Below are 57,671 nucleotides of genomic sequence, written 5' to 3' on the forward strand. Positions count from 1 at the left end.
CCCTGTTTGTCGCGGTGTGCTTCGGCTACTACTACACCGCGCTGAAACTCAGCGACCGCTTGATCAATACCCTGTACCTGCTGATGTTCTGGCTGGTGATCGAGGCCACCTTCGTGCGTGGTCTGAGCGTTGCCGCGCGGCGTCTGGCTTACCAGCGCGCGCTGGCCAAACGGCAGGCGGCAAAAGAGGCCGGCGACGGCGAAGCGGTGATCGAAGAGCCGACCCTGGACATCGAAAAGGTCAACGAACAGTCCCTGCGCCTGATCCGCCTGGCCCTGCTCGGCGGTTTCATCGCGGCGCTGTACTGGGTCTGGTCGGACCTGATTTCGGTGTTCTCGTATCTGGACAACATCACCCTCTACGAATACACCAGCGGCACCGGCGCCAACATGAGCATGGTGCCGATCAGCATCGGCGACATGCTCGGCGCGCTGATCATCATCGGCATCACCTTCGCGCTGGCGCGCAACTTGCCCGGTCTGCTCGAAGTGTTCGTACTGTCCAAGCTCAACCTGGCCCAGGGCAGCGCTTATGCGACAACCACGCTGCTGTCCTACGTGATTGCCGGCGTAGGTTTCGTCACCACCCTGTCGACCCTCGGCGTCAGCTGGGACAAGTTACAGTGGCTGGTGGCGGCGCTGTCGGTGGGCCTCGGTTTCGGTATGCAGGAGATCTTCGCCAACTTCATCTCCGGCATCATGATCCTCTTCGAACGCCCGGTGCGGATCGGTGACACCATCACCATCGGCAACCTCTCGGGCACGGTGAGCAAGATCCGCATCCGCGCCACGACCATCACGGATTTTGACCGCAAGGACATCATTGTCCCGAACAAGACGTTCATCACCGGGCAACTGATCAACTGGTCGCTGACCGACACCATCACCCGCGTCACGTTGAAACTGGGCGTCGATTACGGCTCGGATCTGGATCTGGTCAAGGAACTGCTGCTCAAAGCGGCTCGGGAAAACCCGCGCGTGCTCAAGGAACCGGAGCCGCACGTGTACTTCCTCAACTTCGGCGAAAGCACCCTCGACCACGAACTGCGCATGCATGTGCGCGACCTCGGTGACCGCAACCCGGTGCTGGATGAGGTCAACCGCTTCATCAACCGCGAGTTCAAGAAGCAGCACATCAACATCTCGTTCCGGCAGATGGAGGTCTATCTGAAGAACCTGCATGGCCAAGAATACAAGATGGTGCCTGTGGAACCGGAGAACAAAACCATCGTGCCGATCGTCGACGGGCAGAAACCGTTGCCGGAACCGCCAACGAGCAAACTCGACTAACCGACATGGTCCCAGCAGAATGCTCGGACATTCTGCTGGAGCCGGCCCGTGAAAGCCCTCGACGAACTGACTTTCGACAATCGCTTCGCCCGCCTGGGCGACGCGTTCTCCGCGCACGTGCTGCCCGAGCCGATCGACAATCCGCGCCTGGTGGTCGCCAGTCCGGCCGCCCTGGCTCTGTTGGATCTTGATCCGGCCAGCGCTGAAACCGAAGAATTCGCGCAACTGTTCGGTGGCCACAAGCTGTGGGCCGACGCCGAACCACGGGCGATGGTGTATTCCGGGCATCAGTTCGGCGGCTACACCCCGCAACTGGGTGACGGTCGCGGTCTGCTGCTGGGCGAGGTGGACAACAACGCTGGTGAGCACTGGGACCTGCACCTCAAGGGCGCCGGGCAAACGCCCTTTTCGCGCATGGGCGATGGTCGCGCGGTGCTGCGCTCATCGATTCGCGAATTTCTCGCCTCCGAGGCGTTGTTTGCGCTGAACATTCCATCTTCGCGCGCCGCCTGCGTGATCGGCTCCGATACGCCGGTCTGGCGGGAAAAACAGGAACGCGCGGCAATGGTGCTGCGTCTGGCACCGAGCCATATCCGCTTCGGCCACTTCGAATATTTCTACTACACCAAGCGCCCCGAGCAGCAGAAGCAACTTGGTGAGCATGTGCTGGCGATGCACTTTCCCGAATGCCTGGAACAACCGGAACCGTATCTGGCGATGTTCCGCGAGATCGTCGAGCGCAACGCCGAGCTGATCGCCAAGTGGCAGGCTTATGGCTTCTGCCACGGCGTGATGAACACCGACAACATGTCGATCCTCGGCATCACCTTCGACTTCGGCCCGTTCGCCTTCCTCGATGACTTCGACGCGCATTTCATCTGCAACCACTCCGACGATCAGGGCCGCTACTCGTTCAGCAATCAGGTGCCGGTGGGGCAGTGGAACCTCAGCGCGCTCGCCCAGGCACTGACGCCGTTCATCAGCGTCGAGGCCCTGCGCGAAACCCTTGGCTTGTACCTGCCGCTGTTCCAGGCGCACTACCTCGACCTGATGCGCCGCCGCTTCGGCTTCACCACCGCCGAGGACGACGATCAGCAACTGCTGGAAAACCTGCTGCAACTGATGCAGAACAGCGGCGTCGACTACACGCTGTTCTTCCGCCGCCTCGGTGAAAAGTCAGCCGAACAGGCCATCGCTCGCCTGCGCGATGACTTCGTCGATATCAAGGGTTTCGATGCCTGGGGCGAACGCTACATCGCCCGGGTGGCCCGCGACGGCAGCGCCGATCAGGCACAACGCCGCGCACGAATGCATGCAGTCAATCCGCTGTACATCCTGCGCAATTACCTTGCGCAAAAAGCTATCGATGCGGCCGAGCAAGGCGATTATTCCGAAGTGCGCCGGCTGCATGCGGTGCTGAGCAAACCGTTTGAGGAGCAGCCGGGGATGGAGGGTTACGCCGAGCGGCCACCGGAGTGGGGAAAGCATTTGGAGATCAGTTGTTCTTCGTAGGCGCTTCAGCTTAGCGGGTCGATTGCACTGATTACACGGTCGACGATGTCAGACATTGTCACATCATCCAGTCGCTCGATGAATTTGGCCGTGCCGTCTCGTACCCGTTGTTCTATGTCAAAACTGCGAACCTGATTACACACCGCTACACCATTAGTTTCGTGGCCAGTAATGGCGACCGCCAAACCCATATTCCGGCTGAAATTCCCACCGCTAGTAACAGGCACCGTCATGCTCACGCCCAATGCGTTGATCTCTCTGGGCGTAATCACCACAAAGCGATGTCTGTTCATCATCTCCCGCCCCGCCACTGGGTTTGGATCAATCCAGTAAACGTCACCCCGCTGAGGGGGCTGTCGGCGCACCATCAACCCAGCTCCCGGCCGACAGAATCACCTTCAAGAGTCTCGCTAGTCTGGGCGTTAAGTTTCTGCAATTCTTCTGCGCCTTCGAGTAGCTCTGACAAACTATAACGCTTACGCGTAGCGGCTACGGCTGGACGAGCAATCAGTTCGCCATCGACCACATTCAGCTCTAGCTGTGCGCCAACCTCCAGATGCAACAACTTTAAAAGCGTGGGCGGAATCGTAATGACGGCAGCGCCGCCTTGGCGGCGTATCTTGGAAGTTACGGACATTATGTCGCTCCGATTTGATGCATAGGAATCATCGATTCCTGGATTAGTGCAACAAAAGTAGCACGCAGATACAGACAAAGCGATCTCCTCACGACAAGCGTAAAACGCCGAATTGGTCTTCAGACTAGCCATCGATCCCGGAACGGTTTTGAGAAAAATGTGAGCAGTTGCGACATTGATAAGTTGGCAGATCGACTCCAAATCAGTTCTATAGACTGCCTATCAGAGAACCAATCATGACCACCCCACTCCTCATCCCCTGCCCCTCCTGCAACGGCGTCAACCGCATTCCAGCCGAGCGTCTCGCCGATCAACCCAAGTGCGGACGCTGCAAATCTGCGGTACTGCTGAGCAAGCCTTTCGAACTCAAGCAAGGCGATTACGCCAGTCAGATCAAGGGCGATCTGCCGTTACTGGTGGATGTGTGGGCGGACTGGTGCGGGCCGTGCAAGTCGTTTGCGCCGGTGTTCGAACAGGCTGCGGCGCAGCTGGCGGGCAAGTGTCGGCTGGCCAAGCTCGACAGCGAAGCGAATCAGCAGTTGTCGGCGCAGTTGGGGATTCGCTCGATTCCGAGTCTGATTCTGTTTAAAAACGGCAGGGAAGTGGCGCGGCAAAGCGGTGCATTTCCATTGCCGCAGTTGATGGCGTGGTTGCGTAGCCAAGGCATCTGACCCAACACAGACCACCCTGTGGGAGCGAGCCTGCTCGCGAAGGCGGTCGATCATTCAGCGCCGATGGTGAATGTGCCGGCCTCTTCGCGAGCAGGCTCGCTCCCACAGGATTTGCGTGTGAGTCGGGGTATCAGTGGTCTTCCAGCAGGTTGTGCAGTTCCACAAACTGCTGCGTCAGCTTGTGCCGTGGATCGAGATGGATCAGCGGCATGCTGGCCTGGTGCGACTCGCGCATGCGCACCGAACTGCTCAGGTACACCGGCAACACCGGCAAGCCTTCGGCGATCAACTCATCGAGCATCTGCTGCGGCAGGCTGGCCCGGGCCTGAAACTGATTGACCACGATGCCTTCCACTTCCAGGCCTTCGTTATGGTCGTCCTTCAACTCTTCGATCTCGGCAATCAGCCCGTACAGGGCCTGACGCGAGAAGCTGTCGCAGTCGAAGGGAATCAGCACGCGATCCGCCGCAATCAGCGCCGACACCGCGTAGAAGTTCAGTGCCGGCGGGGTATCCAGATAAATCCGGTCGTAGTCCTCGGACAATTCGTCCAACAACTTGCGCAGCTTGTTGATCTTGTGTTTAGCCTCGAGCTTGGGCTGCAGGTCGGCCAGTTCGGCAGTGGCGGTAATGATGTGCAGGTTGTCGAACGGGGTTTCGTAGATGTCCGCCTGATTCTTTTTCGAGAACGGCCCGGACGACAGGGTCTGTTTGAAGAAATCGGCGATGCCCATAGGAATGTCGTCGCCGGTGAGCCCGGTCAGGTACTGGGTGGAATTGGCCTGGGCATCGAGGTCGACCAACAACGTGCGATAACCCTCGCTGGCGCTGACCGCCGCCAGATTGCAGGCGATGCTGGACTTGCCCACGCCACCTTTCTGATTGAACACCACGCGCCGCATGACCAAACCTCCGTGTATCAAAGAATGACCGAGTGTAGTTGGCGGTGGCCGCGCTTCGCTACCTTCACGGACATGGACTACGTCGTCAGGTGTAAAAATCGACGCCCAGACATGGAAAAAACCGCCAGCCATCCCAGAGACACCTGACAGACACGCCGCGTCAAATCTGGATAATGGCCAAGTGATAGCCATGCAGCGAACCGCTCGGTACATTTTGTTGGGCAAAATGTAACCAACATTTGCTACACACCCGTCGCACCGGGATAATGCGCGCCACCCGGCGCCCTGCGCCAAGCCAAGCCTGCTGCGGCGCTGGCGACTCAACGCGTCAACGAAAGCCCGCAGGGGCGGGATGAATGTCCGTGATCAACTTCAACATCGCCCAATGGCGCGCGTGGGCCCCGGGGCTCGACAGCGTGGACGCCTGGCAGGCCTGGAGCCGACAACCGGTCGTGCTGCAGAGCAGTGATGCCGCGCCCGATGTGTCGTTTCTGCCGGCCATGCAACGCCGTCGCCTCAGCCGCCTGGCGCGGATGGCCTTCAGCGTTGGCTGGCCACTGGCCGACGGACGGGAAAGTCTGCCGCTGGTGTTCGTCTCGCGGCACGGGGAAACCCCGCGCACGTTTGAAATCCTCCGCGACCTGGCCACCGAACAGCCCTTGTCGCCGACCCAGTTCAGCCTCTCGGTGCACAACGCGATCATCGGCCTGTGGTCGATCATGCGCGGTGAAACCAGCGAAATGACCGCCCTCGCTGCGGCTGGCGATGGCCTTGAACATGGCATGCTCGAAGCAGCCGCACTGCTCGAAGAAGGCGCCCCAGCGGTGTTGCTGGTGATCACCGAAGAACAACCGCCCGAGGCCTATTCGCAGTGGGTCGACGACGTGCCGTTCCCTTACGCGCTGGGTTTATTGCTCACGCCCGGTACCGACTGGCGGCTGACCCTGAACAGCAGCACCGAAACCCGGTCCAAGGCGCACTGGCCGCACGCGCTCAACCTGCTGCGAACCCTGCTGGGCCAGCAACCTGACTGCCAACATGCGTGGAAAAATCGTGTATGGACCTGGCATCGCAACCCGTGACCGCCAAACACCGCGACGCCTACTACTGGCGCCTGCTGGCCACTGCTGCGAGCTTCGCCTTGTTCGGGCTCGGCGGGCTGTGTCTGCGCCTGCTGGTATTTCCGCTGCTCGGCTGCCTGCCCGGTGACGCGCTGGTCCATCGCCTGCGCGCGCGGCGTACGGTCAGCCGACTGTTCTGGTTTTTCGTGCGCTTCATGGCCCGCACCGGCGTGCTCACCTACGACATCGAGGGCGCCGAACGCCTCGGCCGGCCGGGGCAGATGATCATCGCCAATCACCCGTCGCTGATCGATGTGGTGTTTCTCATCGGTCTGGTGCGCCACGCCAATTGCGTGGTGAAGAAAACCCTCTGGGAAAACCCGTTTACCCGTGGCCCGCTGCGCCGCACCGAATACATCAGCAACGACGGCAGCATGGACATGCTCGACGCCGCCGCGCAGTCGTTGCAGGACGGCCAGACCCTGATCATCTTCCCCGAGGGCACGCGCACCCAGCCGGGGCAGGCGCCGGCCTTTCATCGGGGGGCGGCGGCGATTGCCCTGCGCGGTGCGAAAATCGTTACGCCGGTGATCATCAAGGTCAGCCCGACCACCCTGACCAAAGCCGAGCCGTGGTATCGCATCCCCCATCGCCGCGTGCACTTCAGTTTTCGCGTGGGGGCCGATATAGACCCACAGACCTTCGCCGCGCAAGGCCCCGCACCGCAGGCCTCGCGCAAGCTCAACGATTATTTGCATGACTATTTCATTAAGGAGCTCGCCGCAGATGAGCGAACTGAACAGCCCTAGCCTGGTGCGTGACATCAAACTGCTGATCATCGACGCCTTGGGTCTCGAAGACATCAGCCCCGAGGACATCGGCGACGAGCAGACATTGTTCGGCGAAGGCCTCGGCCTGGACTCTGTGGACGCGCTGGAACTGGGTCTGGCGATCCAGAAAAAATACGGCATCAAGATCGACGCCGATGCCAAAGACACCCGCAACCATTTCACCAACGTGGCCAGCCTTGCGGCATTCGTCACGGCAAAACAGGCAGCTTGAGAACGGACCATGCAAACTCGTGACGATATCTTCAACACCCTGCGCGATGCCCTGGTCGAGCTGTTCGAACTGGATCCGGCTCGTGTAAGCATGGACGCCAATCTGTATCAGGATCTGGAAATCGACAGCATCGATGCGGTCGACCTGATCGATCACATCAAACGCCAGACCGGCAAGAAAATCGCCGCCGAAGAGTTCAAATCGGTGCGCACCGTCGGTGACGTGGTCGAGGCGGTGTTCCGTCTGGTTCAACCGGCCGCATGAGCCGACTGATCGGCCTGGGCCTGCTGCTGGCCGGTCTGCTGTACCCCTTTGCGGTGTATTTCGGCATGGAGCATTTCGCCCCGTGGCAATTTGCACTGCTGCTGGGCAGCCTGTGGCTGGCGCGCGCCCTGACCGGCGAGCGCAAGCCCGGCAGCCTGTGGATGGCCTGCGTGGCGATGGTGTTCTGCCTGCTGCTGGCGGTGTTCGACAGCCCGCAGCTGCTGCGCTGGTACCCGGTGCTGATCAGCGCGTTCATGCTGGTGCTGTTCGGCGCCAGCCTGAAATACGGCCCGCCGATGGTCGAGCGTCTGGCGCGCTTGCGTGAGCCGGAGCTGCCGGACGTCGCCATTCGCTACACACGCAAGGTCACGCTGGCCTGGAGCGTGTTTTTCTTCTGCAACGGTTTGTGCGCCGCCCTCCTCACCCTGTGGGCGCCGCTGGATTGGTGGATGTTGTACACCGGCCTGATCTCCTACGGATTGATCGGCCTGATGTTTGCCATTGAATGGCTGATACGACAACGGGTAAGAGGCCGTACATGAATTGGATAAAACTTGAGCAGCTGTTGCTCAAGGCACTGCCGGCACGGGCGATCTGCCAGGCGCCGGCACTCGATCACACGCAACTGCGAGCGCAGGCCTTGAGCGTCGCCGCGGGTCTGCAAAGCCGAGGCGTGAAAAGGCTGGCCGTGCATCTGGAAGATGCCGCCGACCTCGCCATCGCCCTGCTCGGTGCCTGGCGTGCCGGCGTCAGCGTGTTGCTGCCGGCGGATCTGCAAGCGCAGACGCGTCAGCGCTGGTCGCAGCAAGTCGATCTATGGCTGACCGATCAACCCGGCGACGCCCGGTTGAACGACTTCACTCAGCCCGGCCTGCCCGGCGCAGAGCTGGATCTCGATCAATCCCGACTGAGCCTGTGCACCTCCGGCTCCAGCGGCGAACCCAAGCGCATCGACAAGACCCTGCGCCAATTGGCCAACGAGGTCGAAGCGCTGGAACAGTTATGGGGCGCTGACCTCGGTGAAGCCTGCATCATCGGCAGTGTCGCCACGCAACACATCTATGGCCTGCTGTTTCGCGTGTTGTGGCCCTTGTGCGCCGGGCGCCCGTTCGTGCGCCGGCAACTGGCGTTCTCCGAAGACTTGCAGCGCGCCAGCCGCGAATACCCCGCCTTCGCCTGGGTCGCCAGCCCGGCGCTGCTCAAGCGCATGGGCGACAACCTCGACTGGCAAGCCCTGAGCGCGGTGCGCCGGGTGTTTTCCTCCGGGGGCGCGTTGCCGTCGGAAGCGGCGCAAAGCCTGCACCAGCGCTTGCAACAATGGCCGACAGAAATCCTCGGCAGCTCGGAAACCGGCGGCATTGCCTGGCGTCAAGGCGAGTCGTTGTGGCAGCCGTTTGCTGGCGTCGAACTGAGCCAGGACAGCGACGGCGCCCTGCTGATCGCCTCGCCTTACCTGCCTGCCGGCCATGTCGAACACAGCGCTGACGCCGCGCGCATCGCCGCCGATGGTCGTTTTGAACTGTTGGGGCGACTGGACCGCATCGTCAAACTGGAAGAAAAACGCATCTCGCTGCCGATGCTCGAGCAGGCCTTGGCAGCCCATGACTGGGTCGCCGAGGCGCGCCTCGGTGTGGTCCAGGAAAACCGCGCTTCGCTCGGTGCGCTGCTGGTGCTCAGCGAATCGGGCCTGTTCGCCCTGCGCGAGCACGGCCGCCGTGGCCTGACCGAAACCCTGCGCAAACATCTGAGCCAACATTGCGAAGCCCTCGCCCTGCCCCGACGGTGGCGCCTGCTGCGGCAAATGCCGTTGAACAGCCAGGGCAAACTGGCGCAAGCCGACGTCGAAGCGCTGCTGCTGGCCGCACGGCCGAAAGCCCCCGAAGTGCTGGAGCAAAGCGAAAGCGACGGCGAGTGGAGCCTGCAACTCAGCGTGCCGCCGGATCTGGCCTACTTCAGCGGACACTTTCCCAAGGCACCGGTGTTGCCCGGTGTGGTGCAGGTGGAATGGGCGCTGAATCTGGGTCGGCAGTTGCTGAAGCTGGACGGCGCGTTTGCCGGAATGGAAGTGCTGAAATTCCAGCAACTGGTGCGCCCGGGTGATGAAATCCAGCTGCATCTGCGTTTCGATGCCGAGCGCGGCAAGTTGTATTTCGCTTATCGCAATGACACGGCGACGTGTTCCAGCGGACGCATTCTACTGGGGCCTGCCCATGCATAACCCCTGCGCCGTAATCCCGGTGTACAACCACGAAACCGCGATCACCACCGTGGTCGATGCCCTGCTTGCACAAGGTCTGCCGTGCATTCTGGTGGACGATGCCAGCGAGCCGTCCTGCGCACGGGTGCTCGACACTCTGGCCGAGCGCGACAGGGTTTTTCTGGTGCGCCTGACGGCCAATCAGGGCAAGGGCGGCGCGGTGATGACCGGTCTGCGTGAAGCCTCGCGTCTGGGCTACAGCCATGCCTTGCAGGTCGATGCCGACGGTCAGCACGATTTGCACGACGTCGCGCGCTTCGTCGGCGAATCCCGCGCCCATCCCGAGGCGATGATCTGCGGCTATCCGCTGTTTGACGAGAGCGTGCCGAAAGGACGTTTGTACGCGCGCTACCTGACCCACGTGATGGTGTGGATCAACACCCTGTCGTTGCAGATTCGCGATTCGATGTGCGGCTTCCGTGTCTATCCGCTGGCGCCGACTCTGGCGGTGATTGATTCGGCCAAGGTCGGCAAGCGCATGGATTTCGACTCGGACATTCTCGTCCGTCTGGCCTGGCGCAATCAGCCGATGCGCTGGCTGCAGACCAGCGTGCATTACCCGTTGGACGGTGTATCGCACTTTCGCCTGTTCCACGACAACGCGCTGATTTCCAGCATGCACACGCGGCTGTTCTTCGGCATGTTGCTGCGTTGGCCGCTGATCATCTGGCGACGGTGGAAGCCATGAGCGAAGAAGCTGACAAGAAGCACTGGGCCGACCGCGAAGAGCGCGGCAGCTTCCTGCTGATGAAATTTACCGCGTTCGCCGCCAAAGTCCTCGGCCGCCGCCTGCTCAGTCCGTTGCTGTACGGCATCGTGCTGTATTTTTTCCTCTTCGGCCGGATCGCCCGGCGCAGTGCCTGGCAGTACCAGCAGCGGCTGGCCGAGTGGAACCGGCGCGACGATCTGCGCCCGAGCCACTGGCGAGTGTTCGGCCAGTTCATGACCTTTGCCGATTCGCTGCTCGACAAGCTCGACGTGTGGAATGGCAAGCTGAGCATCGAGCAGATCGAAATCATCGACCCGGCGCTGCTGCGCAAGCAGTTGCGCGGCAGTCGCGGGCAACTGCTGGTCGGCGCGCATCTGGGCAATCTTGAAGTGTGCCGGGCGCTGGCGGAGATCGGCGAAAAGGTCACCATGAATGTGTTGGTGCACACCAAGCATGCCGAGCAATTCAACCGCTTGCTTGGCGAGGCCGGGGCGACCAATCTGCGCCTGATCCAGGTCAGCGAACTCGACCCGGTGATCATGCTGCAACTGCACGAACGGCTGGAACGCGGCGAGTGGCTGGCGATTGCCGGTGACCGCGTGCCACTGCACGGCGGGCGCAGCGTGACGGTGGATTTTCTCGGCCATCCGGCGCCATTTCCGCAAGGCCCGTGGTTGCTGGCCGGCCTGCTCAAGTGCCCGGTCAATCTGCTGATGTGCCTCAAGCAACCCGACGGCCACTATCGCCTGACCCTCGAACCGTTCGCCGACGCGGTGGTGTGGACGCGCCGCGAGCGCGAGCAGGTCATTCATCAGTGGGCCACCCGCTACGCGCAGCGCCTGAGTCACTATTGCCTCGAAGCCCCGCAGCAATGGTTCAACTTTTACCCATTCTGGAAGACCGATGACGACGCCAACCCATGAGCCGGTAACCTTCGGCGAACGCCCTTTGCGCATCGAAGACGTGCTGGCCCTGGCCAACCGTCAGGCGCCCGTGCAGTTGCAGGCTGACGCCGACTATCGCGAGCGCATCGCCAAGGGCGCGCGGTTTCTCGATTCGCTGCTGGACAAGGAAGGCGTGATCTACGGCGTCACCACTGGTTATGGCGATTCCTGCGTGGTCGCGGTGCCGCTGCATCACGTCGAGGCGCTGCCGCGTCATCTCTACACTTTTCATGGCTGCGGCCTGGGCAAACTGCTCGACGCGCAGGCAACCCGCGCGGTGCTGGCGGCGCGTTTGCAGTCGCTGTGTCACGGCGTCTCCGGGGTGCGCGTCGAACTGCTCGAGCGTCTGCATGCGTTTCTCGAATACGACATCCTGCCGTTGATTCCCGAAGAAGGTTCGGTGGGTGCCAGCGGCGATCTGACGCCGTTGTCCTATGTCGCCGCAACCCTGTCCGGCGAGCGCGAGGTGCTGTTCCGTGGCGAACGTCGTCAGGCTGCCGACGTGCATCGCGAGCTCGGCTGGACGCCGCTGGTGCTGCGCCCGAAAGAGGCGCTGGCGCTGATGAACGGCACAGCGGTGATGACCGGCCTCGCCTGCCTCGCCTTCGCTCGCGCCGATTATCTGCTGCAACTGGCCACGCGCATCACCGCGCTCAACGTTGTCGCGCTGCAAGGCAATCCGGAGCACTTCGACGAACGTCTGTTCGCCGCCAAGCCGCATCCGGGACAGATGCAGGTCGCCGCGTGGCTGCGCAAGGATCTGGCAATCGACGCGCCGACCGCGCCACTGCATCGTCTGCAGGATCGTTATTCGCTGCGTTGCGCGCCGCATGTGCTCGGCGTGTTGGCCGACAGCCTGAACTGGCTGCGCGGCTTCATCGAAACCGAGCTGAACAGCGCCAACGACAACCCGATCATCGACGCCGAAGCCGAGCGTGTTCTGCATGGTGGGCACTTCTACGGTGGCCACATTGCGTTCGCCATGGACAGCCTGAAAAACCTCGTGGCCAACGTCGCCGATCTACTCGATCGGCAACTGGCGTTGCTGGTCGACGAGCGCTACAACCACGGCTTGCCGAGCAACCTCTCCGGCGCCCCCGCCGATCGGGCGATGATCAACCACGGCTTCAAAGCCGTGCAGATCGGCACCAGCGCCTGGACCGCCGAAGCGCTGAAAAACACCATGCCGGCCAGCGTGTTCTCGCGCTCCACCGAATGCCACAACCAGGACAAGGTGAGCATGGGCACCATCGCCGCCCGTGATGCGATTCGCGTGCTGGAGCTGACCGAACAGGTCGCCGCCGCCACCCTGCTCGCCGCCAATCAGGGCGTGTGGCTGCGCGCTCAAGCCGCCGATGCGCGCCCGCTGCCGCCGGCACTGGCAGCGATGCACGAAGAACTCGGCAAAGACTTCCCGCCGGTCATCGAAGACCGCGCGCTGGAAGGCGAATTGCGCCTGTGCCTGCAACGCATCGCCGCGCAACACTGGAGGCTGCATGCGTAGTGCCGGAGTGCTTCACGCCGATACCGAAATTCTCGTGCCGTTTTTCGACGTCGACACCATGCACGTGGTCTGGCACGGCCATTACGTCAAATACCTCGAAGTGGCGCGCTGCGCGCTGCTGGACAAGATCGGCCACAACTACACGCACATGGTCGAGTCGGGTTACGCCTGGCCGATCATCGACCTGCAACTGCGCTACGTGCGCAGCGCAGTGTTCGGCCAACGGCTGAACGTGCGCGCCAGCCTGATCGAGTGGGAAAACCGTCTGAAGATCAATTACCTGATCACCGACCTGCAGACCGGCGAACGCCTGACCCGCGCAAGCTCTGTGCAAGTCGCTGTGGAAGTCAGCAGCCGCGAGATGCAACTGGCCTCACCAAAAGTCTTCACCGATGCCGTGGAAAGGATGCTGCGATGAATGTGTTGTTCAAAAGCCTTGGCGCGTTGGCGCTGCTGGCCGTGTCGTCATGGGCCAATGCCTTCGACCTGCAACAACTCAGTGAACAACTGGCGAAACCGGATGTTATCCACGGCCAGTTCACTCAGGAAAAACACCTGCGCGCCCTGCCGCAGCCACTGATCAGCAAGGGCAGCTTCGTCCTCGCCAAAAATCACGGCCTGCTGTGGCTGTTGAAAACTCCGCTGCAACAGGATTACCGCATCACCACCAAAGGCATCGCCCGCCGTGACAGCAACGGCTGGCAACTGCTGCCGAACAAGAGCGCCGGCGCCGAGCAGAACCGTTTGTTCCTCGCCGTGCTGCAAGGTGACAGCAGCGGTTTGCAGCGGGATTTCGAACTGGCCCTGAGCGGCACGGCGCAGCAGTGGCAACTGACCCTGACGCCGCGTTCGATGCTGCTCAAGCAAGTGTTCAAGCAGATCAATATCGATGGCGGCGCCCTTGTGCAAACCATCGAGCTGCTGGAAACCCAGGGCGACAGCACCCTGCTGCGCATGCAGGACAGCACGGCCGAGCAACCCCTGAGCGAAGCGGAGCAACATGACTTTGCCGAGTGAACGCAGGCTGCCCTGGCTGTTTCTGAGCCTGCTGCTGGCCGTCGTCGCGCTGGCTGCCTGGCAGTGGCGCGACGGTGCGCCGCTGTCGGCCAATCTCATGGAGCTGGTACCCGGGACCAGTCCAGACGCGCTGGAAGTGCGCGCCGAACAGCGCATGCAAGAACCGCTCAATCGCGAAATGCTGGTGCTGGTCGGTCACGCCGATCGCCAGCAAGCACTGAACATGGCCCGGCAACTGGGCGAACAATGGCAGGCCAGCGGTCTGTTCGAAACCGTGCAATGGAATCTGCAAGCCGACTTGCCGGCGCTGCGCAAGCAATTGCTGCAAGGGCGTTTGGCGATGCTCTCGGCGGATGATCGGCAGCTACTCAGCGAACATCCCGAGGTTTTCATTCAGCAGCGGGTGCAGGCGCTGTTCGATCCGTTCAACGGCTTTACCCTGGTGCCGAGCCAGGACGATTGGCTGGGCCTGACCGGACGCATCCAGAACAGCCAACCGAAACACGGCGCGGTGCAACTGGACATCGGCAGCGGCGCACTGGTCGCCGATGCCGACGGCAAGAGCTGGGTGATGCTGCGTGCGCGCACCACCGGCAACGCCTTCGACATGAACCTGCCGTTGCAAGTGGCAGAGCTGCTCAAGCACAGCCGCGAACAAGCGGCGCAAAGCGACGTGCAGTTGCTCGCCGCCAGTGGCCTGCTCTACGCCGCCAACGGCCAGCAACAAGCCACCCGCGAAATGACCTGGGTCGGCGGTGGCGCGACGGTCGGCATTCTGCTGTTGCTGCTGTTGGCGTTTCGCCGTTGGGGCGTGTTGCTGGCGTTCGTCCCGGTGCTGGTCGGCATGCTGTTCGGCGCGGTGGCCTGCGTGGCGCTGTTCGGTCACATGCATGTGATGACGCTGGTGCTCGGCTCGAGTCTGATCGGCGTTGCCGTCGATTACCCACTGCACTATCTGTCCAAGAGCTGGAGTCTCAAGCCCTGGCGCAGCTGGCCGGCCCTGCGCCTGACCTTGCCAGGCTTGACCCTGAGCCTGATCACCAGCGTCATCGGCTATCTGGCGCTGGCGTGGACGCCGTTCCCGGCATTGACGCAGATCGCCGTGTTCTCCGCTGCCGGCTTGCTCGGTGCCTATCTGTCGGCGGTCTGCCTGCTGCCGGCGCTGCTGAAAAATGTTCAACTGCGCCCGGCGCAATGGCCGCTGCGCCTGGCCGAACGCTTGATTCATCTGCGCGAAGCGCTGCTCGATTGCATTCGCACGCCCGTGCTGCTGGCCCTGCTGATCGCCTTCTGCGTCGGCGGCCTGATGCAGTTGCAGAGCAAGAACGACATCCGCCAATGGGTCGGCGCGCCGCAGCATCTGACCGACGAAGCGCAGACCATCGCGCGCATCACCGGGTATCAACCGACCAGCCAATTCTTCCTGATCCGTGCGGCCAATCAGGAGCAATTGCTCGAGCGCCAGGCAGCGCTGAGCGAACGCCTGCAGCAACTGGTCAACCTCGACAAGCTGCAAGGCTTTCTCGCCCTCGATCAACTGGTCAGCGCGCCGAGCCAGCAACAGCAAGTGCGCGAATCACTGAACAAGCTGCCGTCGTTCTGGCAACCGCTGCTCGATCTCGGCGTGCCGGTGGCTGCGTTGCAAAATGAATTGCAGCAGTTGCAGACCCTGCCCGCCGAAGAAATCGACGCCGCGCTGGCCGGCCCGCTCGGTGAGCCGTATCGGACACTGTGGCTTGGACCGACTGAAGACGGCGTCGCAGCGATGACCAGTTTGCAGGGCTTGAACAATCCGTCGTTGTTGCGCGTGCAGGCGCTCGATTTGCCGGGGGTGGTGCTGGTCGATCGCCTCGGTGACCTGAACAAGGTGTTTGCCGCCACGCAAATCAGCGCCGCCGAACTGAAACTGGCCTCCTGCGTGTTGATCGTGCTGGTGCTGATGCTGCCGTTCGGCCTGACTGGCGCACTGCGCATCGTCGCCCTGCCACTGCTGGCGGCGCTGTGCAGTCTGGCCAGCCTTGGCTGGCTCGGTCAGCCACTGACCTTGTTCAGCGTGTTCGGCCTGTTGCTGGTGACGGCGATCAGCGTCGATTACGCAATCCTCATGCGCGAACAGGTGGGCGGCGCGGCGGTCAGTCTGCTCGGCACCTTGCTCGCCGCCGTCACCACGTGGCTATCGTTCGGCCTGCTGGCGGTCTCCAGTACGCCGGCGGTGAGCAATTTCGGCCTGTCGGTAAGCCTCGGCCTGGCGTTCAGCTTCATGCTCGCACCGTGGGCCGGGCGCCATGAACCGGTTGCGGAGCCAGCGACATGATGGTCTTCGGCTTCTGGTTGCTAACTATGGCGCTGTTTGCCCTGGCGACCCGGGTCGGCCGTCACTTCGGCCTGATTCCGATCGTCAGTCAGTTGCTGCTGGCGAGCTTCGGTTTGCCGTTGCTGATGTACTTCTGGATCGAACCGGGCTGGCAGCTCAGCGGCGCACAACTGATAGCTCCGGACTGGCTGAAAAACCTCTACAGCCTGAGTTTCGCCTTGCTGCTCGGGCACATTCTCAGCGATGTCATCGATCTGCGTCTGGATCGCCAGAGCGTAAAAATCGCTGTGCCGAGTTTCGCTGTGCCGTTCGCTTGCGGGCTGGCGGTTGCGTACTGGTTGCTGCCAGCGCAGCCGTGGCTCAATGCACTCGCCATCGGACTGGTCTTCGCGATTACGGCGATCCCGGTGTTGTACCTGTATCTGCGTCACATTGATTACCCGCCCACTGCCACGCGGCGGCTGGTGCAGACCGCGATCCTGATCGATCTGACCTGCTGGACGCTGTTCGGCCTCGCCCAGGGCAGTCTGCACTTGAGCAGCCTGTTGCTGCCTGTGGCCATGGCCGGCGTGCCACTGCTTTTGCACCTGCTGCGCGTGCGTCGCCCGCTGACCTACAGCCTCGGCTTCTTCGCCCTGCTGGTCATGGCCGAGCATTACAAACTCAACGCGCTGATTTTCGGCATCGGCTATCTGCTGTGCATGGCGCTGCTGAAAGTGCCGTTGGTGCTGCCATTGCCGGCACGCTGGATGAGCCGCTTGCAGACGTGGATCGCGATCCCGCTGATCCTCACCTTCGGCATCGTCCAGATCGACGTGCACAGCGCCCTCGCCAGCCTAGACGCCGGGCAGTGGGCGGCGCTGCTGCTGTTGCCGATTGTCAGTAAACTGCTGGGCAACTGGCTCGGCCTCGGTTGGGCGGGCGCCTCGTTCGCTGGCGCCAGCCGCTGGCGCGAAAGCGTGCTGCTGAACATTCGCGGCCTGAGCGAAATCGTCTTTCTCAATCTGCTATTGCAACAACAGCTCATCACCCCGGCGCTGTATTTCGCGCTGATGCTGATGGGCCTGATCGCGACGCTGCTGCCGGCCCTGATCGGCCTGCATCGCGCGCCCCTGAATCTGAACAGTCCCTTGCCCCGGAGCTCACGTGCCAATCGTTGAAATGGAATCCCGTCAGGTCGTGATCATCGGTGCCGGCCCGTCCGGCGCAATCGCCGCAGCCCTGCTCAAGTGCAAGGGCCACGATGTGCTGGTGCTCGAGCGCCAGCACTTCCCACGCTTCTCCATTGGCGAAAGCCTGCTCAGCCACTGCCTGGATTTCGTCGAAGAAGCCGGCATGCTCGACGCCGTCAACGCCGCCGGTTTCCAGCGCAAGACCGGCGCGGCGTTTGCCTGGGGCGAGCGCTACAGCGCTTTCGATTTTGGCGACACTTTCACCGCCGGCAAGCCGACCACGTTCCAGGTGCAGCGCGCCGATTTCGACAAGTTGCTGGCCGATCAAGCGGCACTGCAAGGCGCGGAAATCCGCTATGGCGATGCGATCGTCAGCGTCGATTTCGATCACGCGAAACCATTCCTTGATGTGCGTCGCGAAGACGGCAGCGAGTACCGCGTCGAAGCCGATTTCGTCCTGGACGCCAGCGGCTACGGCCGCGTGCTGTCGCGCTTGCTCGACCTCGAAGCACCTTCGAATTTCCCGGTGCGCCAGGCGGTGTTCACCCACGTTGAAGATCACATCGACAATCCGGCGTTCGACCGCGAAAAGATCCTTGTCACCACCCATCCCGAGCATCGCGATGTATGGTTCTGGACCATCCCGTTCAGCAACGGCCGGTGCTCGGTGGGCGTGGTCGCAGCTGAGGAACATTTCCGGGGCCGCGACAGCGACCTGGATGCCTGCCTGCGCAGTTTTATCGCCGAGACGCCAAGCCTCGCCGGGGTTCTGAACAACGCGGTCTGGGACACCCCGGCGCGCTCCCTCGGCGGTTACGCGGCCAACGTGAAAACCCTGCATGGCCCGGGCTTCGCGCTTCTGGGCAACGCCGCAGAATTCCTCGACCCGGTGTTCTCCTCCGGCGTGACCATCGCCATGCGTTCGGCGAGCATGGCCGCTGGTGTGCTGCACCGTCAGTTGCAGGGTGAAACGGTGGACTGGCAAAGCGAATTTGCCGAGCCGTTGAAACGCGGCGTCGATACCTTCCGCTGCTACGTCGAAGGCTGGTACGCCGGCACCTTCCAGGACGTGATTTTCTACGAGGACAGCCAGGCGGAGATTCGCCGGATGATCTGCTCGATCCTCGCCGGTTATGCCTGGGACGAGCGCAACCCGTTCGTTAGCGAAGCGCGGCGCCGGCTGAAGATGATTTCCCAACTCTGCGCGCAGGACACCCCATGAATTACCTGAGCGACAGTTACGTCGAGGAAACCCGCTTCGGTCTCTGGTTCCTGCGCAGCCACACCTGGCAGCACCATGTGCTGCGCGTGGCGATCAACGATTTGCGTGGATTATTCAGTGAAGCGCTGCCGGAACACCCGGTGCTGCTGGACGCCGGTTGCGGTCAGGGCAAGTCCTTCGGCCACCTGCGCCAGACCTTCGCCCCGCAGCGCCTGATCGGCGTCGACGCCGACCCGCACAGCCTGCAACTCAGCGCCGAAGAGGCCACGCGCCTGGGCATGCCAGTCGAGTTGATCGGCAGCGATTGCGCCACGCTCAACGTCGCCGATGCCAGCGTCGACCTGCTGTTCTGTCACCAGACCTTCCACCACTTGGTCGAGCAGGAAAAGGCCTTGGCCGAGTTCTATCGGGTGCTCAAGCCGGGCGGCTATCTGCTGTTCGCCGAGTCCACCGAGGCTTACATTGATACCTGGGTGATTCGCTGGCTGTTCCGCCATCCGATGCACGTACAGAAGAGCGCCGCCGGCTATCTGCAGATGATCCGCGAGCAGGGTTTCGAGTTTGCCGAGCGCAATGTCTCCTATCCGTATCTGTGGTGGAGCCGGTCGAAGGATTTTGGATTGCTGGAGCGGCTGGGGTTGAGCAAACCCAAGCCATTCGGTGAGCGTGAAGAAACGCTGGTGAATGTCGTCGCGCGCAAGCCATTGCAGGAATCTGTCTGATGTACGGCTATCGATCTGAACACCTGAAACCCTGTGGGAGCGAGCCTGCTCGCGAAAGCGGTGTATCAGTCAGCAAAGGTGGCGAATGTCAGATTGCATTCGCGAGCAGGCTCGCTCCCACAGGGTTTGCTGCATGGATGGTGATCGTTTTGTCAGCCCTGCTGCTCAGCGCCTGCACCAGCCAGCCACCGCTACCAGCGGCCAACCCGACATTGCCCCTGCCGCTGCAACTGCACATCGAGCGCGAGCAAGCCGGGCAGCGTCAGGACTGGCTGCTGGTGATCCAGCGCGAAGGCGCCGGCACGCGCTGGTCGATGATGGATCCGCTGGGCATTCCCCAGGCGCGTCAGCAACTGATCGACGGGCATTGGCGGGCCGACGGTCTGCTGCCGCCCAATCCCGAGGCGCGGGAGCTGTTCGCCGCATTGCTGTTCGCCCTGACGCCGTCCGCCGAGCTGCTGCGCAACTATCCCGACGCCCGGCAAACAACCGATCAGCGTTCACTGCCGGCGCGCTGGAACATCCGCTATTCACAGCCGCTGAGCTTCGAATTGAACCTGCCTCAGGGCCCGCACTATCGCGTTTCCCAGTTAGGTGAATCGACGCCATGACCGCTTACCTGAATGCCCTCGGCGTGATCTGCGCTTTGGGCCGCGACAAGTCTGAAGTCGCGCGCAATCTGTTTGCCGGCGACTGTTCGGGCATGCGCCGCGAGTCCGGTTGGGTCGCCGAACGTGAACTGCCTGTGGCCAGCGTGCACGGTGAATTGGCGCCGATCCCGGTCGAACTGATCGAGCACAGCAGCCGCAACAATCAGCTGCTGCTGGAAGCAGCGCTGCAGATTCGAGACGACATCGATCGTGCGATCCAGACCTTCGGCCGCGAGCGCATAGGCGTGGTGCTAGGCACCAGCACCTCGGGCATCGACGAGGCCAGCCGGGGTCTTGCGCATTACATTCGCGAACAGCAATTTCCTCCCGAGTACGACTATCGCCAGCAGGAACTCGGCGCCCCGGCGAATTTTCTCGCTGAGTGGCTGCAACTGAGCGGCCCGGCCTACGTGATTTCCACAGCCTGTACCTCCAGCGCCCGCGCGCTGATGAGCGCCCAGCGCCTGCTCGACCTGGGCCTGTGCGATGCGGTGCTGTGTGGCGGCGTCGACAGTCTGTGCAAGCTCACGCTGAACGGGTTCTCTTCGCTGGAAGCCGTTTCAGATGAACGCTGCAATCCGTTTTCCGCCAACCGCAACGGCATCAATATCGGCGAGGCAGCGGTACTGTTCGTGATGAGCAAACAGCGCGGCGAGGGCCCGGGAATCGCCCTGCTGGGGACGGGCGCCAGCTCGGATGCGCACCATATTTCCGCGCCGGAGCCGAGCGGCCGCGGCGCCCTGCAAGCGATGCAGAAAGCGCTTGGCCGCGCTGGTCTGCAAGCCGCGCAAATCGACTACCTGAACCTGCACGGCACCGCCACTGCGCACAACGACGCGATGGAAAGTCTGGCGGTCGCGGCGCTGTTTCCCGAAGGCGTCGCCTGCTCGTCGACCAAACCGCTGACCGGTCACACCCTCGGCGCGGCCGGCGCGTTGGAAGCGGCGTTCTGCTGGCTCAGCCTGAGTGCCGAAAACCCTGAACAGGCGTTGCCGCCGCACATCTGGGACGGTCACGCCGATCCCGCGCTGCCGCCGCTCAACTGGGTGACCGCGAGCGAACGCCTGACGTCCATTGCACCGCGCTACCTGATGAGCAACTCGTTTGCCTTCGGCGGCAACAACGTCAGCCTGATTATCGGAGACGCACCATGAGCCACTGGCCGCTCGCCGAACTGTTGCCGCATGCCGGCGACATGATCCTGATCGACGCCATCGAGCGCTTCGACGATGAGCAGATTTTCACTCGCCTCACGGTCAAGCCCGACGGCCTGTTCAACCTGCCCGACGGCAGCCTGCCGGCGTGGGTCGGCGTCGAGCTGATGGCGCAGAGCGTCGCCGCTTTCGCCGGTTGCCACGCCCGGCAAAAAGGCAATCCGCCGGAGCTGGGCTTTCTCCTCGGCACGCGCAAATTCGAGTGCAACGTCGAAGCCTTTGCGTCCGGCAGCGAGCTGACCATCCATGGCCTGCGCTCACTGGAAGACGACAACGGCATGGGCGTATTCGAATGTCACATCCACGGCGACGGCATTCATGCCAGCGCCCGGCTGAACGTGTTCCGTCCGCCGCAAGCCAACCAATATCTGCAACAGACAAAGGAGTCGCACGATGACTGAATCCGTACTGGTCACCGGCTCCAGCCGTGGCATCGGCCGCGCCATTGCCTTGCGTCTGGCGCAGGCCGGGCATGACATCGTCCTGCATTGCCGCAGCGGCATGACTGAAGCCCAAGCGGTGCAGGCCGAAATCGAAGCACTGGGTCGCCGCGCGCGCATCCTGCAATTCGACGTCGCCGACCGTGAAACCTGTAAAAGCATTCTCGAGGCCGACGTCGAAAACCATGGCGCCTATTACGGCGTGGTGCTTAACGCCGGGCTGACCCGCGACGGCGCGTTTCCGGCGCTGAGCGATGACGATTGGGACGTGGTCCTGCGCACCAACCTCGACGGTTTCTACAACGTTCTGCACCCGGTGATGATGCCGATGATCCGTCGTCGCGCCGCCGGACGCATCGTCTGCATCACTTCGGTGTCGGGCCTGATCGGCAACCGTGGCCAGGTCAACTACAGCGCTTCGAAGGCCGGGGTGATTGGCGCCGCGAAGGCATTGGCCATTGAGCTGGGCAAGCGCAAAATTACGGTTAACTGCGTCGCCCCTGGCCTGATCGACACGGCCATGCTCGACGAAAACGTGCCGGTTGAGGAACTGATGAAAATGATCCCCGCGCAACGCATGGGCACCCCTGAGGAAGTGGCCGCTGCGGTGAATTTCCTGATGTCGGCGGAAGCCTCGTACATCACCCGTCAGGTCCTGGCGGTCAACGGAGGCCTGTGCTGATGAAGCGCGTCGTCGTCACCGGCATGGCCGGCATCACCTCACTGGGCAGCGACTGGCCGACTATTGCCGGCAATTTCGCGGCCAATCGCAGTGGCATTCGCCGCATGGACGAGTGGGATCGCTTCACTGAGCTGAACACGCGTCTGGCCGGGCCTATCGATGATTTTCTCGTACCGTCGCACTGGACCCGCAAGCAGTTGCGCAGCATGGGCCGGGTTTCGCGACTGGCGGTCGGCGCAGCAGAAAAGGCTCTGGCCGATGCTGGCCTGCTCGGTGACGAATCGATCAAGGACGGGCGCATGGGCGTCGCTTGTGGGTCATCTACCGGTAGCACTGACGAAATCAAAGCGTTCGGCAACATGCTGCTCAACTCGGTGGCCGAGGGCCTGAACGCCAACTCCTATGTGCGGATGATGCCGCACACCACCGCCGCCAATATCAGCATTTTCTTCGGCCTCACCGGCCGCCTGATTCCGACGTCCAGCGCCTGCACCAGCGGCAGCCAGGGCATCGGCTACGCCTATGAGGCAATTAAGTTCGGCCGCCTGCCATTGATGCTCGCCGGGGGCGCGGAAGAACTCTGCCCGACCGAAGCCATGGTGTTCGACGCGCTCTACGCCACCAGCCTGAAAAACGATGCACCACAGACCAGCCCACGGCCGTACGACAAGGGCCGCGACGGTCTGGTGATCGGTGAAGGTGGCGGCATGCTGGTGCTTGAAGAGCTGGAACACGCCCTCGCCCGTGGCGCGCACATTCACGCGGAAATCGTCGGTTTCGGCAGCAACGCCGACGGCCAGCACACCACGCGCCCGGAACAGCTCACGATGCGCCGCGCCATGGAACTGGCCCTGGAAGATGCCGGCCTCAGCCCGGACGCCATCGGTTATGTGAACGGCCACGGCACCGCGACCGAACAGGGCGACATCGCCGAAACGCTGGCCACCAGCAGCCTGTTCGGCGAACACATGCCGATCAGCTCGCAGAAGAGTTTCCTCGGCCACACCCTCGGTGCCTGCGGTGCGCTGGAGTCATGGTTCAGCATCGAGATGCTCAACAGCGACCGTTACGTGCACACCTTCAACCTCGACGAGGTCGACCCGCACTGCGGCAAGCTCGATTACCTGCGCGGCGAGTTTCGTCAGATGCACCACGACTACGTGATGAACAACAACTTCGCTTTCGGCGGCGTCAACACCTCGTTGATCTTCCGCCGCTGGCCGTAACCGAATCAATCCAGGTCAAGGAGACCTTCATGCACTTCCACAAACTCGCCGCCGTCACCCTGCTGCTTTGCGCCCTGCCAGCAGTCAGCCAGGCCCGCGACACGGCGGTCTACCTGCCATTCGACAAAGCCGTCGCCGAGGCCACCCGCTCCGGCAAGATCGATGGCAGCGTGAAATTCTATCTGGCCGGCAACACCCCGGCGGGCAAAGTCACCGTGGTCAGCCCCGACGCCGTGACCAACAAGAAAACCAACGCCTTCAACAAATCCGACGAAGTCGCCTGCGAGTGGGTCGCCCAATCGGCAATCATCAGCCTGCACCAGGCCGCGAAAAACGCCGGCGCCAACGCCGTGACCAACATCGTCAGTTTCTACAAGCGCAACGAGCGCAAGGACGCGCAAACCTACGAATGCCACGCCGGCGCGATCATGGCAGGCGTTGCGCTGAAGGGTGATCTGGCGAAGGTTCAGTAACCGCCAGAAACGACAAAGGGCGCCATTCGGCGCCCTTTCACAGACAGGTTGGCTTGTCATCGCCGATTACCTGCCTGGCTCTGCGATGGCTGGTTGCCCAGGATCCTCAGAGTCTCACAAGCCCCTTTTCGGGATAGTTAGTTCTAAGACGCGCTCGCTCGATTGTTTCACGCGCTTTGACAATGAACCGGTCATCACCTCTCGCTTCGTCCATACAAGCCTCCAGATAATCTTTCAGGTCCGCATCCGTCAGCAAAAAATCGGCGGAGTTCCAACGCGTGAATTTTTCGATCATGGTTCTCTTCGAGAAGTGACGAGGAAAGACAAATTAGCGACGATCAGGAATGCCGACAAGACAGCGGTTTCCGGAACCGGTGTAGGAAACCCCCTAACTTCGTATGATTCAGAAATGATCACCGATTGTGCTGTTACCAGGACCAGCACGTGTGCTGCTTCCGGCCTTTTCGCGAGCAGGCTCGCTCCCACAGGAGCTAGGAGACATCCACAATTTCGGTGAGCGCCCAGATCAATTGTGGGAGCGAGCCTGCTCGCGAAAGCGCCAGGCGCCTTCACACCGTCAGCGGCTCAACCTTGTGCGTAAGCAGTTGGACAAACGCCCTGGCCATCGGCGATTTCTGGTCCTTGCGCTGCACCAGCCACACAGCCGAAACCGCTTCGGGATCGAGCAGCGGGCGGTAGACCACGCCGTCGATGCGCATGCGTTGGTAGGACGCTGGCAGCACTGACACACCGAGGCCCGCTGCGACCAGACCGATGATGGTCATCGCCTCGCCAGCCTCTTGGGCAAAGTGCGGGCTGAAGCCGGCATCACGGGCCAGACTGAGCAGTTGTGCGTAGAGCCCGCTGCCATAGCTGCGCGGAAAAAACACGAACGGTTCCAGCGCCAGCGCCGAGAGAAACAGGCCTTCGTCGCTGCCTTGGGCCAACGGATGCTTGGAACTGAGCACCGCCACCAATGGCTCGCGCATCAACTCCACAACACTCAGTGAATCTGGCAATCCGAGCGGGCGCATGATCCCGACTTCGATCGACTCGTCCACCAAGGCATCGGCGACCATGGTGCTGCTCATTTCGCGCAAATTCAGATGCACCGCCGGAAAGCGCTGACGAAAGGAAAAAATCGCCTGCGGAATGGTCGAGTTGAACGGTGCCGACGAGGTGAAGCCAATCTTCAACTCACCCAGCTCGCCAAGTTGCGCACGGCGGGCGACGTCCGCTGCTCTGTCGACTTGTGCCAGCACCAGCCGCGCCTCCTGCAGAAACAATCTGCCCGCCTCGCTCAATTCGACCCGACGATTGGTGCGTTCGAACAATCGCGCGCCGAGCTGTTGCTCCAGCGCCTGAATCTGCTGGCTCAGCGGTGGCTGGGAGATGCCCAGCACCTGTGCGGCCCGGCCAAAATGAAGTTCTTCGGCGACGGCGATGAAGTAACGCAGATGACGCAGTTCCATAGGATTACCATTAGGTCGCTGAAGCTATCAAACAGGTCGAACAATATATTGGATAGAAACATTAGCCAGCTATATGATTTTTTCATTGCCTGCCCGGCTGTGCTTTCCGAGGTCTGAAGTGAAAACTGCTGTCGCGCCCCTTGCCCACGAAATCCCGCCCCCTGCCGACGACGATGCTCTCGCCGAGCTGCAGGAGATCTACATCGAAAAAGGTACGCCGGCGTTCATGCGCACAGTGCTGGCGCTTTTCTGTGGCGGCTTTGCGACGTTCGCGCTGCTCTATTGCGTGCAACCGATGATGCCGCTGCTGTCCCACGAATACGGGATCAACGCGGCGCAGAGCAGTCTGATCCTCTCGGTGGCGACCGGCATGTTGGCCTTCGGTCTGCTGATCACCGGGCCGATTTCCGACCGCATCGGCCGTAAACCGGTGATGGTCGCCGCACTGTTCGCTGCCGCGTTGTGCACCATCGCCAGTTCGATGATGCCGAGCTGGCACGGCGTATTGATCATGCGCGCGCTGATCGGCCTGTCATTGAGCGGCCTGGCAGCGGTGGCGATGACCTATCTGAGCGAAGAAATCCATCCACAGCACATCGGCCTGGCAATGGGTTTGTACATCGGCGGCAACGCGATCGGCGGGATGAGCGGACGCTTGATAACCGGCGTGCTGATTGACTTCGTCAGCTGGCACACGGCGATGCTGGTGATTGGCGGTCTGGCGCTGGTCGCAGCGGCGGTGTTCTGGAAGATACTCCCGGAGTCGCGCAACTTCCGTGCTCGCTCGCTGCACCCGCGCAGCCTGCTCGACGGCTTCACCATGCACTTTCGCGACGCCGGCCTGCCGCTGCTGTTTCTTGAAGCGTTTGTGCTGATGGGCGCGTTTGTCACGCTGTTCAACTACATCGGCTACCGCTTGCTGGCTGCGCCGTACAACCTCGATCAGGTATTTGTCGGATTGCTCTCGGTGGTCTACCTGTCGGGAATCTACAGCTCGGCGAAGATCGGTTCGCTGGCGGACAAACTCGGGCGACGCAAAGTGCTCTGGGCGACCATTGCGCTGATGTTCGCCGGGCTCGCGCTGACGATGTTGACGCCGCTGTTGCTGGTGATCGTCGGCATGCTGGTGTTCACCTTCGGCTTCTTTGCCGCGCACTCGGTGGCGAGCAGCTGGATCGGCCGGCGCGCGTTGACGGCCAAGGGTCAGGCGTCGTCGCTGTATCTGTTCAGTTATTACGCCGGATCGAGCATTGCCGGGACGGCGGGCGGGGTGTTCTGGCATCTGGGTGGGTGGAACGGGATCGGCTTGTTTATTGGTGCGTTGTTGCTGATTGCCCTGCTGGTGGCGTTGAAGCTGGCGAAGTTGCCGCCGTTGCAGGGCGTCAAAGCCTGACATAAAACCCTGTGGGAGCGAGCCTGCTCGCGAATGCACTGTGTCAGGCAACATCAGTTGAATGACACACCGCTTTCGCGAGCAGGCTCGCTCCCACAGTTGATTTGGGTACGACATTAGATCGTGCAAAAGAAAACGCCCGGCATTGGCCGGGCGTTTTTCATTGGGCGCTGATCACTCGTGATACTGCGCCGACAGCTCATGCACCGCGCGCAGGAACGCGCCGGCATGTTCTGGATCAACCTCAGGCGTAATACCGTGGCCAAGGTTGAACACGTGGCCGCTGCCCTTGCCGTAGCTGGCGAGGATGCGCCCGACTTCAGTGCGGATCGCTTCCGGTTTGGCGTAGAGCACCGTCGGGTCCATGTTGCCTTGCAGCGCGACCTTGTCGCCGACCCGGGCGCGGGCGTTGCCGATGTCGCAGGTCCAGTCCAGGCCGAGGGCGTCGGCGCCGGCTTCGGCGATGCTTTCCAGCCACAGGCCGCCGTTCTTGGTGAAGATGATCACCGGCACTTTGCGTCCGTCGTTCTCGCGGATAAGGCCGCTGACGATTTTCTTCATGTAGGCCAGGGAGAATTCCTGATACGCCGCAGCCGACAGGTTGCCGCCCCAGGTATCGAAGATCTGCACCGCTTGTGCACCGGCCATGATCTGGCCGTTGAGGTAGGAAGTCACCGACTGCGCCAGCTTGTCGAGCAGCAGGTGCATGGCTTGCGGATTGTCGTAGAGCATCGCTTTGGTCTTGCGGAAGTCTTTCGACGAGCCGCCTTCAACCATGTAGGTCGCCAGTGTCCACGGGCTGCCGGAGAAGCCGATCAGCGGTACGCGGCCGTTGAGTTCACGGCGGATGGTGCTGACCGCATCCATGACGTAGCCGAGGTCTTTGTGCGCGTCGGGGATCGGTAGGGCTTCGATGTCAGCGAGGGTGCTGACGACCTTCTTGAAGCGTGGGCCTTCACCGGTCTCGAAGTACAGGCCCTGGCCCATGGCATCGGGAATGGTGAGGATGTCGGAAAACAGGATCGCCGCGTCCAGTTGCGGGTAGCGGTCGAGCGGTTGCAGGGTGACTTCGCAGGCGAACTCCGGATTCATGCACAGGCTCATGAAGTCGCCGGCATGGGCGCGGCTGGCGCGGTATTCCGGCAGGTAGCGACCGGCCTGGCGCATCATCCACACAGGTGTGACGTCAACGGGTTGCTTGAGCAGGGCGCGGAGGAAACGGTCGTTCTTCAGGGCAGTCATGTCGGCATCCGGAAAAAAAGTGCGGGCATTTTCTCAGAGCGCGAGGCAAAAGGCACGGATGTGGGTCAGCCTTTTGTCTATCGGGTCAATTTATTGCGTTGGAACACGATTTTCCGCAACACCCTAAAACAACTGTGGGAGCGAGCCTGCTCGCGAAGAGGCCGGCACATCCAACATTGAAGTTGGCTGACAGACCGCTTTCGCGAGCAGGCTCGCTCCCACAGGAGTATTGCGTTTGGCTCAGGCGCCGGGGTTAGACACCCAGGTAATCGAGGATGCCTTCAGCCGCATTGCGCCCTTCGAAGATCGCCGTCACCACCAGGTCAGAACCGCGCACCATGTCGCCACCGGCGAAGATTTTCGGGTTGCTGGTCTGGTGCTTGTACTGACCTTGCTCGGGCGCAACAACGCGGCCCTGGCTGTCGGTCTGGATTTCGAACTGTTCGAACCACGGTGCCGGGCTCGGGCGGAAGCCGAAAGCGATGACCACGGCGTCGGCCGGGATGATCTCTTCGGAACCCGGGATCGGCTCGGGGCTACGACGGCCACGGGCGTCCGGTTCGCCGAGACGGGTCTCGACCACTTTCACGCCTTCGACCTTGTCTTCACCGACGATGGCGATCGGCTGGCGGTTGTAGAGGAATTTCACGCCTTCTTCCTTGGCGTTCTTCACCTCTTTGCGCGAGCCGGGCATGTTCGCTTCGTCACGACGATAGGCACAGGTCACCGATTTGGCGCCCTGACGGATCGACGTGCGGTTGCAGTCCATCGCCGTGTCGCCGCCGCCCAGGACCACAACCTTCTTGCCTTTCATGTCGACGAAATCTTCCGGCGACTTTTCAAAGCCCAGGTTGCGATTGACGTTGGCGATGAGGAAGTCCAGCGCGTCATAAACGCCTGGCAGGTCCTCACCGGCAAAGCCGCCCTTCATGTAGGTGTAGGTCCCCATGCCCATGAACACCGCATCGTACTCGGCGAGCAGTTGTTCCATGGTCACGTCTTTGCCGACTTCGGTGTTGAGACGGAACTCGATGCCCATGCCGGTGAAGACTTCGCGACGATTGCTCAGCACGGTCTTTTCCAGCTTGAACTCGGGGATGCCGAAGGTCAGCAGGCCACCGATTTCCGGGTTCTTGTCGAATACCACGGGGGTCACGCCGCCACGCACCAGCACGTCGGCACAACCCAGACCCGCCGGGCCTGCGCCGATGATCGCGACACGTTTGCCGGTCGGTTTGACCTTGGACATGTCCGGGCGCCAGCCCATGGCGAACGCGGTGTCGGTGATGTACTTCTCGACCGAACCGATGGTCACCGCGCCGAAGCCGTCGTTGAGGGTGCAGGCACCCTCGCACAGACGATCCTGCGGGCACACCCGGCCGCAGACTTCCGGCAGGGTGTTGGTCTGGTGCGACAGCTCGGCGGCCTGAAGGATGTTGCCCTCGGCGACCAATTTGAGCCAGTTGGGAATGAAGTTGTGCACCGGGCACTTCCATTCGCAATACGGGTTGCCGCAACCCAGGCAGCGGTGGGCCTGATCGGCCGACTGCTGGGGTTTGAACGGCTCGTAGATTTCAACGAACTCTTTCTTGCGTTGACGCAACAGTTTCTTCTTCGGATCCTTGCGCCCGACATCGATGAATTGAAAGTCGTTACTGAGACGTTCGGCCATCTTCAAAACCTCGTACACGACAGCTTCAAGCTACAAGCTTCAAGCTGCAAGAAAATCAAATTAATCCGCCTCACCGCGCAAGCTTCTAGCTTGTCGCTTGAAGCTTGCAGCTGCTTCACTGTGGGCTTGCCCGCGTACTGGAGAGCAGAGATTTCAGACTCGCTGCCTTCGGTTTGACCAACCAGAAACGACGCACGTAATCGTCGAGGTTTTCGGCGAGTTCACGACCCCACTCGCTGTCGGTTTCGGCGACGTACTCGTTCAGCACGTTCTGCAGGTGGCTGCGATAGGCTTCCATCGCCTCGCCGCTGATCCGCTGGATCTCCACCAGTTCGTGATTGACCCGGTCAACGAAGGTGTTGTCCTGATCGAGCACGTAGGCGAAACCACCGGTCATGCCAGAGCCGAAGTTGTAACCGGTCTTGCCCAGCACGCAGACGAAACCACCGGTCATGTACTCGCAGCAGTGATCGCCAGTGCCTTCCACGACGGTGTGGGCACCGGAGTTACGCACGGCGAAACGCTCGCCTGCGGTGCCGGCGGCGAACAACTTGCCGCCAGTGGCGCCGTACAGGCAGGTGTTGCCGATGATGGCGCTTTCCTGAGTTTTATAAACGCTGCCCTTCGGCGGCACGATGACCAGCTTGCCGCCGGTCATGCCTTTGCCGACGTAATCGTTGGCGTCGCCTTCCAGGTACATGTTCAGACCGCCGGCGTTCCACACGCCGAAGCTCTGACCTGCCGTGCCTTTGAAACGGAAGGTGATCGGCGCTTTCGCCATGCCCTGGTTGCCATGCTTGCGCGCGATTTCGCCGGAGATCCGGGCGCCGATCGAACGGTCGCAGTTGCAGATATCCAGCTCAAACTCAGCACCGCTGAGGTCGTTGATCGCCGACGCGGCCAGCTCGACCATCTTCTCCGCGAGCAGACCTTTGTCGAACGGCGGGTTGCGCTCAACGCCGCAGAACTGCGGTTTGTCCGCCGGGATGTGATCGCTGCCCAGCAGCGGCGTCAGGTCCAGGTGATGTTGCTTGGCGGTCTGGCCTTCGAGGATTTCCAGCAGATCAGTGCGACCGATCAGCTCTTCGAGGGAGCGCACGCCAAGCTTGGCCAGCCACTCACGGGTTTCTTCGGCGACGTAGGTGAAGAAATTCACCACCATGTCGACGGTGCCGATGTAGTGATCCTTGCGCAGTTTCTCGTTCTGCGTCGCGACGCCAGTGGCGCAGTTGTTCAGATGGCAGATGCGCAGGTATTTGCAGCCCAGTGCGATCATCGGCGCGGTACCGAAGCCGAAGCTCTCGGCGCCAAGGATCGCGGCTTTGATCACGTCGAGACCGGTTTTCAGGCCACCGTCGGTCTGCACCCGGACCTTGCCGCGCAGGTCGTTGCCGCGCAAAGTCTGGTGGGTTTCAGCCAGGCCGAGCTCCCACGGTGCGCCTGCGTATTTGATCGAGGTCAGCGGCGAAGCACCGGTGCCACCGTCGTAGCCGGAAATGGTGATCAGGTCGGCATAGGCCTTGGCCACACCGGCGGCGATGGTGCCGACGCCCGCTTCTGCTACCAGCTTCACCGAAACCAGCGCCTGCGGGTTGACCTGCTTCAAGTCAAAGATCAACTGCGACAAATCTTCGATCGAATAGATGTCGTGGTGCGGCGGTGGCGAAATCAGGGTCACGCCCGGCACTGCGTAACGCAGCTTGGCGATCAGCCCGTTGACCTTGCCGCCCGGCAGTTGCCCGCCCTCGCCCGGCTTGGCGCCTTGGGCGACCTTGATCTGCAGCACTTCGGCGTTGACCAGGTATTCCGGGGTTACACCGAAACGGCCAGTGGCGACCTGCTTGATTTTCGAACTCTTGATGGTGCCGTAACGCGCCGGATCTTCACCACCTTCGCCGGAGTTGGAACGCGCACCGAGGCGGTTCATGGCTTCGGCCAGGGCTTCGTGAGCTTCCGGCGACAGTGCGCCCAGCGAGATACCGGCGGAGTCGAAGCGCTTGAGCACCGACTCCAGCGGCTCGACTTCACTGATGTCCAGTGGCGTGTCGAGGGTCTTGACCTTGAACAGGTCGCGAATCATCGACACCGGACGATTGTCCACCAGCGAGGTGTATTCCTTGAACTTGGCGTAGTCGCCCTGCTGCACGGCGGCTTGCAGGGTGTTGACCACGTCCGGGTTGTACGCGTGATATTCGCCACCGTGGACGAACTTCAGCAGACCGCCCTGCTGGATCGGCTTGCGCGGACTCCAGGCTTCGGTGGCCAGGGCTTTCTGCTCGGCTTCGATGTCGACGAAACGTGCACCCTTGATACGGCTCGGCACGCCACGGAAGCTCAGGTTGCAGACTTCCTCGGACAGGCCGATGGCCTCGAACAACTGCGCACCGCGGTACGAAGTGATGGTCGAGATGCCCATCTTCGACAGGATCTTCAGCAGACCTTTGGTGATGCCTTTGCGGTAGTTCTTGAACACCTCGTAGAGGTCGCCCAGGACTTCACCGGTACGGATCAGGTCGCCCAGCACTTCGTAGGCCAGGAACGGATAGACCGCCGAGGCGCCGAAACCGATCAGCACCGCGAAGTGATGCGGGTCACGGGCGGTCGCGGTTTCAACGAGGATGTTGGAATCGCAACGCAGGCCTTTTTCGGTCAGACGGTGGTGCACGGCACCGGTCGCCAGGGAGGCGTGGATCGGCAGCTTGCCCGGAGCGATATGGCGGTCGCTGAGGACGATTTGGGTACGCCCGGCGCGCACGGCTTCTTCAGCCTGATCGGCAACGTTGCGGATCGCCGCTTCGAGGCCGAGGCTTTCGTCGTAGTTGAGGTCGATGATCGCCCGTTCGAAACCCGGACGGTCGAGGTTCATCAGCGAGCGCCACTTGGCCGGCGAGATCACTGGCGAGCTGAGGATCACGCGCGAGGCGTGTTCCGGCGACTCCTGGAAAATGTTGCGCTCGGCACCGAGGCAGATTTCCAGCGACATCACGATCGCTTCACGCAGCGGGTCGATCGGCGGGTTGGTGACCTGCGCGAACTGCTGGCGGAAATAGTCGTACGGCGTGCGTACACGCTGGGACAGCACGGCCATCGGCGTGTCGTCGCCCATCGAGCCCACGGCTTCGTAACCTTGCTCGCCAAGCGGGCGCAGCACCTGATCACGCTCTTCGAACGTGACCTGATACATCTTCATGTACTGCTTGAGCTGGTCGACGTCGTAGAAAGCCGAACCGTGGTCGTTGTCTTCCATGGTCGCCTGAATGCGCAGGGCATTCTTGCGCAGCCATTGCTTGTACGGATGACGGGATTTCAGACGGTTGTCGATCGCATCGGTATCGAGGATCTGCCCGGTCTCGGTGTCCACAGCGAAGATCTGGCCAGGGCCGACGCGACCCTTGGCGAGCACGTCTTCAGGCTGGTAGTTCCACACGCCGATTTCCGAGGCGAGAGTGATGAAACCGTTCTTGGTGGTGACCCAGCGCGCCGGGCGCAGACCGTTACGGTCGAGCAGGCACACCGCGTAGCGACCGTCGGTCATTACCACGCCGGCCGGGCCGTCCCACGGCTCCATGTGCATCGAGTTGTACTCGTAGAACGCACGAAGATCCGGGTCCATGGTTTCGACGTTCTGCCACGCAGGCGGAATGATCATGCGCACGCCACGGAACAGGTCGATGCCACCGGTGACCATCAGTTCGAGCATGTTGTCCATGCTCGAGGAGTCGGAACCGACACGGTTGACCAGCGGGCCGAGTTCTTCCAGATCCATCAGATCGTTGGTGAACTTGGTCCGACGGGCCTGCGCCCAGTTGCGGTTACCGGTGATGGTGTTGATCTCGCCGTTGTGGGCGAGGAAGCGGAACGGCTGCGCCAGCGGCCATTTCGGCAGGGTGTTGGTGGAGAAACGCTGGTGGAACACGCAAATCGCGGTTTGCAGGCGCTCGTCACTCAGGTCTGGATAGAACGCGGCCAGGTCGGCCGGCATCATCAGGCCTTTATAGATGATGGTCTTGTGCGAAAAGCTGCAGATGTAGTGGTCGGTGTCAGCGGCGTTGGCCACCGACGAACGGCGACGGGCGCTGAACAGCTTCACGGCCATGTCCTGATCGCTCAGGCCTTCGCCGCCGATGTAGACCTGCTCGATCTGCGGCAGGCGTTCAAGGGCGAGGCGGCCGAGGACGCTGGTGTCGATCGGCACTTTGCGCCAGCCGATCAGTTGCAGGCCTTCGGCGAGGATCTCGCGGTTCATGTTCTCGCGAGCGGCTTCGGCCTTGGCCGGATCCTGATTGAAGAACACCATGCCCACGGCATATTGCTTGGGCATTTCGACGCCGAAGCTTTCCTGGGCAATGGCTCGCAGGAAGGCGTCGGGTTTTTGAATCAGCAGACCGCAACCGTCACCGGTCTTGCCGTCGGCATTAATCCCACCGCGGTGGGTCATGCAGGTCAGGGCCTCGATGGCCGTTTGCAAAAGGGTATGACTGGGCTCGCCCTGCATATGAGCTATCAGGCCGAAACCGCAGTTATCCTTGAATTCATCTGGTTGGTACAGACCTGCTTTCATAGACACTTTCTCACCAGGCTGCCTCTACTCGAGGCAAATTTCTTTTCAATTCAACCACTTGCGATCCGCGCCGAACGTACGCCGGCTTAGCGGGGGCAAAAGGGTGGTCATTGTACACAGCGACACAGAGGCTCACAAATTTGACGACGAACTGTCGCAAATTCATGTCGCATTTGTGAAAGGTTTAAAACGATCTGCTGTGCTAGTCAAAACTTTTTTAAATTCTGACCGCAACGACTCAAAAACTACTGTGACGCAGACACCACAAGGCACGCATCCTTTTCAGAAAGCGCGCACTTATGGAGATTTTGAGGTGCCGGGAGAGGCGGCCTGGGTAAGGCCGCCGAATCTTCAGCGAGTTGTTGCCAGTTCCTGTTGGACGCTGGCGACAGTGCGAGGCCAAGGTTTACCAGCCTGAACCTTCGCTGGCAAGGCCTTGATGGCAGAAACGGCCGCATCACGATTGGCGAAGTTGCCGTAGGTGATCACGTAAAGCGGCTTGCCGTTGAGGACTTTCTTGAAATAACGGTACTCGCCGCCCTGCTCCTTGACGAAGTTCTGCGCGGCGGTTTCCGAGCTGGTACCGAGGATCTGCACCACGTAGTTGCTGGTCGGCTGACCGGCGTACCAGCTGCCACCGGCGGCTTTGGCCACGGTGACTGGCTTGTCGGCAGGCTTGGCCGGAGCAGGAGCCGGTTTCGCGGCTGGCGCCGGAGTGGCCGGAGCAGGCTTGGCTGTGGCGATCTGCGTCGGCGCCGGGGTTGGTGCCGGTTTGGCGGCAGGGGTCGGAACCGGTGTCGGCGCAGGACCGGCCGGAACGCCAGCAGGCGGCGCGGAGGTGGTTACGGTCGGCGGGGTATCGCTGGAGCCTTCCAGCGGCACGCCGTCGTCGCCTTCGGTAATGCCACCGGCGGCTTCAGCGAGCGGGCCACGCATGACCGGCTGCGAGTTGCCGACCAATGGCAGCGGCATCGGCTGGGTGTTGCCGGCGAATTCGACGGACGGGTTGGCGCCGTTCGCTGCACCCTGACCCAATGGCAGTTGCGCCTGTTCATTGGCCGGAGCACCGGTGGTCGGTGCCTTGCTGCGACCCGGCATCAGCCAGGCGGCGGCAACCGCGACCACAACGACGGCGGAAATCGCCAATACGTGTTTCTTCGGCATGTTGAACCCCATACTTGGACGCTTGACCGCGGAGCGGCTGGCAATCATGACTTCGATCAGTGCATCGCGAGCGACCTGGTTGATGTTGCCTGGCCAGCCCTCGGAGCTTTCGTGAATATCAGAGATCTGATCTGCGGTGAAAAGTTCGACACCCCGACCCGCGCCTTCCAGCCGCTGGTCGAGATATTCGCGGGTCTCTTCTTCGGTGTACGGCTGCAATTCGATGACATGGAAACGCTCTTCTTCGAGCTGCAACGCCTCGAGCTGAGCGATCAGCGACGACTCGCCGAAGAGGAATACATGCGGACGACCTTCCGGCGTGCCGGCGCCGAGCGCCATCAACGCTTCCAGCGCGGACTCGTCGAGCTGCTCGGCATCGTCCACCAGCAGATAGACTTCCTGCCCGGTCAGACCCAGTTGCACCACCTGCTCGAGAATCGCACCGACTTCGGCCTGAGCGACATCCAGCGCCTGCGCCACCTGGCGCAGCACGCCGGCCGCATCACCGGCGCCACGGGCGGAAACCACCACGCTTTGCACCGATTGCTTGTTGGTACTGGCAACGAGCGCCTGCCGCAGCAGGGTCTTGCCGCTGCCTTGCGGGCCGGTGACCACCAGCAGCAACTGGCTGTAGCGCGCCAGGTGATGCAGTTGACCCAGCACCGGTTTGCGCTGGGCCGGGAAGAATTTGAAGCCCGGCACCCGTGGCGCGAACGGGTCGTGACTTAACTGGAAATGGCCGAGAAACGCCTCGTCGGCATGCAAACTAGTCATCGGAATCGTTTTAACCTTTAAGCTGAGCCAGGGCGCGGTAATCCGCTCCCAGCGTGGCCTGTAGAACCTCTTTCGGATAATCGTCGGTCACTACCGCTTCGCCCATCCGGCGCAGCAGCACCAGGCGCAGACGACCGTCGATCACTTTTTTATCAATTGCCATGTGTTGGAGAAAATCGGCTTCGCTCATCTCTTCAGGCGGAACGACCGGCAAGCCGGCACGCTGGAACAGACGAATGCCGCGATCACGCTCCTGCTCGCTGATCCAGCCCAGGCGCGCGGACATTTCCAGCGCCATCACCGTGCCCGCCGCCACCGCCTCGCCATGCAGCCAGACACCATAGCCCATGTGGGTTTCGATGGCGTGGCCGAAGGTGTGGCCGAGGTTGAGCGTGGCGCGCACGCCGGTTTCCTTTTCATCGGCACCGACCACCGCAGCCTTGGCCGCGCAGGAACGCTCGATCGCATAGGTCAGCGCGGTCTGATCCAGCGCACGCAGGGCATCGACGTTTTCCTCGAGCCAGGTCAGGAACGGCTCGTCGCAGATCAGGCCGTACTTGATGACTTCCGCCAGGCCCGCCGACAACTCGCGCTCCGGCAGGGTTTTCAGCGATGCGGTATCGATCAGCACCACGTTCGGCTGATAGAACGCGCCGACCATGTTCTTGCCCAGCGGATGATTGATGCCGGTCTTGCCGCCAACCGAGGAATCGACTTGCGACAACAGCGTGGTAGGAATCTGAATGAAGTCGACGCCGCGCTGATAGCAGGCGGCAGCGAACCCGGCCATGTCGCCGATCACCCCGCCGCCCAAGGCGATCACGGTGGTGCGGCGGTCATGACGGGCGGTCAGCAGACCATCGAAAATCAGTTGCAGGGTTTCCCAGTTCTTGAAGGCTTCGCCATCAGGCAGCACCACCGAGATCACCGAGAACTGCGCAAGGCTGCGGGTCAGACGTTCGAGATAGAGCGGCGCGACGGTTTCGTTGGAGATGATTGCCACCTGCCGCCCATGGACATACGGCGCCAGCAGTTCCGGCTGATCCAACAGACCTTCGCCAATATGAATCGGGTAGCTGCGCTCGCCTAGATCGACCTTGAGTGTCTGCATGTGTCCCCACAGTGAAGATGGAAGCAGGCATCCTGCCCTGAAATTATTGGTGTTCTGCGGCCTGTAGCGGTATGACGCCGCTCGCCCGGCATCCGCCACACCCTCGGCGGACGCTGACAGGACGCCGAGGATAGCGCATTTCGGACGATGCTTTAACGGGGCGGCAACTGCGCGAGGCGGTCGAGAATGTCGAGCACCACCATGCGTGGCGGCCGCTCGTCGGTTTCCACCACCAGATCGGCGATTTCCCGATAAAGCGGATCACGGATCTCGAGCAGGTCGCGCAGGGTTTTCGCCGGATCGGCGGTACGCAGCAGCGGCCGATTGCGATCGCGGGAGGTGCGGCCGACCTGCTGCTCGACGGAGGCGTGCAGATACACCACGCGCCCGCCTTCATGCAGGGCCTTGCGATTGGCATCACGCATCACCGCGCCGCCGCCGGTCGCCAGCACCACGCCATCGAACGCGCACAGCTCGGCGATCATCGCCTGCTCGCGATCACGAAAGCCGGGCTCGCCTTCCTTATCGAAGATCCATGGGATATTGGCACCCGTGCGCAGCTCAATTTCCTTGTCGGAATCCTTGAACGGCAGGCGCAGCTCTTTGGCCAGCAATCGGCCGATGGTGCTTTTGCCAGCACCCATCGGTCCTACAAGTATCAAATTTCGCACAGAATCAACGACTCACAGCAATCGCCTGGTTATTCATGATACGCGGAGTGAGAAATACCAGCAGCTCGGATTTTTTCTCCGAAACCACATCACGCCGGAAAAGGCGGCCAAGATACGGCACATCGCCAAGAAATGGCACCTTATCTACGACCTTGCTTTGAGTATTTGAAAAAACACCGCCGATTACGATGGTCTCGCCGTCATTTACAAGCACTTTGGCGTTGACCTCGTTTTTCTTGATCGGCGGCACATCCTGCACTTTGTTCAGGTAGTCGGGCTCATCCTTGGTGACCTTGACCTCCATGATGATGCGGTTGTCCGGTGTGATCTGCGGGGTGACTTCCAGCGACAGCGAGGCCTCCTTGAACGACACCGAGGTCGCGCCGCTGGAGCTGGCCTCCTGATAGGGAATCTCGGTGCCTTTGAGGATTTTTGCGGTTTCCTTGTCCGAGGTGACCACCTTCGGCTGCGAGACGATTTCACCGTTGCCGGTCTTTTCCATCGCCGTCAGTTCGAGATCCAGCAGCACGTTGTCGGTGATGAATGCGATGCCGATCCCCGAAGTGTTATTGACCGTGCCCATGTCGACGAACGGCGAGTTGGTGCCGGTGCTGCCCGGCGTACCGATGGTGCTCGACGAACCGTTGACCCCGGAGGCGTTCCAGTTGCCCTTGTTCTGCACCGAACCGCCCCAGCGCACGCCCAGGCTCTTGTCGTAGTCGACGTTGGCCTCAACGATGCGCGCCTCGATCATCACCTGGCGTACCGGAATATCCAGCTGCGCGACGATCCGCCGGAGTTCGTCGAGGCGATCCTGGGTCTGGTAGGCAATGATGTTGTTGGTTCGCTCATCGACGGTAATCGAACCGCGCTCGTCGACCTTGGCCTCGGCACTGGTCACCGACTGGAACAACTTGGCGATGTCCGCTGCCTTGGCGTAATTGACTTGCAGCAACTCGCGACGCAGGGGCGCCAGCTCGGCGATCTGCTTCTGCGATTCCAGTTCCTGACGCTCGCGAGCGGCAATTTCATCGGCCGGCGCGACCAGCAGCACATTGCCGATCTTGCGCTTGTCCAGGCCCTTGGTTTTCAACACCAGATCCAGCGCCTGATCCCACGGCACGTTCTGCAGGCGCAACGTGATACCGCCCTGCACCGTGTCGCTTGCTACGAGGTTGAGGTTGGTGAAGTCCGCGATCAGTTGCAGCACCGAGCGCACGTCGATGTCCTGAAAATTCAGCGAGAGCTTGTCGCCGACATAGGCCTGACGGTCGGCGTTGCGCTTTTGCAGGTCGTCGATGCTCATCGGCCGCACGCTGACGGTGAGCTTGTTGTCGGTCTGAAACGTGGAGTAGTCGAAGGTGCCGCTGGGCTCGACGCTGATGACGGTGCGATCGCCGGTGAGCGCTGCGTTGACGAACTGCACCGGCGTGGCGAAGTCCTTGACGTCCAGGCGCACGCGCAGCTTTTCCGGTAATTGCGTGCGGGCGAAGCTGAGGATGATCTTGCCATCGTGCTCCTGGATATCCGGGGCGATGGTCGGATCAGAGAGGTCGATGACTACGTTGCCCTCGCCCTCGGTGCCGCGCTGGAAATCGACGCCGCGAATCGCCCGGCTTAGTTGCGCGGCTGGTCTGGCCGGTGCCGCGGCGGCCGTGGCGGCACGCGGTGCAACGGCAGCCGGGCGCGGCGCAGTCGCGGAAGCGCCCTGACCGACCACCACGAACAGATTATTGCCCTCGACCCGCGTGCTGTAAGGCGCCAACTGCGTCAGGCTGACAATCAGCCGCGTGCGATCCTTGGCTTCGGCCACCGTGGCCGTGCGCGCGTTGCCGCTGCCCAGATCAAGATTCCTGCTGGCCAACTGGCTGGTCACGCCCGGCAGATCCAGTGCAATGCGCGCCGGCGACTCGGTTGTGTAGCCCTTGGGCTGTGGTGGCGGGCCGTCGAACGACAGCTTCAGTTCGACGCGGTCACCCGGCAGCGCGGCAACATCCAGCGCTTTCAGACTGGCCGCCATTACCATCGGTGACACCAGCGCTATCCATAGCGAAAAACCGAGGGTGGAGAAAATCCTGTTCATTGTTCGACTTCCACTATGAGTGCTCTTTCAAAGGAATGGTGCGCGGCCGCTCCAGCCAGGCGCCGGCGCCGTCGGGCACGATCTCGACGACATCGACCTGGGTCGCGCTGATGGCGACGATGCGGCCGTCGTTGCGGCCCAGGTAGTCGCCGACCTTGAGACGATGCACCCCGCCTGCGCCGCGCAGCAGCGCGAACGAGCCCGAGGCATTGGCGATCGTGCCAACCATTTCGAACTGCTCGATATTGAACCCTTCAAGGTATTGCTTGACGCGGTTGGGGTCGGGTTTGACGTTGCGCGACCCATGCTTCTGCCCGGCCAGATCGACCCGCGCCTGCCGCGAAAACGGACTGCGCAGGTTGGCGGCGCTGTAAGTGAATGTGGGGTAAGACCGGAATGTCGGCGTTGGTTCAATCTTGCCCGCCGGGCGCAGGCGCACTTCGTTGAGGTAAGCATCGAGGTCGCTGAAGTCATCGCCGCCACCGCAGCCGCTCAACGCCAGCATCATGGGCAGGACGAGATAACGAATCGGGGTCATTTCTCCAGCCCCTTGTCGTTATAGCGGTACGTCTTGGCAAGAATACTCATGCGCAGCTTCGTCCCGCCCTCGGGATTGGCCGGAGCCAGTTCGAAATCGTGCAGAGTGACAATCCGTGGCAGGCCGGCGACGCCGCTGACGAAGGTCGCGAGGTCGTGATAGGCACCGGTTACGGTGATCTGGATCGGCAGTTCGATGTAGAACGGCTGGGTCACTTCCGGCAGCAGCTTGATTTCCTCGAATTCCAGGCCGCTGCCAAGACCAGTGCGGGTGATATCTTCGAGCAGGCCCGGCACTTCGGTGTCGCTGGGCAATTGCCGCAGCAGCACGCCGAAGGTGTTTTCCATTTCCTTCATTTGCTGGGTATAGAGCTCAAGGTTCGCCGACAGCCGCGCCTTGCTGGCGAATTGTTCCCTGAGGGTGATTTCTTCTTCGCGCTTGAGGTCGAGCTGATTTTCCATATCGCTGATAAAGAAGTAATAGCCAAGCGCGAGGATCAACACCATCACCAGCGCACCGCACAGGGTTTTCACTGCCGGTGGCCAGGAGCCGATGTTGCTGGTGTCGAGGTCGTTGAAATCGATGTTGCGCAGGCCCTGCAGCCACTCGGAGGCTTTCATTGCTCGTCCTCCACAACCTTGGGCTGGGTCTGACGAACGGTCAGCTGGAAGATGTTGGCCTGCTCTACCTGATCGGCGCTGGTGGCCTTGACCTCATTCAGGCTCGGCGCGTCGAACCAGTCGGACGCGTCGAGATTGCGCATCAGCTCGGAGACCCGGTTGTTCGACTCCGCCGCGCCACTGATGGACAGGGTCTTGCCGGCCATTTTCACATCGGTGAAATACACGCCGTCCGGCAACGTGCGCGCCAACTGATCGAAGATTCGCCCGCTGATCTGCCGGTTGCCCTGCAGGTCCTGGATGATGCGCATGCGCTCGACCAGTTGCTGGCGGCGCGCCTTGAGCTCACTGATCTGCTTGATGCGTTCGTCGACCACCGCAATCTGTTTGCCGATGTAATCGTTGCGCGCCATTTGCCGCTCGATGGCCGCGGTGATGATCTGGTCGGCAATCAGCACCGCGCCGATAGAGCCGGCCAGTACGCCGATCAGCACCAGCAGAAAGCGTTTGCGCCGTTCTTCGCGGCGCTCCTCGCGCCAGGGGAGAAGGTTGATCCGCGCCATCAGTCGAAACTCCTGAGCGCGAGCCCGCAGGCAATCATCAAGGCTGGCGCGTCGCTGGCCAGCGCTCCCGCGTTGACCTTGCTGCCCAAGGCCATGTCGGCGAATGGGTTGGCGACCTGCGTCGGCGTGTCCAGACGCTGTTCGATCAGACGGTCCAGGCCGGGTACCGAGGCGGTGCCGCCGGCCAGCAGGATATGATCCACCGCGTTGTACTGGCCGGAGGCGAAGAAGAACTGCAGCGAACGCGAGACTTGCTGCACCAGCGCCTCGCGAAATGGCTGCAAGACCTCGCTGACGTAATCGTCAGGCAGCCCGCCCTGCTTTTTCGCCAGCCCCGCCTGTTCGATGGTCAGGCCGTAGCGGCGCTGGATCTCTTCGGTGAGCTGGCGTCCGCCGAACAATTGCTCGCGGGTGTAAATGATCTTGCCGTTGTGCAGGACGCTGAGGGTGGTCATGGTCGCGCCAATGTCGACCACCGCCACGGTCAGGCGCTCCTGGGAGGCCGCCAGATGCGTCGCCAGCAGGCCGAACGAGCGCTCCAGCGCGTAGGCCTCGACATCCACCACCCGCGCGGTCAGGCCGGCGAGCGCCAGCGCCGCTTCTCGTACCTCGACGTTTTCCTTGCGACAGGCGGCGAGCAGCACGTTGACCCGTTCCGGGTTGCGCGGCGAGACGCCCTGGACTTCAAAGTCGATGGCGACTTCATCCAGCGGATAGGGAATGTATTGGTCGGCCTCGATCTTGAGCTGGTTTTCCAGTTCGTCGTCGGACAGCCCGGCGTCCATCTCGATGACCTTGGTGATCACTGCCGAACCCGCCACCGCCACCGCCACGCTCTTGACCCCGGTACGCGCCTTGACCAGCAAGCGGCTCAGTGCCTGCCCGACGCCCTCGAGTTCGGCGATGTTCTTTTCGACCACGGCGTTCGCCGGCAACGGCTCCACCGCATAGGCCTCGACCCGGTAGCGCTCGCCCTGACGGCTCAGTTCCAGCAGCTTCACCGACGTGGAGCTGATGTCGATCCCCAGTAACGCATTGGTCTTTTTATTGAAGAGTCCCAGCACTACCAATTCCCTATGACTTTCCGTGAGTTACGGACTCTGTAATACGCATTGCGTTCCTTCACCCCCGTCTTGACAGAAGCGCCAATGACGCCTCCGACGGAAAAGTGCTTATAATGCCCAGCGATTTTTTCCGCTTTTTACTGCCCGCGCGGATGGCTCTGTGTGTAACCGCAGCCCCGTGCCAAATTCATTCTTTGCCCTGGATGTCCAAAAGCCTTGATTCGTCTGCTGAAATTTTTCGGTTGGTCCATCGTCGCCGTTTTCTGCGGACTGCTCTTAGGTCTCAGCGGCGCCTTTCTTTACCTTAGTCCGGGTTTGCCGTCTGTGGAGGCGCTGAGAAGCATTCAGTTGCAGATTCCTCTGCGCGTCTACAGCAGCGACAACAAGTTGATCGCAGAATTTGGCGAAATGCGCCGTACGCCGATCCGTTTCGCCGACATTCCGCCCAATTTCATCAATGCGTTACTAAGTGCTGAAGACGACAATTTTGCCAATCACTATGGCGTCGATCCGAGCAGCCTGATGCGCGCGGCAACGCAATTGGTCAAGAGCGGACACATTCAGTCCGGCGGCAGCACCATCACCATGCAGGTGGCGAAGAACTTCTTCCTCACCAGCGAGCGCAGCTTTTCGCGCAAAACCACAGAAATCCTGCTGGCCCTGCAGATCGAACGGCAACTGACCAAGGACGAGATCCTTGAGCTGTACGTCAACAAGATCTACCTGGGCAACCGCGCCTACGGCATCGAAGCCGCGGCGCAGGTGTATTACGGCAAATCGATCCGTGACGTCAGCCTGGCGCAGATGGCGATGATCGCCGGCCTGCCGAAAGCTCCGTCGCGCTTCAACCCGCTGGCAAACCCGGCACGCAGCAAAGAACGCCGCGACTGGATCCTCGGGCGCATGTACAAGCTGGGCAAGATCAGCGAAGCCGACTACACCGCGGCGATCAACGAGCCGCTGAACGCCAGCTACCACGTGCCGACCCCGGAAGTGAACGCACCGTACATCGCCGAAATGGCCCGCGCCGAAATGGTCGGCCGTTATGGCAGCGAGGCCTACACCGAAGGCTTCCGCGTCACCACCACAGTGCCAAGCAATCTGCAGGAAATGGCCAACACCGCACTGCACGAAGGCTTGATGACTTACGACCAGCGCCACGGCTACCGTGGCCCCGAGTCGCGCCTGCCGGGCAAGACCCGCGAAGCCTGGGCCAGCGAACTGACCAAGCAGCGCACCATCAGCAGTCTCGAACCTGCGATCGTCACCCAAGTCGATAAAACCGGCCTGCAGGTGTTGACCCGCACCGGTGAAGAGCACGTTGCCTGGGACACGATGAAATGGGCGCGACCGTTTCTCAATACCAACAGCATGGGCGCCAACCCGCGCCAGCCGTCGGATGTCGCGCAGGTCGGAGATCTGATCCGCGTGCAGCGCCAGACCGACAATTCGCTGAAATTCAGCCAGATTCCGCAGGCTCAGGGCGCACTGGTGTCGCTGGATCCGCAAAACGGTGCGATCCGCTCGCTGGTGGGTGGCTTCGCTTTCGAGCAGAGCAACTACAACCGCGCGATGCAGGCCAAGCGTCAGCCTGGTTCGAGCTTCAAGCCGTTCGTCTACAGTGCCGCGCTGGATAATGGCTACACCGCTGCCAGCCTGGTCAACGATGCGCCGATCGTGTTCGTCGACGAGTACCTGGACAAGGTCTGGCGACCGAAGAACGACACCAACACCTTCCTCGGCCCGATCCGCCTGCGTGAAGCGCTGTACAAGTCGCGCAACCTGGTGTCGATCCGCCTGTTGCAGGCCATGGGTGTGGGCAAGACCATCGACTACATCACCCGCTTCGGCTTCAACAAGCAGGACCTGCCGCCGAACCTGTCGCTGGCACTCGGCACCGCAACGCTGACACCAATGGAAATCGCCACCGGCTGGAGCACCTTCGCCAACGGCGGCTACAAGATCACCCCGTACATCATCGACAAAATCGAAAGCCGTAACGGCGACACGCTGTTCGTCGCCAACCCGCCGACCGTGCCACAGGGTGGTTCGGCGACCGACGGTATCGCTGCGCCGGCTACCGAGTCGTTCACGGTCAACGCCACACCAGTTGCCGGTGAAGCGCCCGGCAATCCGGCAGTGCCGCAAGCGCCGGCCGTGGCCGAGCGGATTGTCGATGGACGTACCACCTACATCCTCAACAGCATGCTGCAGGACGTAATCAAACTCGGCACCGGCCGCCGTGCACTGGCCATGGGCCGCAGCGACATCGCCGGCAAGACCGGTACCACCAACGAATCGAAAGATGCCTGGTTCTCCGGTTACAACGCTGATTACGTCACCACGGTATGGACCGGTTTCGACCAGCCGGAAAGCCTCGGTCGCCGTGAGTTCGGTGGCACCGTGGCGCTGCCGATCTGGATGAATTACATGTCGGCCGCGCTGAAAGACAAGCCGCCGCATGTGCAGCCTGAGCCAGAAGGTCTGCTCAGCCTGCGGGTGGATCCGGTCAGCGGCCGTGCAGCAACACCGAGCACACCGGGGGCGTACTTCGAACTGTTCAAGGCCGAAGACACGCCGCCATCGGTGAACGAGCTGGGCAACGGCGCCGTGCCAGGCAGCCCGCTGCCGGCGGATGAGCAGGCGCCGATCGATCTGTTCTAGGGGAGCAGCTGCAAGCGCCAAGCTACAAGCGGCAAGCAAAAGCGCGAACGATGCACGCTTGTAGCTTGTAGCTTGTAGCTTGCAGCTTGCAGCTTGCAGCTTGCAGCTTGCAGCTTGCAGCTTGCAGCTTGCAGCCCATAAAAAAACCCAGCACCAGGCTGGGTTTTTTTATGGGCGGCTGCTTTTAACCGTTGAACACGTCATCCACGCTTTTCAGCGGGTAGTTCTTCGGATACGGCAGGGTGGCCACGCCGGTCTCGATCGCAGCCTTGGCCACGGCGTCGGAGATCAGGGTGATCAGGCGCTTGTCCATTGGTTTCGGAATGATGTACTCACGGCCGAATTCCAGCGGAGCACCGCCGTAGGCATCGCACACGTCCTGTGGAACCGGCAGTTTGGCCAGTTCGCGCAGGGCGTTGGCGGCGGCGACTTTCATTTCTTCGTTGATGCGCTTGGCGCGAACGTCCAGGGCACCACGGAAGATGAACGGGAAGCCCAGTACGTTGTTGACCTGGTTCGGGTAGTCCGAACGGCCGGTGGCCATGATCACGTCGCTACGGGTGGCGTGCGCCAGTTCCGGGGAGATTTCCGGATCCGGGTTGGAGCAGGCGAACACGATCGGGTTGGCCGCCATCGACAGCAGGCCTTCGGCGCTCAGCAGGTTCGGACCGGACAGACCGACGAATACGTCAGCGCCTGCCAGTGCGTCTGCCAGGGTGCGCTTCTCGGTAGCGTGGGCGAACACGGCTTTGTACTGGTTCAGGTCGTCACGGCCGGAGTGGATCACGCCGGTACGGTCAACCATGAAGATGTTTTCGATGCGAGCGCCCATGCTCACCAGCAGTTTCATGCAGGAGATGGCGGCAGCACCGGCGCCGAGGCAGACAATCTTCGCTTCCGGCAGGGTTTTGCCAGCGATTTCCAAGGCGTTGATCATGCCCGCAGCGGTCACGATCGCGGTGCCGTGCTGGTCATCGTGGAACACCGGAATATCGCACTGCTCGATCAGAGCGCGTTCGATCTCAAAGCACTCTGGCGCCTTGATGTCTTCCAGGTTGATGCCACCGAAGGTGATGGAGATGCGCTTGACGGTGTCGATGAAGGCCTGCGGGCTTTCCGAGTCGACTTCGATGTCGAATACGTCGATGCCGGCGAAACGCTTGAACAGCACGCCTTTGCCTTCCATTACAGGCTTGGAAGCCAGTGGGCCGAGGTTGCCCAGGCCGAGAATCGCGGTGCCGTCGGAAATGACTGCCACCAGGTTGCCCTTGCCGGTGTATTTGTAGGCCAGTTCAGGATCGCGAGCGATCTCGCGCACTGGTTCAGCTACGCCGGGGCTGTAGGCCAGCGACAGGTCGCGGGCGGTAGCAGTGGCCTTGGTGAGCTCGACACTCAGCTTCCCCGGACGAGGATTGGCGTGGTATTCGAGAGCGGCAGTTTTCAGATCAGACATTTTGGCATTCCGCTTTTTTACTGTTGGACAGACTGGTCAGCGAGGATACGCGCCTCGCAAAGTCCCCACAAGACTGGGCAGTCACCGCTGTCAAGCGCCCTGCCCTACGACTTTGGGCCAAGAGCCACGGCGCACAAGGGCTGGACTGTTCACAATCAGCTGTAAAAATGTCTACAATTTTTCTTCAGCGCGGTACGTGCAGCATCGAAGGATCGGTCAACGGCAGCAACCAGCGCGCCTGACCTTTTTGCAAACCACCGCGCCGTGATCGGTCAACCACCCAGCCACGCGCCTCGATCTGCCTGCCTTTCAATGCTTGCAAACCAGCACTGTCAAATTGTCCGACCAGATTGGGTGCAACCCGCAATACAAGCGTGTCCTGCAACTCGATCCAGATTCCGCCGCGATTGCGCAGCACCTTGCTCACCCGACCGCTGACTACGGCGAAGCCCGAACGCTGGATCTGCTGCGCTTTCTGGACCGGCGATTGCCGCCAGAGACCAAGTCCGGCCTGTCGCGCGCTGCGTTCGGCGGCCTGTTGGCAGGCGACCAGATCGACGTTCGGCGCCACCGCGACCTGAAAACCCAGGCCAGCGGCAAGCATCTGCGCTTCGAGATTGGCACCGCTGACACTGTAAACATGCGCCAGCGTACGCCCGTAATGGTCTTTCGCCTGCTTGCCGGGTCGCAGACCGACCCGGCCGCCGCTGTCATCGACCAGCGCTTGCAGGCGTTTGCGCGCTGCCACGGCGAAGGGCTCGTCGCTGCGGCCCTGCTTGCCCAGCTCCGGCGTATTGAGGCCGATCAAGCGCACGCTGCGGCCATCGCTCAGGCGCAGGGTGTCGCCATCGACCACTCGCTGCACGGAAACGCTGGTCAGCCCTGCGGGTGCCGGGCAGAACGCCTGGGCGGCGGACAGCCAAATCGCAGACACAAAAAAGGCGCCCGCGAGGGACGCCTTTTTCATCAGTCTGGAGAAGTCGAAGCGACCTTCCAAAATGATCAGCCTCAGGCTTTTTTGCCGACGCCGAAAGTAGCGAAACGGTCTGCGAACTTCTGCACACGGCCGCCGGTGTCCAGAGTCTTCTGCTTACCGGTGTAGAACGGGTGGCATTCGTTGCAAACGTCGATCGCCAGGGCTTTGCCGTAGGTCGAACGAGTTTCGAACTTGTTACCGCAGCTGCAGGTAACAGCGATTTCCGGGTAGTTCGGATGGATTTCGGCTTTCATGGTGTCTTCCTCAGGCTAGCGTGCCGCCACCCAACACTATTGTTGAATACCGCACGTAATTAGGCCGCGGATTCTACCAGACCTTTTCAAACGCGCAAGCTGTCACCGAGACCGACCGTCTGCTAGGCTCCCGACCTTGAACGCATTCCCCTGTGGGAGCGAGCTTGCTCGCGAATGCGTTGTGTCAGTCAATGTCCAAGCGTCTGATACACCGCCTTCGCGAGCAAGCTCGCTCCCACAATTGATCTGCGTTCAACCCTTCTTTTGCGTTTATAGAGATCCCCCCGCGTGCCCGACGCCATTCTGCGCCTTGCCCTGCCTTCGCCTCTGCGCCGCCTGTTCGATTACCGGGCGCCGGCCGGGGTGCGGCGTGAGCAATTGGAGCCGGGCATGCGCCTGCGGGTGCCGTTCGGTCGGCGCGAGATGATCGGCATTCTGGTCGAGGTCACCGACACCAGCGAAGTGCCGGCAGAAAAACTCAAGCCGGCGCTGGCCCTGCTCGACACGACTTCGCCACTGCCGCCAGCGCTGTTCAAGCTGTGCCTGTGGACCGCGCAGTATTACCAACACAGCCTCGGCGACACCTTGAACTGGGCCTTGCCGGTGCTGCTGCGTCAGGGCGAACTGGCCGAGGCCCGCCAGGAACGCTTCTGGTCGATTGCCCCCGGCGCCAGCGTTGACGACCCGCGAGTGGCCCGCGCGCCACGCCAACGCGAGGCGCTGACCACGCTGGCCCAGCATCCCCACGGCGTCGCCCATCAGTTGTTGAGCAAACTGATGCTGAGCAAGGACAGCCTCGATCTGCTGCTGGCCAAGGGGCTGGTGCAGGTCGAAATCCGCCGCCACGCTCCCGGCGTTCGCCATGAACATTGGCTGGCACAACCGGAGCTGCCGCTCAACAGTGAACAGCGTGCGGCGTATGAAGCGATTCGCGCCGGCTTCGACAGTTATCACGCTTTTCTCTTGGCTGGTGTCACTGGCAGCGGCAAGACCGAAGTCTATCTGCAACTGATCCGCGAAACCCTCGAAGCCGGCAAACAGGCCCTGGTACTGATTCCGGAGATCAACCTCGGCCCGCAGACCCTGGCGCGTTTCGAACAGCGCTTCAACGCGCGGATCGCCCTGCTGCACTCGGCAGTGAATGATCGCGAACGCCTGGAAGCCTGGCTCGCCGCCCGTGATGGCGAGGCCGACATTATTATCGGCACCCGCTCGGCACTGTTCACGCCGATGAAAAATCCCGGGCTGATCATCATTGATGAAGAACACGACGGCTCCTATAAACAGCAGGAAGGTCTGCGCTACCACGCTCGCGATCTGGCGCTGGTGCGCGCGCGGCAGGAAAACATCCCGATCGTGCTCGGCTCCGCCACGCCCTCGCTGGAGAGCCTGCACAACGCTTACACCGGGCGCTACGGCCTGCTGCGCCTGAACGAACGCGCCGGCGGCGCCAAGCAACCGCGCTTTCTGCGCCTGGATGTGAAAAGCCGTCCGCTCGACAGTGGTATTTCCGGGCCGATGCAGCAAGCCATCGCCCAGACCCTCGCCAACGGCCAGCAGGTGCTGGTGTTCCTCAACCGTCGCGGTTTTGCCCCGACCCTGCTCTGTCACGACTGCGGCTGGATGTCGGAATGTTCGCGTTGCGATGCGCGCATGACCGTGCACCAGCGTTACGGCGAATTGCGCTGCCACCACTGCGGCAACGTCGAGCGCACACCGCGCCAATGCCCGAAATGCAGCAAGGTCGATCTGCGCCCGGTCGGTGCCGGTACTGAACGCGCCGAAGAACGCTTGGCGATTCTGTTCCCGGATTACCCGGTACTGCGCGTCGATCGCGACAGCACCTCGCGCAAGGACGCGATGAATCAGTTGTTCGCGACGATCCAGAAAGGCCAGCCGTGCATTCTGGTCGGCACGCAGATGTTGGCCAAAGGGCACCACTTCCCACGGGTGACGCTGGTATCGATTCTGGATGCCGACGGCGGCCTGTTCTCCGGCGACTTCCGCGCCAGCGAGCGCATGGCGCAGTTGATCGTCCAGGTCGCCGGGCGTGCCGGGCGGGCTGAAGAGCCGGGCAAGGTGATCATCCAGACGCACCTGGCCGACCATCCTTTATTGGTGCAACTGACCGAGCAGGGTTATTTCGCCTTCGCCGAACAAGCCTTGAGCGAACGCCGCGCGGCCGGATTGCCACCGTTTGCCCATCTGGCGCTGCTGCGCGCCGAAGCGCACAAGCCGGGGCAGGCGGAAGGTTTTCTCGATGAAGCGTGCAGCGAGGCCGAGCGTTTGCTGGCCGAATTGAATCTGAGCGGCATCGAGCTGCTCGGGCCGGTGCCGGCACCGATGGAGCGCCGCGCCGGGCGTTATCGCGCGCAGCTGTTGTTGCAGGCGACTGCGCGGGCACCGTTGCACCGCTTGCTGGCCAGCTGGATGCTGGTGCTGGAGCAGATGCCGAGCGGGCGGGCGGTGCGCTGGTCGCTGGATGTTGATCCGGTGGATCTGTATTGAGCTGAAGATCGCTTTCGCGAGCAGGCTCGCTCCCACAGTGGATCAGCGCCGTACATACCTTGTGTGTCCTGCGCAAAACCTTGTGGGAGCGAGCCTGCTCGCGAAAGCGGACTTTTTGTCACCACATATCCACATCCTGCCTGCTAAGGTTGGCAAGCCCGTCTTCGCAACGGATAATGCCCAGTTTTTCCACCCGCGCATCGATGCGCCCGCCGCGCTTGCGGTCGAAAGAGAAGACCATGAAAGACACCATTCGCCAGCTGATCCAGCAAGCCCTCACCCAACTCGTCAACGAAGGTGTGTTGCCTGAAGGCCTGACGCCGGCGATCCAGGTGGAGAACGCCCGCGACAAGACCCACGGCGACTTCGCCAGCAACATCGCCATGATGCTGGCCAAGCCTGCCGGCATGAAGCCGCGCGATCTGGCGGAGAAAATCATCGCCGCCCTGCCCGCTGACGAGAACGTCACCAAGGCCGAAATCGCCGGCCCGGGCTTCATCAATTTCTTCCAGAACACCCAGGCACTGGCCTCGCGCCTCGACGCCGCACTGGCCGACGCCCGTGTCGGCGTGCGCAAGGCCGGCCCGGCACAGCGCACCGTTGTCGATCTGTCCGCGCCGAACCTGGCCAAAGAGATGCACGTCGGCCACTTGCGCTCGACCATCATCGGCGACGGCGTGGCCCGCGTTCTTGAGTTCCTCGGCGACGAGGTGATCCGCCAGAACCACGTTGGCGACTGGGGCACTCAGTTCGGCATGTTGATGGCTTATCTGCAGGAAAACCCGATCACCAGCGACGAATTATCCGATCTGGAAAACTTCTACCGTGCGGCCAAGCAGCGTTTCGACGAGTCCGAAGAATTCGCCGACCGCGCCCGTGGCCTGGTGGTCAAGTTGCAGGCTGGCGATGCCGAATGCCTGGCACTGTGGACCAAGTTCAAGGACATCTCGCTGTCGCACTGCCAGAAGATCTACGAACTGCTCAACGTCAAACTGACCATGGCCGACGTGATGGGCGAAAGCGCCTACAACGACGACCTGATCAATGTGGTCAACGACCTCAAGGCTGCCGGCATGCTGGTCGAGAGCAACGGCGCCCAGTGCGTGTTCCTCGACGAGTTCAAGAACGCCGATGGCGATCCGCTGCCGGTGATCATCGTCAAGGCCGACGGCGGTTACCTGTACGCCACCACTGACCTCGCCGCCGTGCGTTACCGCAGCGGCAAGCTCAAGGCTGATCGCGCGCTGTATTTCGTCGACCAGCGTCAGGCCCTGCACTTCCAGCAGGTCTTCGCGGTGGCGCGCAAGGCCGGTTTCGTCACCCATCCGATGGAAATGGAGCACATGGGGTTCGGCACCATGAACGGCGCGGATGGCCGCCCGTTCAAGACCCGTGATGGCGGCACCGTGAAGCTGATCGACCTGCTGACCGAAGCCCAGGAACGTGCCTACAACCTGGTGAAAGAGAAGAACCCGACCCTGGCCGAAGACGAGTTGCGCAACATCGCCAAGGTTGTTGGCATCGGCGCGGTGAAATACGCCGACCTGTCCAAGCACCGCACCAGCGACTACAGCTTCAACTTCGACCTGATGCTCAATTTCGAAGGCAACACCGCGCCGTATCTGCTGTACGCCTACACCCGCGTGGCCGGTGTGTTCCGCAAACTGGGCAAGGACTTCAGCGAAGTCGACGGCCAGATCGTCCTCGAAGCGGCGCACGAGCAGGAGTTGGCCGCGAAGCTGGCGCAGTTCGGCGAAGTGCTGAACAACGTCGCTGAAAAAGGCACGCCGCACATTCTCTGCACCTACCTGTACGACGTCGCCGGCTTGTTCTCCAGCTTCTACGAGAATTGCCCGATCCTCGCCGCCGACACCCCGGCGCAGATGCAGAGCCGTCTGCGTCTGGCCGCACTGACCGGTCGCACCCTCAAGCAAGGCCTGGAGCTGTTGGGTCTGGAAACTCTGGAGCGTATGTAAGTTGGCTGCCAAGAAAAAACCTGCACCCAAACGCGGCGCCAGCCGCTATCAGGCCCCGGCGAAACAACCGATTCCGGGCTGGCTGTGGATGGCCATCGGCCTGACCGTCGGCGCGTTCATCGTGTTTCTGATGAAACTGGAACCGGGCAAGGGCAGCGACACGGTCAAGCGCGAGAAAGTCGAACAGCAGCAGAAAGCGTCGAAGATCGCCGAGGCCAACAAGACCCCGCCGAGCCCGACGCAACCGGTGAAGCCGAAGTACGACTTCTACACCTTGCTGCCGGAATCGGAAGTGATCGTGCCGCCGGACGCGGTACCGGAGAAGACCCTGCCGACGCCGCAAGTGCCGGCCATCCCGACTACGCCGGTAACCCCGGCCGAAGCGGCGAAGATCGACACCGCACGGGCGCAGGCGGCTCTGGCCGGGATCACGCCGCCGCCAGCGCCACCGGTGAGCAAAGCCGCGCCAGTGACCAAGTTCTTCCTCCAGGCCGGTTCGTTCCGCAAGGAAACCGATGCTGACAAGGTACGTGCGCAGATCATTCTGCTCGGCCAAGCCGTCGCGGTGGAGTCCGGCACGGTCAAGGATGAAACCTGGTACCGCGTTTTGGTCGGGCCGTTCAGCAACCGTGAACAACTGACCACGGCGCAGAAACAACTGGCCGGCGCCGGCTTCAGCAACCTGTTGTTACAACAACGCCAGAGCCGCTGACTTTACGTAGACAACCGCTCCCACAGGTAACGCAAATCCCCTGTAGGAGCTGCCGCAGGCTGCGATCTTTTGATTTTGCTTTCAGATCAGGATCAAAAGATCGCAGCCTTCGGCAGCTCCTACAGTTGATCACCGCTCGTCTCCTCTCCCGCGCTACAGTTGAAATCCCCTCCAGCACCCCCATATGAATGGGCATAAGGCATTTTCGCCCCGCTGCGTGGAGACTCTTCCCTTGACCACCATCGTTTCAGTCCGCCGCCACGGCAAAGTCGTCATGGGCGGCGACGGCCAGGTTTCTCTCGGCAACACCGTGATGAAAGGCAACGCCAAAAAGGTCCGTCGCCTGTACCACGGCCAGGTCATCGCCGGTTTCGCCGGTGCCACCGCCGACGCCTTCACCCTGTTCGAACGCTTCGAAGGCCAGCTCGAAAAACATCAGGGTCACCTGATCCGCGCCGCCGTCGAACTCGCCAAGGAATGGCGCACCGACCGCTCCCTGAGCCGCCTCGAAGCGATGCTCGCGGTTGCCAACAAGGATGCTTCGCTGATCATCACCGGCAACGGTGACGTGGTCGAACCTGAAGATGGCCTGATCGCCATGGGTTCCGGCGGCGCCTACGCGCAAGCCGCCGCCAGCGCCCTGCTGAAAAAGACCGACCTGTCGGCGCGCGAGATCGTCGAAACCGCTCTCGGCATCGCTGGCGACATCTGCGTATTCACCAACCACACCCAGACCATTGAGGAGCAGGATCTCGCTGAATAAGCCTGTTGCGGCCCATGTGCCACGGCTTGTTTCTGCTTGAGGACCGTCAATTACTATGTCCATGACTCCCCGCGAAATCGTCCACGAACTCAACCGCCATATCATCGGCCAGGACGATGCCAAGCGCGCCGTCGCGATTGCCCTGCGCAACCGCTGGCGCCGCATGCAGCTGCCTGAAGAGCTGCGCGTTGAGGTGACCCCGAAGAACATCCTGATGATCGGCCCGACCGGTGTCGGTAAAACCGAGATCGCCCGTCGCCTGGCGAAACTGGCCAATGCGCCGTTCATCAAGGTCGAAGCGACCAAATTCACCGAAGTCGGTTATGTCGGCCGTGACGTCGAGTCGATCATCCGTGACCTGGCCGATGCCGCGATCAAGATGCTCCGCGAGCAGGAAATGACCCGCGTACGCCACCGCGCCGAAGACGCTGCCGAGGACCGCATCCTCGACGCGTTGCTGCCGCCGGCACGCATGGGTTTCAGCAACGAAGAAGCGCCGAGCTCCGATTCCAACACGCGTCAGCTGTTCCGCAAGCGTCTGCGCGAAGGCCAGCTGGACGACAAGGAAATCGAAATCGAAGTCGCCGAAGTCTCCGGCATCGAGATCGCCACGCCGCCGGGCATGGAAGAGATGACCAACCAGCTGCAATCGCTGTTTGCCAACATGGGCAAGGGCAAGAAGAAGTCGCGCAAGCTCAAGGTCAAGGAAGCGCTGAAACTGGTGCGCGATGAAGAAGCCGGGCGTCTGGTGAACGAAGAAGAACTGAAGGCCAAGGCGCTGGAAGCGGTCGAGCAGCACGGTATCGTCTTCATCGACGAGATCGACAAGGTCGCCAAGCGCGGCAATGTCGGCGGCGCCGATGTCTCCCGCGAAGGCGTACAGCGCGACCTGCTGCCGCTGATCGAGGGCTGCACCGTCAACACCAAGCTGGGCATGGTCAAGACTGACCACATCCTGTTCATCGCTTCCGGTGCGTTCCACCTGAGCAAGCCGAGTGATCTGGTGCCGGAGCTGCAAGGTCGTCTGCCGATCCGCGTCGAGCTCAAGGCGCTGAGCCCGGAAGACTTCGAACGCATCCTCAGCGAACCGCACGCCTCGCTCACCGAGCAATACTGCGCACTGCTGAAAACCGAAGGCCTGAACATCCAGTTCCAGCCCGAGGGCATCAAGCGTCTGGCGGAGATCGCCTGGCAGGTCAACGAGAAAACCGAGAACATCGGTGCCCGTCGCCTGCACACCCTGCTCGAGCGCCTGCTCGAAGAGGTGTCGTTCAGCGCCGGCGACCTGGCCAGCGCCCACGATGACAAGGCGATTCTGATCGACGCCGACTACGTCAACAGCCACCTCGGCGAATTGGCGCAGAACGAAGATCTGTCCCGCTACATTCTGTAGAGCGGCAAGCTACAAGCTACAAGCGGCAAGCTGAGTTAAGCTTGCAACTTGTAGCTTGCAGCTAAAGGCTGTTTTTCATGATTCCCACCGACATCAAACTGCACAAAGCCTCGAAAACCATGACGCTCAAATATGCGTCCGGCGAGGAATACACTCTGCCCGCCGAGTTTCTGCGCGTGCACTCTCCCTCCGCCGAGGTCCAGGGCCACGGCAAACCGATCCTGCAATTCGGCAAGCTCAACGTGGGTCTGAGCAAGCTGGAACCGGCTGGCAACTATGCACTGAAACTGACCTTCGACGACGGTCACGACAGTGGCCTGTTCACTTGGGAATACCTCTACGAACTTGGCAAACGCCAGAACGAACTCTGGGACGATTATCTTGCGGAGCTGCGCGCTGCCGGGAAATCCCGCGATCCGAACGAGTCGTTCGTCAAGCTGATGCTCTAGGCCGTGGCTCTCGCTCTTTAGAGGGCATTTTCTAACTTCATCTGTTTGAATGCTCCGCGCATACGGCCCCGGATCGGCCGCTTGCGAAAAAAATTAAACTCGGGTAACCAATGGAGCTGGCAAGTTCCCTGCAGTGCTCTACGACTGTAAAGCAGCTATGCAGAATCAACGGTCACCCGAGCAGTAGTACCCGGCATTGGCTGTGGAAGCGACAGCGTGAAACCGGGTACTCGTCTCAGGACAATGGAGCGTCGTAGATGAGTGACAAGAATAACGATGACCTGAAGTACCAAGCCTCGGAAAATACTCTGGGGCTTAACCCCGTCGTCGGGCTGCGCGGAAAGGATCTGCTGGCCTCTGCTCGAATGGTGCTGAAACAGGCCATCAGACAACCGATTCACAGCGTCAGGCACGTGACCCATTTCGGCCTCGAGCTGAAGAACGTGCTGCTGGGGAAATCCGCGCTGCAACCGGCCGGTGATGACCGCCGCTTTGCCGACCCGGCGTGGAGCCAGAACCCTCTGTACAAACGCTATCTGCAAACCTACCTGGCCTGGCGCAAGGAATTGCATGCCTGGATTGATGACAGCAGCCTGTCCCCCAAGGACATCGCTCGCGGCCATTTCGTCATCAACTTGATGACCGAAGCCATGGCGCCGACCAACACGGCGGCCAACCCGGCGGCGGTCAAACGCTTTTTCGAAACCGGCGGCAAAAGCCTGCTCGATGGCCTCTCGCATCTGGCCAAGGATCTGGTGCACAACGGCGGCATGCCGAGCCAGGTCAACATGGGCGCGTTCGAAGTCGGCAAGAGCCTCGGCGTCACCGAAGGCGCTGTGGTGTTTCGCAATGATGTGCTGGAGCTGATCCAGTACCGGCCGATCACCGAGCAGGTCCACGAGCGCCCGCTGCTGGTAGTGCCGCCGCAGATCAACAAGTTCTACGTTTTCGACTTGAGCCCGGACAAGAGCCTGGCGCGCTTCTGCCTGCGCAACAATGTGCCGACCTTCATCATCAGCTGGCGCAACCCGACCAAAGCCCAGCGCGAGTGGGGCCTGTCGACCTACATCGAAGCGCTGAAAGAAGCCGTCGACGTAGTCACCGCGATCACCGGCAGCAAAGATGTGAACATGCTCGGCGCCTGCTCCGGCGGCATCACCTGCACCGCCCTGCTCGGACACTACGCCGCGCTCGGCGAGAACAAGGTCAACGCCCTCACCCTGCTGGTCAGCGTGCTCGACACCACCCTGGACAGCGACGTCGCCCTGTTCGTCGACGAGCAGACCCTGGAGACCGCCAAGCGCCACTCCTACCAGGCCGGCGTGCTCGAAGGCAAAGACATGGCCAAGGTCTTCGCCTGGATGCGCCCCAACGATCTGATCTGGAACTACTGGGTCAACAACTACCTGCTCGGCAACGAGCCGCCGGTGTTCGACATCCTGTTCTGGAACAACGACACCACTCGCCTGCCCGCTGCGTTCCACGGCGACCTGATCGAGATGTTCAAAAACAATCCACTGATCCGCCCCAATGCACTGGAAGTGTGCGGCACGCCGATCGACCTCAAGCAGGTCACCGCCGACATCTTCTCGCTGGCCGGCACCAACGACCACATCACGCCGTGGAAGTCCTGCTACAAGTCGGCGCAGCTG

53 protein-coding genes (1 of these 53 running past the window's edge) are annotated in these 57,671 nt (G+C 61.7%); 33 read left to right on the forward strand and 20 right to left on the reverse strand.

Features of this window, described 5'->3' with window-relative positions:
• Together D6877_RS18920 and selO are read left to right on the forward strand one after the other, a co-directional pair.
• Positions 1-1,289 (forward strand): mechanosensitive ion channel domain-containing protein (locus tag D6877_RS18920; protein ID WP_130911752.1); only part of this gene is annotated, 1,289 nt, incomplete at its 5' end.
• A 48-nt stretch (positions 1,290-1,337) separates the two neighbouring features.
• On the forward strand, positions 1,338-2,801 hold the full coding sequence (gene selO, locus D6877_RS18925; protein WP_130911753.1) for a protein adenylyltransferase SelO: 1,464 nt from the start codon (positions 1,338-1,340) through the stop codon (positions 2,799-2,801).
• Between the two features lie 5 nt (positions 2,802-2,806).
• On the opposite strand, the gene D6877_RS18930 is transcribed toward selO, so the two are convergent.
• Both D6877_RS18930 and D6877_RS18935 read right to left on the reverse strand, forming a co-directional pair.
• A complete protein-coding gene (locus D6877_RS18930) occupies positions 2,807-3,169 on the reverse strand; it encodes a type II toxin-antitoxin system PemK/MazF family toxin (protein ID WP_041477600.1) in 363 nt (120 codons plus the stop codon).
• Positions 3,169-3,438 (reverse strand): hypothetical protein, encoded by a 270-nt coding sequence (locus D6877_RS18935; RefSeq protein WP_008077592.1) that lies wholly within the window; start codon positions 3,436-3,438, stop codon positions 3,169-3,171. The genes D6877_RS18930 and D6877_RS18935 overlap by 1 nt, the downstream gene beginning before the upstream one ends.
• A 236-nt stretch (positions 3,439-3,674) precedes the next feature.
• Here D6877_RS18935 and trxC point away from each other — a divergent pair, with 236 nt between their 5' ends.
• On the forward strand, positions 3,675-4,109 hold the full coding sequence (gene trxC, locus D6877_RS18940) for a thioredoxin TrxC (RefSeq protein WP_130911754.1): 435 nt from the start codon (positions 3,675-3,677) through the stop codon (positions 4,107-4,109).
• Positions 4,110-4,239: 130 nt separating this feature from the next.
• On the opposite strand, the gene D6877_RS18950 is transcribed toward trxC, so the two are convergent.
• Complete coding sequence (locus tag D6877_RS18950; protein ID WP_024011296.1) at positions 4,240-5,010, reverse strand: ParA family protein; 771 nt, start codon at positions 5,008-5,010, stop codon at positions 4,240-4,242.
• A 356-nt stretch (positions 5,011-5,366) separates the two neighbouring features.
• Between D6877_RS18950 and D6877_RS18955 the strand changes: the two genes are divergently transcribed.
• The 21 genes from D6877_RS18955 (at position 5,367) to D6877_RS19055 (ending at position 23,943) form a co-directional block, all read left to right on the forward strand.
• Positions 5,367-6,092: a beta-ketoacyl synthase chain length factor gene (locus D6877_RS18955; protein WP_130911755.1), complete on the forward strand. Its 726-nt coding sequence runs from the start codon at positions 5,367-5,369 to the stop codon at positions 6,090-6,092.
• Positions 6,068-6,880, forward strand: coding sequence for a lysophospholipid acyltransferase family protein (locus D6877_RS18960; protein WP_130911756.1), 813 nt, complete (start codon positions 6,068-6,070; stop codon positions 6,878-6,880). The genes D6877_RS18955 and D6877_RS18960 overlap by 25 nt, the downstream gene beginning before the upstream one ends.
• On the forward strand, positions 6,858-7,133 hold the full coding sequence (locus D6877_RS18965) for a phosphopantetheine-binding protein (RefSeq protein ID WP_130911757.1): 276 nt from the start codon (positions 6,858-6,860) through the stop codon (positions 7,131-7,133). Before D6877_RS18960 ends, D6877_RS18965 begins: the two co-directional genes overlap by 23 nt.
• A 9-nt stretch (positions 7,134-7,142) precedes the next feature.
• Positions 7,143-7,397 carry an acyl carrier protein gene (locus tag D6877_RS18970; RefSeq protein WP_016772026.1) on the forward strand — a complete coding sequence of 85 codons (255 nt, stop codon included), beginning with the start codon at positions 7,143-7,145 and terminating at the stop codon, positions 7,395-7,397.
• Positions 7,394-7,939, forward strand: coding sequence for a hypothetical protein (locus D6877_RS18975; protein ID WP_130911758.1), 546 nt, complete (start codon positions 7,394-7,396; stop codon positions 7,937-7,939). Before D6877_RS18970 ends, D6877_RS18975 begins: the two co-directional genes overlap by 4 nt.
• Positions 7,936-9,615, forward strand: a complete 1,680-nt coding sequence (locus D6877_RS18980; protein WP_130911759.1) for an acyl-CoA synthetase family protein — start codon at positions 7,936-7,938, stop codon at positions 9,613-9,615. The genes D6877_RS18975 and D6877_RS18980 overlap by 4 nt, the downstream gene beginning before the upstream one ends.
• A complete protein-coding gene (locus D6877_RS18985; RefSeq protein ID WP_130911760.1) occupies positions 9,608-10,342 on the forward strand; it encodes a glycosyltransferase family 2 protein in 735 nt (244 codons plus the stop codon). The genes D6877_RS18980 and D6877_RS18985 overlap by 8 nt, the downstream gene beginning before the upstream one ends.
• Complete coding sequence (locus D6877_RS18990; RefSeq protein WP_130911761.1) at positions 10,339-11,286, forward strand: glycosyl transferase; 948 nt, start codon at positions 10,339-10,341, stop codon at positions 11,284-11,286. The genes D6877_RS18985 and D6877_RS18990 overlap by 4 nt, the downstream gene beginning before the upstream one ends.
• Positions 11,267-12,811, forward strand: coding sequence for an aromatic amino acid ammonia-lyase (locus D6877_RS18995; protein WP_095181015.1), 1,545 nt, complete (start codon positions 11,267-11,269; stop codon positions 12,809-12,811). The genes D6877_RS18990 and D6877_RS18995 overlap by 20 nt, the downstream gene beginning before the upstream one ends.
• A complete protein-coding gene (locus D6877_RS19000; protein WP_130911762.1) occupies positions 12,804-13,229 on the forward strand; it encodes an acyl-CoA thioesterase in 426 nt (141 codons plus the stop codon). Before D6877_RS18995 ends, D6877_RS19000 begins: the two co-directional genes overlap by 8 nt.
• Positions 13,226-13,828, forward strand: a complete 603-nt coding sequence (locus D6877_RS19005) for an outer membrane lipoprotein carrier protein LolA (RefSeq protein WP_130911763.1) — start codon at positions 13,226-13,228, stop codon at positions 13,826-13,828. The genes D6877_RS19000 and D6877_RS19005 overlap by 4 nt, the downstream gene beginning before the upstream one ends.
• Positions 13,812-16,142, forward strand: coding sequence for an MMPL family transporter (locus D6877_RS19010; protein WP_130911764.1), 2,331 nt, complete (start codon positions 13,812-13,814; stop codon positions 16,140-16,142). The genes D6877_RS19005 and D6877_RS19010 overlap by 17 nt, the downstream gene beginning before the upstream one ends.
• Positions 16,139-17,302 carry a sodium:proton antiporter gene (locus tag D6877_RS19015; protein WP_130911765.1) on the forward strand — a complete coding sequence of 388 codons (1,164 nt, stop codon included), beginning with the start codon at positions 16,139-16,141 and terminating at the stop codon, positions 17,300-17,302. The genes D6877_RS19010 and D6877_RS19015 overlap by 4 nt, the downstream gene beginning before the upstream one ends.
• Positions 17,289-18,536 (forward strand): NAD(P)/FAD-dependent oxidoreductase, encoded by a 1,248-nt coding sequence (locus tag D6877_RS19020; RefSeq protein WP_130911766.1) that lies wholly within the window; start codon positions 17,289-17,291, stop codon positions 18,534-18,536. The genes D6877_RS19015 and D6877_RS19020 overlap by 14 nt, the downstream gene beginning before the upstream one ends.
• The gene (locus tag D6877_RS19025; protein WP_130911767.1) at positions 18,533-19,258 is read left to right on the forward strand and encodes a class I SAM-dependent methyltransferase; all 726 of its coding nucleotides are present in this window, start codon (positions 18,533-18,535) and stop codon (positions 19,256-19,258) included. The genes D6877_RS19020 and D6877_RS19025 overlap by 4 nt, the downstream gene beginning before the upstream one ends.
• Before the next feature lie 137 nt (positions 19,259-19,395).
• Complete coding sequence (locus D6877_RS19030; protein WP_130911768.1) at positions 19,396-19,869, forward strand: hypothetical protein; 474 nt, start codon at positions 19,396-19,398, stop codon at positions 19,867-19,869.
• Positions 19,866-21,062: a beta-ketoacyl-[acyl-carrier-protein] synthase family protein gene (locus D6877_RS19035; RefSeq protein ID WP_130911769.1), complete on the forward strand. Its 1,197-nt coding sequence runs from the start codon at positions 19,866-19,868 to the stop codon at positions 21,060-21,062. Before D6877_RS19030 ends, D6877_RS19035 begins: the two co-directional genes overlap by 4 nt.
• Entirely contained in the window at positions 21,059-21,523 is a 465-nt protein-coding gene (locus D6877_RS19040; protein WP_130911770.1) for a hotdog family protein, read from the forward strand. The genes D6877_RS19035 and D6877_RS19040 overlap by 4 nt, the downstream gene beginning before the upstream one ends.
• A complete protein-coding gene (gene fabG / locus D6877_RS19045; protein ID WP_016772040.1) occupies positions 21,516-22,244 on the forward strand; it encodes a 3-oxoacyl-ACP reductase FabG in 729 nt (242 codons plus the stop codon). Before D6877_RS19040 ends, fabG begins: the two co-directional genes overlap by 8 nt.
• Positions 22,244-23,470 (forward strand): beta-ketoacyl-ACP synthase, encoded by a 1,227-nt coding sequence (locus D6877_RS19050; RefSeq protein WP_130911771.1) that lies wholly within the window; start codon positions 22,244-22,246, stop codon positions 23,468-23,470. The genes fabG and D6877_RS19050 overlap by 1 nt, the downstream gene beginning before the upstream one ends.
• Before the next feature lie 29 nt (positions 23,471-23,499).
• Complete coding sequence (locus tag D6877_RS19055; protein ID WP_064363258.1) at positions 23,500-23,943, forward strand: hypothetical protein; 444 nt, start codon at positions 23,500-23,502, stop codon at positions 23,941-23,943.
• A gap of 106 nt (positions 23,944-24,049) precedes the next feature.
• On the opposite strand, the gene D6877_RS19060 is transcribed toward D6877_RS19055, so the two are convergent.
• Positions 24,050-24,238 (reverse strand): transcriptional regulator, encoded by a 189-nt coding sequence (locus D6877_RS19060; RefSeq protein WP_130911772.1) that lies wholly within the window; start codon positions 24,236-24,238, stop codon positions 24,050-24,052.
• 274 nt (positions 24,239-24,512) lie between these two features.
• The gene (locus tag D6877_RS19065; RefSeq protein WP_130911773.1) at positions 24,513-25,415 is read right to left on the reverse strand and encodes a LysR family transcriptional regulator; all 903 of its coding nucleotides are present in this window, start codon (positions 25,413-25,415) and stop codon (positions 24,513-24,515) included.
• 118 nt (positions 25,416-25,533) lie between these two features.
• On the opposite strand from D6877_RS19065, the gene D6877_RS19070 reads away from it, so the two are divergent.
• Entirely contained in the window at positions 25,534-26,808 is a 1,275-nt protein-coding gene (locus tag D6877_RS19070; RefSeq protein WP_130911774.1) for an MFS transporter, read from the forward strand.
• A gap of 174 nt (positions 26,809-26,982) precedes the next feature.
• Here D6877_RS19070 and hemE read toward each other — a convergent pair whose 3' ends face one another.
• The 11 genes from hemE to D6877_RS19130 form a co-directional block, all read right to left on the reverse strand.
• Entirely contained in the window at positions 26,983-28,050 is a 1,068-nt protein-coding gene (gene hemE / locus D6877_RS19075; protein WP_130911775.1) for a uroporphyrinogen decarboxylase, read from the reverse strand.
• 253 nt (positions 28,051-28,303) lie between these two features.
• Positions 28,304-29,722, reverse strand: a complete 1,419-nt coding sequence (locus D6877_RS19080; RefSeq protein WP_039757038.1) for an FAD-dependent oxidoreductase — start codon at positions 29,720-29,722, stop codon at positions 28,304-28,306.
• Positions 29,723-29,837: 115 nt separating this feature from the next.
• Positions 29,838-34,283, reverse strand: coding sequence for a glutamate synthase large subunit (gene gltB / locus D6877_RS19085; protein WP_130911776.1), 4,446 nt, complete (start codon positions 34,281-34,283; stop codon positions 29,838-29,840).
• Between the two features lie 351 nt (positions 34,284-34,634).
• Entirely contained in the window at positions 34,635-36,221 is a 1,587-nt protein-coding gene (locus D6877_RS19095) for an AAA family ATPase (protein WP_039756683.1), read from the reverse strand.
• 10 nt (positions 36,222-36,231) lie between these two features.
• Positions 36,232-37,332 carry a 3-dehydroquinate synthase gene (gene aroB / locus D6877_RS19100; protein WP_130911777.1) on the reverse strand — a complete coding sequence of 367 codons (1,101 nt, stop codon included), beginning with the start codon at positions 37,330-37,332 and terminating at the stop codon, positions 36,232-36,234.
• A 152-nt stretch (positions 37,333-37,484) separates the two neighbouring features.
• Entirely contained in the window at positions 37,485-38,003 is a 519-nt protein-coding gene (aroK, locus tag D6877_RS19105) for a shikimate kinase AroK (protein WP_024011270.1), read from the reverse strand.
• 4 nt (positions 38,004-38,007) lie between these two features.
• Entirely contained in the window at positions 38,008-40,086 is a 2,079-nt protein-coding gene (pilQ, locus tag D6877_RS19110) for a type IV pilus secretin PilQ (protein WP_130911778.1), read from the reverse strand.
• A 13-nt stretch (positions 40,087-40,099) separates the two neighbouring features.
• Positions 40,100-40,624 (reverse strand): pilus assembly protein PilP, encoded by a 525-nt coding sequence (locus D6877_RS19115; RefSeq protein WP_122611069.1) that lies wholly within the window; start codon positions 40,622-40,624, stop codon positions 40,100-40,102.
• Positions 40,621-41,244: a type 4a pilus biogenesis protein PilO gene (gene pilO / locus D6877_RS19120; RefSeq protein ID WP_130911779.1), complete on the reverse strand. Its 624-nt coding sequence runs from the start codon at positions 41,242-41,244 to the stop codon at positions 40,621-40,623. The genes D6877_RS19115 and pilO overlap by 4 nt, the downstream gene beginning before the upstream one ends.
• Positions 41,241-41,807, reverse strand: a complete 567-nt coding sequence (locus D6877_RS19125) for a PilN domain-containing protein (RefSeq protein WP_110602598.1) — start codon at positions 41,805-41,807, stop codon at positions 41,241-41,243. The genes pilO and D6877_RS19125 overlap by 4 nt, the downstream gene beginning before the upstream one ends.
• Positions 41,807-42,871, reverse strand: coding sequence for a pilus assembly protein PilM (locus D6877_RS19130; RefSeq protein WP_130911780.1), 1,065 nt, complete (start codon positions 42,869-42,871; stop codon positions 41,807-41,809). The genes D6877_RS19125 and D6877_RS19130 overlap by 1 nt, the downstream gene beginning before the upstream one ends.
• A gap of 216 nt (positions 42,872-43,087) precedes the next feature.
• Between D6877_RS19130 and D6877_RS19135 the strand changes: the two genes are divergently transcribed.
• On the forward strand, positions 43,088-45,535 hold the full coding sequence (locus D6877_RS19135; RefSeq protein ID WP_130911781.1) for a penicillin-binding protein 1A: 2,448 nt from the start codon (positions 43,088-43,090) through the stop codon (positions 45,533-45,535).
• A 184-nt stretch (positions 45,536-45,719) separates the two neighbouring features.
• Here the strand turns inward: D6877_RS19135 and D6877_RS19140 are convergent, their stop codons facing one another.
• The 3 genes from D6877_RS19140 to rpmE form a co-directional block, all read right to left on the reverse strand.
• Positions 45,720-46,988: a malic enzyme-like NAD(P)-binding protein gene (locus tag D6877_RS19140; protein ID WP_016772053.1), complete on the reverse strand. Its 1,269-nt coding sequence runs from the start codon at positions 46,986-46,988 to the stop codon at positions 45,720-45,722.
• A 184-nt stretch (positions 46,989-47,172) separates the two neighbouring features.
• A complete protein-coding gene (locus D6877_RS19145) occupies positions 47,173-47,955 on the reverse strand; it encodes a thermonuclease family protein (protein WP_130911791.1) in 783 nt (260 codons plus the stop codon).
• A 41-nt stretch (positions 47,956-47,996) separates the two neighbouring features.
• Positions 47,997-48,218, reverse strand: coding sequence for a 50S ribosomal protein L31 (gene rpmE, locus D6877_RS19150; protein WP_016772055.1), 222 nt, complete (start codon positions 48,216-48,218; stop codon positions 47,997-47,999).
• A gap of 288 nt (positions 48,219-48,506) precedes the next feature.
• Here rpmE and D6877_RS19155 point away from each other — a divergent pair, with 288 nt between their 5' ends.
• Positions 48,507-50,726 carry a primosomal protein N' gene (locus D6877_RS19155; RefSeq protein ID WP_130911782.1) on the forward strand — a complete coding sequence of 740 codons (2,220 nt, stop codon included), beginning with the start codon at positions 48,507-48,509 and terminating at the stop codon, positions 50,724-50,726.
• A gap of 118 nt (positions 50,727-50,844) precedes the next feature.
• Here the strand turns inward: D6877_RS19155 and D6877_RS30170 are convergent, their stop codons facing one another.
• The gene (locus D6877_RS30170; protein ID WP_016772057.1) at positions 50,845-50,967 is read right to left on the reverse strand and encodes a hypothetical protein; all 123 of its coding nucleotides are present in this window, start codon (positions 50,965-50,967) and stop codon (positions 50,845-50,847) included.
• On the opposite strand from D6877_RS30170, the gene argS reads away from it, so the two are divergent.
• The 6 genes from argS to phaC form a co-directional block, all read left to right on the forward strand.
• Positions 50,966-52,702 carry an arginine--tRNA ligase gene (gene argS / locus D6877_RS19160; protein ID WP_024011262.1) on the forward strand — a complete coding sequence of 579 codons (1,737 nt, stop codon included), beginning with the start codon at positions 50,966-50,968 and terminating at the stop codon, positions 52,700-52,702. The genes D6877_RS30170 and argS overlap by 2 nt on opposite strands.
• A 1-nt stretch (position 52,703) precedes the next feature.
• Positions 52,704-53,414, forward strand: coding sequence for an SPOR domain-containing protein (locus D6877_RS19165; RefSeq protein ID WP_016772059.1), 711 nt, complete (start codon positions 52,704-52,706; stop codon positions 53,412-53,414).
• A 232-nt stretch (positions 53,415-53,646) separates the two neighbouring features.
• Positions 53,647-54,177, forward strand: coding sequence for an ATP-dependent protease subunit HslV (gene hslV / locus D6877_RS19170; RefSeq protein WP_007968352.1), 531 nt, complete (start codon positions 53,647-53,649; stop codon positions 54,175-54,177).
• A gap of 55 nt (positions 54,178-54,232) precedes the next feature.
• Positions 54,233-55,570 (forward strand): ATP-dependent protease ATPase subunit HslU, encoded by a 1,338-nt coding sequence (hslU, locus tag D6877_RS19175; RefSeq protein WP_016772060.1) that lies wholly within the window; start codon positions 54,233-54,235, stop codon positions 55,568-55,570.
• 77 nt (positions 55,571-55,647) lie between these two features.
• Positions 55,648-56,019, forward strand: coding sequence for a DUF971 domain-containing protein (locus D6877_RS19180; protein ID WP_130911783.1), 372 nt, complete (start codon positions 55,648-55,650; stop codon positions 56,017-56,019).
• Positions 56,020-56,276: 257 nt separating this feature from the next.
• A protein-coding gene (gene phaC, locus D6877_RS19185; protein WP_071174139.1) for a class II poly(R)-hydroxyalkanoic acid synthase crosses the window boundary here: on the forward strand, positions 56,277-57,671 show its 5' portion. 285 nt of this gene lie beyond the right edge of the window; 1,395 of the gene's 1,680 nt are visible here — the first part of the coding sequence; the start codon lies at positions 56,277-56,279; its stop codon lies beyond the right edge, outside the window.

The sequence above is a fragment of the Pseudomonas sp. Sample_9 genome, assembly GCF_004307535.1.
Lineage (GTDB): Bacteria > Pseudomonadota > Gammaproteobacteria > Pseudomonadales > Pseudomonadaceae > Aquipseudomonas > Aquipseudomonas mercuritolerans.

Coding starts and splice junctions, on each gene's coding strand:
- D6877_RS18930 (WP_041477600.1), bottom strand. CDS start 3,169: ATGGTGCGCCGACAGCCCCCTCAGCGGGGTGACGTTTACTGGATTGAT.
- D6877_RS18935 (WP_008077592.1), bottom strand. CDS start 3,438: ATGTCCGTAACTTCCAAGATACGCCGCCAAGGCGGCGCTGCCGTCATT.
- trxC (WP_130911754.1), top strand. CDS start 3,675: ATGACCACCCCACTCCTCATCCCCTGCCCCTCCTGCAACGGCGTCAAC.
- D6877_RS18950 (WP_024011296.1), bottom strand. CDS start 5,010: ATGCGGCGCGTGGTGTTCAATCAGAAAGGTGGCGTGGGCAAGTCCAGC.
- D6877_RS18955 (WP_130911755.1), top strand. CDS start 5,367: ATGTCCGTGATCAACTTCAACATCGCCCAATGGCGCGCGTGGGCCCCG.
- D6877_RS18960 (WP_130911756.1), top strand. CDS start 6,068: ATGGACCTGGCATCGCAACCCGTGACCGCCAAACACCGCGACGCCTAC.
- D6877_RS18965 (WP_130911757.1), top strand. CDS start 6,858: ATGAGCGAACTGAACAGCCCTAGCCTGGTGCGTGACATCAAACTGCTG.
- D6877_RS18970 (WP_016772026.1), top strand. CDS start 7,143: ATGCAAACTCGTGACGATATCTTCAACACCCTGCGCGATGCCCTGGTC.
- D6877_RS18975 (WP_130911758.1), top strand. CDS start 7,394: ATGAGCCGACTGATCGGCCTGGGCCTGCTGCTGGCCGGTCTGCTGTAC.
- D6877_RS18980 (WP_130911759.1), top strand. CDS start 7,936: ATGAATTGGATAAAACTTGAGCAGCTGTTGCTCAAGGCACTGCCGGCA.
- D6877_RS18985 (WP_130911760.1), top strand. CDS start 9,608: ATGCATAACCCCTGCGCCGTAATCCCGGTGTACAACCACGAAACCGCG.
- D6877_RS18990 (WP_130911761.1), top strand. CDS start 10,339: ATGAGCGAAGAAGCTGACAAGAAGCACTGGGCCGACCGCGAAGAGCGC.
- D6877_RS18995 (WP_095181015.1), top strand. CDS start 11,267: ATGACGACGCCAACCCATGAGCCGGTAACCTTCGGCGAACGCCCTTTG.
- D6877_RS19000 (WP_130911762.1), top strand. CDS start 12,804: ATGCGTAGTGCCGGAGTGCTTCACGCCGATACCGAAATTCTCGTGCCG.
- D6877_RS19005 (WP_130911763.1), top strand. CDS start 13,226: ATGAATGTGTTGTTCAAAAGCCTTGGCGCGTTGGCGCTGCTGGCCGTG.
- D6877_RS19010 (WP_130911764.1), top strand. CDS start 13,812: ATGACTTTGCCGAGTGAACGCAGGCTGCCCTGGCTGTTTCTGAGCCTG.
- D6877_RS19015 (WP_130911765.1), top strand. CDS start 16,139: ATGATGGTCTTCGGCTTCTGGTTGCTAACTATGGCGCTGTTTGCCCTG.
- D6877_RS19025 (WP_130911767.1), top strand. CDS start 18,533: ATGAATTACCTGAGCGACAGTTACGTCGAGGAAACCCGCTTCGGTCTC.
- D6877_RS19030 (WP_130911768.1), top strand. CDS start 19,396: ATGGTGATCGTTTTGTCAGCCCTGCTGCTCAGCGCCTGCACCAGCCAG.
- D6877_RS19035 (WP_130911769.1), top strand. CDS start 19,866: ATGACCGCTTACCTGAATGCCCTCGGCGTGATCTGCGCTTTGGGCCGC.
- D6877_RS19040 (WP_130911770.1), top strand. CDS start 21,059: ATGAGCCACTGGCCGCTCGCCGAACTGTTGCCGCATGCCGGCGACATG.
- fabG (WP_016772040.1), top strand. CDS start 21,516: ATGACTGAATCCGTACTGGTCACCGGCTCCAGCCGTGGCATCGGCCGC.
- D6877_RS19050 (WP_130911771.1), top strand. CDS start 22,244: ATGAAGCGCGTCGTCGTCACCGGCATGGCCGGCATCACCTCACTGGGC.
- D6877_RS19055 (WP_064363258.1), top strand. CDS start 23,500: ATGCACTTCCACAAACTCGCCGCCGTCACCCTGCTGCTTTGCGCCCTG.
- D6877_RS19060 (WP_130911772.1), bottom strand. CDS start 24,238: ATGATCGAAAAATTCACGCGTTGGAACTCCGCCGATTTTTTGCTGACG.
- D6877_RS19065 (WP_130911773.1), bottom strand. CDS start 25,415: ATGGAACTGCGTCATCTGCGTTACTTCATCGCCGTCGCCGAAGAACTT.
- hemE (WP_130911775.1), bottom strand. CDS start 28,050: ATGACTGCCCTGAAGAACGACCGTTTCCTCCGCGCCCTGCTCAAGCAA.
- D6877_RS19080 (WP_039757038.1), bottom strand. CDS start 29,722: ATGGCCGAACGTCTCAGTAACGACTTTCAATTCATCGATGTCGGGCGC.
- gltB (WP_130911776.1), bottom strand. CDS start 34,283: ATGAAAGCAGGTCTGTACCAACCAGATGAATTCAAGGATAACTGCGGT.
- D6877_RS19095 (WP_039756683.1), bottom strand. CDS start 36,221: ATGACTAGTTTGCATGCCGACGAGGCGTTTCTCGGCCATTTCCAGTTA.
- aroB (WP_130911777.1), bottom strand. CDS start 37,332: ATGCAGACACTCAAGGTCGATCTAGGCGAGCGCAGCTACCCGATTCAT.
- pilQ (WP_130911778.1), bottom strand. CDS start 40,086: ATGAACAGGATTTTCTCCACCCTCGGTTTTTCGCTATGGATAGCGCTG.
- D6877_RS19115 (WP_122611069.1), bottom strand. CDS start 40,624: ATGACCCCGATTCGTTATCTCGTCCTGCCCATGATGCTGGCGTTGAGC.
- pilO (WP_130911779.1), bottom strand. CDS start 41,244: ATGAAAGCCTCCGAGTGGCTGCAGGGCCTGCGCAACATCGATTTCAAC.
- D6877_RS19125 (WP_110602598.1), bottom strand. CDS start 41,807: ATGGCGCGGATCAACCTTCTCCCCTGGCGCGAGGAGCGCCGCGAAGAA.
- D6877_RS19140 (WP_016772053.1), bottom strand. CDS start 46,988: ATGTCTGATCTGAAAACTGCCGCTCTCGAATACCACGCCAATCCTCGT.
- D6877_RS19145 (WP_130911791.1), bottom strand. CDS start 47,955: ATGAAAAAGGCGTCCCTCGCGGGCGCCTTTTTTGTGTCTGCGATTTGG.
- rpmE (WP_016772055.1), bottom strand. CDS start 48,218: ATGAAAGCCGAAATCCATCCGAACTACCCGGAAATCGCTGTTACCTGC.
- argS (WP_024011262.1), top strand. CDS start 50,966: ATGAAAGACACCATTCGCCAGCTGATCCAGCAAGCCCTCACCCAACTC.
- D6877_RS30170 (WP_016772057.1), bottom strand. CDS start 50,967: ATGGTCTTCTCTTTCGACCGCAAGCGCGGCGGGCGCATCGATGCGCGG.
- hslU (WP_016772060.1), top strand. CDS start 54,233: ATGTCCATGACTCCCCGCGAAATCGTCCACGAACTCAACCGCCATATC.
- D6877_RS19180 (WP_130911783.1), top strand. CDS start 55,648: ATGATTCCCACCGACATCAAACTGCACAAAGCCTCGAAAACCATGACG.